This window comes from Streptomyces sp. VTCC 41912, assembly GCF_045799175.1.
In the GTDB taxonomy this organism is placed as follows: domain Bacteria; phylum Actinomycetota; class Actinomycetes; order Streptomycetales; family Streptomycetaceae; genus Streptomyces; species Streptomyces albulus_C.
Genome location: NZ_JBJMAB010000008.1, coordinates 111,376 through 167,962, shown reverse-complemented (window position 1 = coordinate 167,962; position 56,587 = coordinate 111,376). Strand labels below are relative to the sequence as shown.

Here is a 56,587-nt window from a genome sequence, read left to right as displayed (position 1 = left end):
CGACGCCCGAAGATCCCCCGCGCCGCGCGCCCGCTCCCGCTCTTCTGCACTTGCTCGGTCATTCTTTCCTCCCCTTGTTCAAAGGTCGTTGTGACGACCCACCACACAAGAGGCGGATATTGGGGGTTACGTTCCCGGGCGACAGCAGTGGACGCCCCGCCCCGCCCGCCTGGGGGGACAACCCCACCCCGACCCCACCGGCCAGCAGCATGTCCCACCAGCCCCGATCGTCCCTACCGTGGCCCCATGCCGATGATCGTGCACGTCCCGAAACCCAGCTCCCGGCGTGCCCCACGGGCCGCCGGACGGCGCCTGCCCCGCCGGGCGGCCGCCGCGCTCCTCACCGCCACCGCCCTCCTGGCCGGGCTCGCCCCCGCCGCCCGGGCAGGCACCCCGGAGCGCACCGTCCACCCGTCCCCCTCCCGGCTCCAACGGGACGCCGACGCGGTGCGCGACGCCGGTGTCACCGGCGTCCAGGTCCGGCTGACCACGGACCGCGGCACGCGCACCGTCCGCAGCGGCACCGGTGACCTGTCCACCGGGCGGCCCGTACCGCGCGACGGCTACATCCGGATCGGCAGCAACACCAAGACGTTCGTGGCGACGGTGGTCCTCCAACTCGTGGGCGAGCAACGGCTGTCGCTCGACGACACCCTCGACAGGTGGCTGCCCGGCGTGGTGCGCGGTCACGGCAACGACGGGCGGCGCATCACGGTGCGCCAGCTGCTCCAGCACACCAGCGGGCTGCCCGACTACGTCGGTGAGGTCGCCCCGCACCCCAGCGCCGCCGAGTACCACCGCAACCGCTGGACGCCGTACTCCTCCGCACGACGCGTCGCGCTCGCGCTGCGCCACCCGCCCGCCTTCGCACCCGGGACCCGCTGGCAGTACTCCAACACCAACTACGTCCTGGCCGGCATGGTGATCCGGGCGGTCACCGGCCGCTCCTGGGAGCAGGAGGTACGCAGCCGCATCCTGCGCCCGCTGCGCCTCGCGCACACCGTCGCGCCGGGCGACGACCCGTACCTCCCGCGCCCGCACGCCAACAATTACCAGCAGTTCGCCCCCGGCGCCCCGCTGATCGACACCACCGTGGCGTACCTGCCGTTCGACGGGGACGCCGACGGTGCGCTGATCAGCTCGACCGCGGACACCACCGCGTTCTTCGCGGCGCTGGCCCGGGGCCGGCTGCTCGCCCCGGCCCAGCTCGCCGAGATGCGCCGGGCGGTGGCGGTGCCCGGCGACCCGGGCACACCACCGGGCAGCCGTTACGGGCTCGGCCTCTCCTGGACCCCGCTGACCTGCGGCGGCGGCTACTGGGGCCATGGCGGGGACGGGTACGGCTCCATGGTGTGGCCCGCCACCACCGCCGACGGCCGCACCACCGTCACCGTCTCCCTGCACAGCCGTCCCGGCGACCCCGACACCGCCGACCGCCAGATCCGGGCGACGACCAGGCTGATCGACCATGCCCTGTGCGACGCACGGGACCCGGCAAACGGGGCGGCGCGGGGCTGACTCCCGGTGCGATCCGGGGTATTCGTGCCGGTGGCGGCGCGAGCGCCGGGCCCGGGCCGCCTGGGAAGGGAGCTGTTGTGGTGGAACGGACGACGTGCTGCGTGGTGGGCGGCGGACCGGCGGGCATGGTGCTCGGCCTGCTGCTGGCGCGGGCCGGGGTGGCCGTGACGGTCCTGGAGAAGCACGGGGACTTCCTGCGCGACTTCCGAGGGGACACCGTGCACCCCTCCACGCTGGCGCTACTGGACGAGTTGGGGCTGAGCGACCGCTTCGCCCAGTTGCCGCAGCGGCGGGTGACGGCCGTTCAGCTGCCGCTCGGCCCGGACGGCTCGCTGGCGACCGTGGGGAACATCGCCGCACTGGGCGGCCGGTTCAACTACGTCGCGATGGTGCCGCAGTGGGACCTGCTCGACCTCCTGGTGGACGAGGCGCGGCGCGAACCGTCGTTCTCCGTGCGGATGAGCACCGAGGTGACGTCGTTCGTCGAGGAACGCGGCCGGGTGGCGGGGGTCCGGTACCGCACGGCCGACGGCCGGAGGGGCGAACTGCGCGCCACGCTCACCGTGGCCTGCGACGGCCGGGGTTCGCTGGCCCGGTCCCTGCCCGAACTCGGGCTGCGGGCCTTCCGCTGCCCGATGGACGCCTGGTGGTTCCGGCTGCCGCGGCACGACGGCGACCCGCACGGGCTGGTGGGCGGCGTCGGCGACCGGCTGCTCGCCGCGCTGATCGACCGCGGGGAGTACTGGCAGTGCGCCGCGCTGATCCCCAAGGGCTCGGACCGCGCACGGCGTGCCGCGGGCCTGGAGGCGTTCATGGTCAACTACGCCTCGGCCGCCCCCTGGCTCGGCGACCGGATCCGGGCGCTGGGCTCCTGGGACGAGGTGAAGCTGCTCGACGTGCGGCTGGACCGGCTGCGGCGCTGGCACCGCCCGGGGCTGCTGTGCATCGGCGACGCGGCGCACGCGATGTCGCCGGTCTTCGGGATCGGCATCAACCTCGCGGTGGAGGACGCGGTGGCGGCCGCTCGGCACCTGGTCGGTCCGCTGCGGGCCGGCGCGGTCGGCCTGGCGGACGTCCGTGCCGTGCAGCGCCGCCGCTGGCCGACCGCGGCGTTGACGCAGGCCCTCCAGCGGTTCGCGCACTCCCGGGTGATCGCCCCGGTGCTGGCGGGCCGGCCGCCGTTCGACGATCCGCGGCGGGCCCGGTGGGTGGCCGAGCGGCTCACCACGTCCCGGTGGCTGAGCAAGGTCCCGGCGTACTTCCTGGCCTATGGTGCGGTGCGCGAGCGCCCGCCGGCCGAGTCGGTGCGGTGACGGGGCGTGTCGCCCCGTCCCGGCTGCGTCACGCGGGCCGCTCCCTCATTCCGTCACCTCGGCCAGCCGGAAGGGGCCGGCCGCTCCGGGCGCGTACATCACGGGCAGGCTGCGGCCGAGCGGGACGACCACGATCGGCTCCACGCGGTACTCCCGCAGGAAGTGCTCCAGCGGCTCCCAGATCATGCTCCGGTATCCGGCTTCGGTCCGCTGGCGCTCGAAGGACAAGGTCAGCGCGGACTCCTCCACGGTGACACTCACCGCGTCCACCTCCAGCCACTCCCCGCCGATCCACGCTTCGAGTCGTACGTATGACATGACGTAAGAGTGCCCCGTATCCCACTGGGCTGGCAATCAGCGGGATACGGGGCAGGGTGGCGCGGGCCGGGTGCCGAACGGGGCGGCAGGTGCGCGCGTGCCGGATGAGGCATCCGTCACGCCGCCGGGTCGCCCCGTTCCGACGTCACGGGGACGGTCGCTGCGTTCCCACGCGACAATTGTCGGCGACGGAATTCTGCCGGGCGGCCGACCCCGTTCCGCCGGTATCGGATTCCGAGGCGACCTGAATCTTGGAATTCCTCCGCATTTCCTGGAGACCCTTTTGGATGCCGTTGCGCAGCCATTTACTCAGGGGCCTTTCCACCAGCCGGTGAACGACGTAGGAAACGATCAGCATGAACGCGACGATGGAGAGCAGCAGGACGGGCGCCGGCATCTTGTTGCGCAGCAGGTCGATGAGGGTGAATCCGATGTACATGTGCAGGAGGTACAGCGGGTACGTCAATGAGCCGGCGGTCGTCAGCCAGCGCCACTGCACCTTGTTGAATACCCCGAGGGCGATGGCCGCCATGACGGCGAAGGCCAGGATGACGCCCACCCTGGCCGGCCAGCCGTGCGCCATGTCCGCCTTGGCTCCGACGTTCATCACCAAGCGTCCGCGGACGTAGTGCTGGGCCAGCAGGAATTCGACCGCGACGATCGCCCAGAGGAGCAGCGTGGGCTTGAAGCGGTACATCAGATAGAAGGCGATGCCCGCGATGAAGTACGGCGAGTAGGGAGCGATCGCCCACACCGAAAGGAAGTTGCTGTTGGCCTTGAGGGCGACGACTCCGGCCACCGTCCACAATCCGCAGAAGAGGACGCACCGGCGATAGGTGACGCCGCGGTACACGACGAGGGCGAAGAGCAGGTAGAACTTCAGCTCGACGAAGAGCGACCAGTAGACGTCGTCGAGGTCGGAAACCCCCACGCCCTGCTGGAGCATGGTGAGGTTTGTCAGGACTGTTTCCAGATTGTCCGCACTGCGGACCCGTGGCCAGATCATCAACACGGCCGCGGTGAGCAGGACGCCGACCCAGTACGCCGGATACAGGCGGGAGACGCGGGATTTCACGAAGTCGCCGAGCGAACGCCCCCAGGCGCTCATACAGATGACGAATCCACTGATCAGGAAGAAGACTTCGACGCCGAGCCAGCCGAATTGCGAGAGGTGGTAGATCGTCGGCGAGATCGCATGCGGATCATTACCCCAGCCATCACGGAGGGTGATGTAGTGATACGCCAGGACCATCAGCGCCGCAACGAGGCGCAGTCCGTCCAGGACAAAGAGTCTGGATTGCCCCTGCCCCTTCCCTGGTGCGGCCAGAGTTCCAGGCAGAGCGAAGGGCATCCCGTGTTTCCTCACAGTTCGTAGGGCAGCGTTCCACTCCATCCCATCTCACACCCGGGACAGAGGAGGCAAGTTCGATTGAAATGATCGTAAAGATTTTGTCCACGTTGCACATCGAGCGCCTCAGGAATGACGTTTCGACCGATGCAGGATGTCACGGGCGAATACGGGTCAATTCGGATACCCGATACTCGCCGACCAACTCCCTCGCCCGGCTGGAACGCCGGGGGAACGCTATCCGGAACTTACAGTTCCGCCGCCGTGCACCCGCCTCGGCACTACCGTTCGCCGATACTTCGCTCTTCGGAAACCTTCCCACCGTCCCGTATTCCCATGCTGCGCCATAAGGGTTCGCCGCACATGTGACCCGGCGCACGAAATCCCGCCGCGGCGGCCGGCGATTCCGACGGGCCGGCGACGGAGCCCCCGACGGGACCCCGGACCACCGGTCGCGGCGCACCCCGCACCACCGGGCGTCCCGGCCCCACCACCGTTCACTCCCCGTGCACACCCCTCCGGCCCAGCACCGCCCGCGCCGCCCGCCGCGGGCAAGTAGGACGGAGGGGACGACTCGCGCGGAGGAACGGTGCGGACATGCAGATCGTGGTCGATCTCAACCGGTGCCAGGGGTACGCACAGTGCGTGTTCCTCGCGCCACGGGTGTTCGAGCTGCACGGCGAGGAGGCCCTGCTGTACGCCCCGACTCCCCCGGACGACCAGGCGGAACGCGTGCGGCGGGCGGCGGCGGCCTGCCCGGTGCAGGCCATCCTCGTCGGCGAACGGGCCGGAGCGGGGGCGGGCACCGATGTCCGATGACCTCAAGAGCGGACGGATCGTCATCGTCGGCGCGTCCCTGGCCGGACTGCGCGCGGCCGAGACCCTGCGGGACGAGGGGTTCACCGGGGACCTCACCCTGGTCGGCGACGAACCGCATCCGCCGTACGACCGCCCGCCGCTGTCGAAGCAGGTGCTGCTGGGCCGGGTGCCCGCGGCGGACGTCGGACTGCCGGCCCGTCGCCCGGTCGACGCCCGGTGGAAGCTGGGCGTACGGGCCAGCGGTCTCGATCCGGACACGAAGGAAGTGCTGCTGAGGAACGGCGAACGGCTCCCGTTCGACCGCCTGCTGATCGCCACGGGAACCCGGGCCCGCCCCTGGCCGCACCCCGAGGAGGCCCGCCTGGACGGGGTGCTGACGGTACGGACCGTCGACGACGCACACCGGCTCGCCGAGCGCCTGGACGCCGGACCGCGCCGCGTCCTGGTCATCGGGGCCGGGTTCACCGGCTCGGAGATCGCCTCCGCCTGCCGGGAACGCGGTCTGGCCGTGACGGTCGCCGAGCGCGGACCGGCGCCACTGGTCGGGGCGCTCGGGGGCACGCTGGGAGCGTTCGCCGCACGGTTGCAGCGCGCACACGGCGTCGATCTGCGCTGCGGGGTGACCGTCACCTCGCTCACCGGCGACGCCGGACGGCTGACCGGCGCCGAACTGTCCGACGGCAGCCGGATCGACGCCGACGTCGCGGTGGTCGCCCTGGGCGCCGTCCGCAACACCGAGTGGCTGGCCGACACCGGCCTCGCCGCGGGTCCACGGGGCGTGGCCTGTGACGCCGGGTGCCGGGCCTTCGACATGTACGGGATCGTCACCGACGACGTGTTCGTCGCCGGTGACGTGGCCCGTTTTCCGCATCCGCTCTTCGAGTACCAGATGCTCGCGCTGGAGCACTGGGGCAACGCCGTGGAGCAGGCCGAGGTGGCGGCGCACAACATGGTCAACCCGGGACCCCGGCGCCGCCCGCACCTGGCGGTGCCGGCCTTCTGGTCCAGCCAGTTCGGGCTGAACATCAAGTCCGTCGGCGTCCCGACCTTCTCCGACCAGGTGACCGTCGCCCAGGGCTCGGTCGAGGAGGGCCGGCTGGTCGTGGTCTACGGCTACCGCGGCCGGATCACCGCCGCGGTCAGCATCAACCGCGCCAAGTGGCTGGAGCACTACCGGCATCTGATCGAGACCGCGGCGCCGTTCCCGCCCGAGCCGGGCGCCGCCGACCGGCCCGCGTCGCCGAAGGTCGTCCCGTCCGATGTCCCTGACCCCAGGGTGCTCTCGCACGGCCCGACCGTCGCCCTCACCGGTCATCTGCCGGACCGCCGCCTCGCCGTGGTGCGTCCGATGGGCTGACCGCCGTTCCGGGCCCGGTCCGCCCGCCGCTTCGCCCCCGCCCTCGACGAGGAGAGCCGCGCTGATGTCCACGGAGACCCTGCTGGAACGGATCAACGCCTACGCCAGCCGCCCCGACCCCTATCCCCTCTACACCGAACTCCGCGAGCACGGTGTGGCCCGGCAGGACGACGGCAGCTACCTGGTCGGCACGTACCACGAGATCGCCGCGCTGCTGCACGATCCGCGGATCAGCTCGGACGTGCGCCACCGCACCCACCCCGACCTGCGGGACCGGCCCGAGGACCTGCCGCCGTCCTTCATCGCCGTCGACGATCCCGAACACGACCGGCTCCGCCGGTTGGCGATGCGCCCCTTCGGCCCGCCCCACTCCCCCGGCCGGATCGACGCGCTGCACGACGACATCGTGGACGTCGCCCGGGAACTGGTCGACGGTCTCCGGGGCCGGGACCGGATCGACCTGGTGGACGACTTCGCCTATCCGTTGCCGGTCACCGTGATCTGTCGGCTGCTGGGCGTCCCCAGGGAGGACATGCCCGAGATCCGCGGCTGGACCAACACCATCATCGCCTCCCTGGACCGCTCCCCCGACGAGGATCCGGACGGCAGGCTCCGCGCGGCCGCGCAGGCCCGGGTCTCGATGGCCGGGTATTTGGGCGCGCTGGCCCAGCGCCGGCGGGAGCGTCCGGCCGACGACATGATCTCGGCGCTGGTGCACGACGACGGGCCCGAAGGCCGCCTCACCGACCCGGAGTTGACGACGACGCTGACCCTGCTGACGATCGCGGGGCACGAGACGACGGTCAATCTCATCACCAACGGCATGCTCACCCTGCTGCGCCGTCCGCAGGCGCTGGAGCGGTTGCGCCGGGAGCCGGAGCTGATGCCGTCGGCCGTGGAGGAACTGTTGCGGTACGAGCCGCCGGTGCAGATGCTGCCGCAGCGCACGCCGCTGACCGACGTCGAGGTGGGCGGGGTGACCATCCCTCAGGGCGCGCCGCTGTTCCTCGTCCTGGCGTCCGGCAACCGGGATCCGCTGCGGTTCGAGGACGCCGACCACTTCGACCCCGCCCGCCGGGACAACCAGCACTTCGGCTTCGGCGGTGGCGTCCACAACTGCTTCGGCGCCCCGCTGGCCCGTCTCGAAACGCAGGTCGCACTGACGGCGTTGCTGCACGGCCTGGACGCCCCGCGTCTGGTGGAGGACCCGCCGCCCTACCGGCACAGCCCCGTCCTGCGCGGGCCGCGGCACCTGCTGGTCACCGGCGACGTCGCGGCCGGCACGAGCGCGTAGGACCCGTCAGGAGCCCCGGGCCCGCGGGGCTCCAAGAGGTCCGGCACGCGCCTCCCCCTGCCGCCACCAAATAGGGTGCCGCCCTCACTTCGACGATGTAATGTGCACTGCCGATGCGCACCACTTACTCAGGGAGGGTTCGATGGTTCCGGAACTCGTCAGGATCTGGGCGGCCGGTTGGGTCGTCTCGCGTCAGCGCCCGCGGGCGGTCGAACACCCCTGGGGGCTCTACATCGACGTCGGGCTTCCGGAGCAGACGGGCCGCCACGTCCTGCCCGATCCCGACGAGGGCGCGGTGCGGGCGGCCACCGCGTCGGCGACCGCCCCGTACACCTGGCTGAAGCTCCCCGTGGAGACCGAGACCGCGGAGCCGTGGCTTCCGACGGGCTGGGTGGTGGACAAGGAGGAGACGGGCCACCTGATGGCCACGGACCTGCGGACCACGCGCCCGGCGGCACCCGCCGGCTACCGCGCGACCATGGAGACCGCGGACGGCGTGACGTACGTCCGGGTGCACGACGCGCACGGCGAGTTCGCCGCGCAGGGACAGATGGCCGTCCTCGGCCCGGCCACCGTCGTCGACCGGGTGCAGACCCAAGAGGCGCACCGCCGGCGCGGCTTGGGCGGCTTCGTGATGCGCACGCTCGCCGACCGCGCCGTGGCCCAGGGTGCGACGCTCGGCGTCCTGGGCGCGACCGACGAGGGCCGCGCCCTGTACGAAGCGCTCGGCTGGCAGCGACGCGCGGGGCTCGCGGCCTGCGTCCACCGCCCCTAGCCCGTGCCCCCTGCCACCCGTGCCCGGGCTCGCTTCCGGACCGCACTTGACCTTCACATCAATGTGAGGGTTCGACGATGCGGATGCGGCTGCGGAAGTACCGCACCCCTACGGGCACGAGGTGACTCCCATGGACAACCAGCTCTACGACTACAGCCCGATCACCGAACGGGACCCGATCGCCTGGCCGGGCGGCGCCCGGATCGCCTTCTACGTCGGGCTGAACGTCGAGCACTACCAGGTCGACCGCCCGTCGACGAGCATCTTCCCCGGCACCGCCGGGCTCGCCCCGGATCCGCTCAACTACGGCTGGCGCGACTACGGTCCGCGGGTGGGCGTCTGGCGACTGATCGAGAGCCTCGACCGGCACGGGATGCGCGCCAGCGTGATGCTCAACTCCGACGTCGGCGACCGCTACCCGCAGATCATCGAGGCCGGCCGGGCCCGGAACTGGGCCTGGATCGCCCACGGGAAGAACAACTCCCTCTTCCAGGCCGACATGTCACCCGACGAGGAGCGCGCCTACCTGGCCGAGGTCGTCGGCACCATCGAGCGGACCACCGGCCGCCGCCCCCGCGGCTGGCTCGGCCCCGCCCTCACCGAGACGTTCCGGACCCCGGAACTCCTCGCCGAACTGGGCCTGGACTACGTCCTGGACTGGAGCAACGACGACCAGCCCTACCGCCTCAACGTCCCGGGCATGCTCAGCGTCCCGTACTCGATCGAGGTCAACGACATCAGCCTGTTCGTCGGCAAGAGCCTGAGCGGCCCGGACTTCGTGCAGATCGTCAAGGACCAGTTGGACCAGCTCCACGAGGACGCGGCGGGCAGCGGCCGGGTGATGTCGTTGGTGCTGCACCCGTTCGTCATCAACCAGCCGTTCCGCCACAAGTACCTGGACCAGGCGCTGGAGCACGTCGCCCAGCACCCCGGGGTGTGGCTGACGACCAGCGACGAGATCGCCGAGCACTACGCCCGGACCACCACCGGGGGATCCGTCTGATCGCCTCGCCACCGGGCCGCCGGTCGCGGTAGCGCCCTGAGGAGCGGGAACTAGGCCGGCGGTTCGGGCGCGAGCAGGCCGGCGAGCACCCGTCGGACCACCCGTTCGAAGGGGGCCCCGGCCGGGCTTTCGGTACCGGGCCGGCCGGCGCCCGCCGCTCCCCCCGCCAACGCCGCGGCCAGCAGCGGATGTCCGCCTCGTGCGACCACGGCGTCCAGATAGGCGGACTGGGCCGACTGGCGGCCCGTGGGGGACCGGCGGGTGCGGAGTTCGACCGCGGACAACATGGCGACCAGGGCGTTCAACACGGCCACCGCCTCCAGTTTGCCGGGCCCGGTCAGCGCCGCCACCGGTTCCAACGCGCGCAGCGCGTACTCCAGGTAGTCCACCCCCCGCGGCCCGGTCCGCAGGGCTTCCGGTGCCACTTCCAACAGCCACGGATGACGCAGGTGGACCTGCTGCGTCCGGGCGGCCAACCCGACCAGGTCCGCCACCGGATCTCCCGTCAGCTCGACGTCGAGGTCGACCTCCGCGGTGGCGGCGTCCACCATGAGGTCCACCAGGTCGTCGCGTCCGGCCACGTACCGGTAGAGCGAAGCGGGGCCGGTGCCCAGTTCCCTGGCCACCCGCCGGACGGAGACCGCGGCCAGCCCGCCGGCGTCCGCCAGCCCGATCGCGGCCGCGGTGAGCTGCTCGCGGCTCCGCTCCGGCGCAGGCCCACGGGCGCCCCGTTCGGGACGTTCCCAGACCACCACGGCCTCCGTCGCCCGATCCGCGTTGTCGGCCACCGAACCTCACCCGCCCCTTCCGTAACCCGGTCCTCTGCTGATAATTATCATTCCATAACCGCGAACAGCGTTCTCAGTATCAGTGTCCCTGCACCACGCGATCGAGGACGGAGGGACCGTGACCCCGCACGACACCACCGCACGACCAGCGGTTGCCGCGGCCAAGAGGACCGAGGAGCCCGCGACGGAAGGAGGGAAGCCGATGAGCCGCCACGCGACGTCGCCCGCATGGACCCCGACCCGGTGGGCGTCCAACGGTGAAGTCCGGCTCGGATACGACCGGTTGACGCCCGAGGACGCGAGTGGCGAACCGCTCCTGTTGGTGACCGGCCTGGGCGTCGCCCGACACTGGTGGCCCACCGGGTTGGCCCGGGCACTGGCCGCCCGAGGGTTCGCGGTCGCCCGCTACGACCAACGGGACGGGGGCGAGTCGACGCACCTTCCGCCGACCGCCAGCGCCGGTCCGATCGGCGCGCTGCTGCGCAAGCGCGGCGATGCCTACACCGCCGAGGACATGGCCGACGACGCCGTGGCCGTACTGGACGCCCTCGGCTGGGACTCCGCGCACCTCTTCGGCCAGTCCCTGGGCGGCGCGGTCGCGCAACGCATCGCCCTGCGCCACCCCGGGCGCGTCCGCACCCTCACCTCCGCCTCGGCCGTCCCCGGCGACAGCGCCGGCCCGGCCACCCTGCGCCACATCCGGCTCCGGACCCTCGCCCGGCTCGCCCGCATGGGCCGCTCCCTCGCCCCCGAACGGCACGTGGAATCCGGGGTGGCGCTCGCCCGCCTCCTCCACTCCCCCGCCCACCCGCTCGACGAGCGGGCGATCAGGACCATGTTGGCCGCCACCCCCGACCCGGGCTTCCTGGACGCCCGCAGCCAGAGCCGGCAGATCGGCGCCCAGTGGAGCGGACCCGGCATCGAGCGCATCGCGGTGCCGACGTTGGTCCTGCACGGTCTGGACGATCCCCTCGTCAAGCCGTCGGCGGGCCGCGCGGTCGCCGCCCGCATCCCGGGCGCACGCTTCGTCCCCCTCCCCGGTGTGGGCCATGACCTGCCGGAACCGGTCTGGGACGACGTCGCCCGCCAGGTGCGCCGCCTCGCCGACGACTGACGCCGACCGGACTCGCTCGACTCCCACCGCCCGGTCCCGCTCCCCGACGACGTCCGCACCGCGATGCGGGGCTGGCCGGCTCCCGGCCCGAACCGTTGGCGGCGGAGCGGCGGTCGGCGGCCCGTTGCGCTCCTCCACGCTCCCCCGGTCTCCCTCACCGCGCCGTCCCACTTGCACCTTGACGCAACCGTTGGACGGGCATCCTCACGGCAGCGTGCTCTACTGCCGCAGCACCACCCCTGCCCTTCCGTTGCACGAAGGAGACCGTGTTCATGTCGCACTCCCCGACATCCGACGGCACGCCCCCCGCTCCCGCGAACGCCGCCCCGCACGCCGCCGACCGCTCGCTGGTGGGCCGCCGATGGGTACTGGCGGGCCTCGCCGCGGCGGCCCCTGCCGTGCTCGCGGCCTGCGGCGGCCACAAGGGTGCCGCCGCCTCCCTCAGCACGCACGGCGCCGGGAAGCCCACCCCCGGGAACTCCACGGTGATCATGATCATTCGGCACGGAGAGAAGCCCGACAAGCACCACCCCGGCATCGACGAACACGGCCACGAGGACCACAAGTCGCTCACCCGGCGCGGCTGGGACCGGGCCGATGCGCTGCCCAAGCTCTTCGACCCGCCCGCGGGAAAGCCGCTCCCGGCCGGCCTCCAGCGTCCGCGCACGCTCTACGCCGCGACCGACCAGGGTCCCAACGCCGGCGCGCACCGGATGCGTCAGACCGTCACCCCGCTCGCCCACCACATGGGCCTACCGCTCAACCTCGACTTCGCCGAGTCCGAGGAGGGCAACCTCGCGAAGGCCGCGCTCGGCGCCACCGGTCCGGTCCTGATCTGCTGGGAGCACAGCCGCATCCCCGACATCGTCTCCGCGCTGGGCGCGTCCGACAGCGGCGCCCCCGACGCCTGGCCCGACCGCTTCGACCTGGTGTGGGTGTTCACTCACACCTCCGGGTCCTGGGCGTTCCATCAGGTCAACCAGCACCTGCTGCCCGGCGACGCCTGACGGTCCGCCCACACCTCGGGGTGACCTTCCCGCGCCGATCAACCCACGGGTGGACACGAACGTTCCCCCTACGCTCCGACGCCGGTGCCCGCGCGCGGTGTTGCAATGAGGAGGTGACAGCGACGGCGGCGGGCCTTCCGCCGCCGCCTCATCACCGACTCACGGGGAGCCCGACATGACAGACCCCCGCTCACTCTCGCTCCGCGCACGCCTGTCTCGGCGAGGGAGGCGTGCGCCGAGGGCCGGTCCCCTCCCCGGCGTCGGCGTCGCGGGGGTCAGCCAAGGGCCCGGTCGAGGTTGAACGCCGCGCTGATCAGGGCGAGGTGGGTGAACGCCTGGGGGAAGTTGCCGATCTGCTCCCCGGTGTGGCCGATCTCCTCGGCGAACAGGCCGAGGTGGTTGGCGTAGGTGAGCATCTTCTCGAACGCGAGCCGGGCCTCGTCGACCCGGCCGGCCCGGGAGAGCGCCTCCACGTACCAGAACGAGCAGATCGAGAAGGTGCCCTCTTCGCCCCGGAGCCCGTCGGGGCTGTGCCGGGGGTCGTAGCGGTAGACGAGGGAGTCGGAGACCAGTTCGTCGCCGAGCGCGTCCAGGGTGGACAGCCACTTCGGATCGGTCGGCGAGATGAACTTGGCCAGCGGCATCATCAGTACCGAGGCGTCCAGCACGTCGGCGCCCTCGTGTTGGACGAACGCCTGCCGCTCGGTGGACCAACCGCGCTGCATGATGCGCTGGTAGATCGCGTCGCGGGCGCCGGACCAGCGGAGCATGTCCGCGGGCAGTCCGCGGTGGAGGGCGATCCGCATGGCGCGTTCGATGGCCACCCAGCACATCAGTTGGGAGTACAGGAAGTTCTGGATCTTGCCTCGGGTCTCCCAGATGCCCTCGTCGGGCTGGTCCCAGTTGTCGCACACCCAGTCCACCAGGCCGCAGACGGTGTCCCAGTGGTCGCTGGAGAGCGGCTGCCCCCATTTGTCGTACAGGTAGAGGGAGTCGATGAGCGCACCGTAGATGTCGAGTTGGAGCTGGTCAACGGCGGCGTTGCCGATGCGCACCGGAGCCGATCCCAAATGGCCCTCCAGGTGCGGGAGTTCGGCCTCGGGAAGTTCGCTGCGGCCGTCGATGCCGTACATGATCTGGAGCGGGCCGCGCACGCAGTCCTGCAGGCAGATCTTCGTGGACAGGAAGTGCACGAAGGACTTCGCCTCGTCGGTGAAGCCGAGGCGCAGCAGGGCGTAGATGCAGAAGGCGGCGTCCCGGACCCAGGCGTAGCGGTAGTCCCAGTTGCGCTCGCCGCCGATCTGCTCGGGCAGGCTGGTGGTGGGGGCGGCGACGATGGCACCGGTCGGTGCGTAGGTGAGCAGTTTGAGGGTGAGCGCCGAGCGGTGCACCATCTCCCGCCAGCGTCCGCGGTAGCGGGAGTGGGCGAGCCAGCTGCGCCAGTAGCGCACGGTGGCGCCGAAGAGTTGCTCGGCCTCCCGCACGGCGCAGAAGCGGGGCTCGACGCCGTCGCCGATCCGGTCGAGTGCGAAGACGGCGGCCTCGCCCTCGGCGAGTGTGAAGGAGGCGCGGGCGTCGGGTCCGTCCGGTACGACGGGCACGCTGGCGGTCAGGGCCAGGGAGAGGTCAGGGGACTCGAAGACCGTCACGCCGTTGTGGTGGGTGTGGACGGTGTGGTCCTGCCGGCCGTAGTCGAAGCGGGGGGCCACCCGGACGGAGAAGGGGAGGGAGCCGCGGACGCACAGCACCCGGCGGATCAGCCGGTGCCGGTCGGCCTCGCGGGAGTCGCCGACGATCGGCATGAAGTCCTGGACCTCGCCGACGCCGTGGTCCGCGAAGAACCGGGTGATGAGGATGTTGGTGTCGGGGAAGTAGAACTGCTTGGTGCGGGCCGGCACGTCCGGGGCGAGTTCGAAGGCCCCGCCGCGCTCGGCGTCGAGGATCCCGGCGAAGACGCTCGGGGCGTCGAAGCGGGTGCAGCAGTACCAGTCGATGGTGCCGTTGGTACCGACGAGGGCGGCGGTGCGCATGTCGCCGATCAGGCCGTGTTCGGCGATCGGGACGTAGCGGGGGGCGTCGGCCCTGCTGGGGCGGAGGCTCTCGGTGGGTGCCGTCGTGGGCCCCGTGGACGTCGTCATCGATCCTCCCCTGCGCTGGGGGACGAGCAGGAGCAGTGGATTCAGGCTACCTCTGGGGCACCACGCACCGCCCGTCCGCCCGACGGCCGGCAGCGGCCGGTGCCCGGGCCGGGGCGGGCCGCGGACCGGCCCGGAAGCAGGTCGGAGGGCCGGCCCGGCGCCCACGGCGGCCGAGCCCTGGCCAAGGCCGTAAGAGAGCCGCAAATTCCGTTCGCGGGCGGCCCTGCGCCGGTGGCCGAGGCCCTAGATTCGGTGCCGGCCGGGAGACGGTCACGGACGGCGGACGCGCAGGTCAAGGGCCGTCTGATGGCGCATGCGCAGCTCCCCGTCCGACGTCTTGCGGCCTCTTCCCCGTGCCCGTCGTCCAGAAAGCACTCGCATGCCTGCTGCCCCGTCCCGTGTTTCCTCCATCCCGCAGACCGAGCCGGTGCCCGGCCCGGTCGGGGACCCCGCCCGGGGCGCGCCCGGGGGCGGCGGCCGCAGGGGGCGGCGACGGCGGGCGTCGGCCGGACTGTTCGATCCGCGGGTGCTGCTGACGGCCCTGCCGGAGGCCCTGCGCAAGCTGCATCCGCGGGTCCTGGCCGCGAATCCGGTGCTCTTCGTCGTGGCGTGCGGCTCGCTGCTGACGACGCTGTCCGCGGTGCTGGAGCCGTCGGTGTTCAGCTGGGTGATCAGTGGCTGGCTGTGGCTGACGGTCCTGTTCGCACAGCTCGCGGAGGCGGTCGCGGAGGGCCGGGGCCGGGCGCAGGCGGCGTCGCTGCGGCGGGCCCGGACGGACCTCACGGCCCGGCGGCTGCGGGACAACTGGCGGGTCGGCGTCCACCTCGACAGTGCCGTCACCGAGACGGTGCCGGCGTCCGACCTGCGGCCGTTCGACTTCGTGCTGGTGGCCGCCGGCGAGACGGTCCCGGCGGACGGCGAGGTCGTCGAGGGGGTGGCGAGCATCGACGAGTCCGCGGTGACCGGGGAGTCGGCGCCGGTGCTCCGGGAGGCCGGCGGGGACCGGTCCGGTGTGACGGGCGGGACGACGGTGCTGTCGGACCGGATCGTCGTCCGGATCACCTCGCGGGCCGGGCACTCCTTCCTGGACCGGATGATCGCGTTGGTGGAGGGGGCGGCGCGGCAGCGCACGCCGAACGAGATCGCGCTGCACATCCTGCTGGCGGCGCTGACCATCATCTTCCTCCTGGTGGTCGTCACGCTGCAGCCGATGGCGACGTACGCGGGCGCCGCCCAGCAGACGGCGGTGCTGGTGGCGTTGCTGGTGACGCTGATCCCGACGACCATCGGGGCGTTGTTGTCGGCGATCGGGATCGCCGGGATGGACCGCCTGGTGCAGCGCAACGTGGTGGCCATGTCCGGTCGTGCGGTGGAGGCCGCGGGGGACATCAACACGCTGCTGCTCGACAAGACCGGGACCATCACCCTCGGTCACCGGGAGGCGGTGGCGTTCGTGCCGCTGCCGGGGCTGGACGAGCTGGCGCTGGCCGATGCCGCCGCGTTGTCGTCGCTGTCGGACCAGACGCCGGAGGGACGTTCCGTGGTGGCCCTGGCCCGTGCGAAGTACGGACTGCGGGCACCGGACGAGGGGGAGCTGTCGTTCGTCCGGTACGTGGCGTTCAGTGCGCGGACGCGGATGAGCGGGGTGGACCTGCGCTGGTCGGACGGGTCCGGAGCGGCAGGATCCGGATCGACGGGGGCGGCCGGCGGGCCGTCCGGTGCTGCGGGCGGGCCCGAACGACCGTCGGAGTATCCGGGCGAGGTGGTGCTCCGCAAGGGGGCAGCGGCCCAGATCGTCGAATGGGTGGCGCAGCGGGGCGGTGAAGTGCCGCCGGAAGCACGGCTGTTCAGCGATGCGATCAGCGCGTCCGGCGGGACGCCGCTGCTGGTGGCGGTGGAGGATCGGCGGGGCCCGCGGGTGTTGGGGGTGGTGCATCTGAAGGACGTGGTGAAGGAGGGGATCCGGGAGCGGTTCGCCGAGCTGCGCCGGATGGGCATCCGGACGGTGATGGTCACGGGCGACAACCCGCTGACGGCCGCGGCGATCGCCCGCGAGGCGGGGGTGGACGACTACCTGGCGGAGGCCACGCCGGAGGAGAAGCTCGGCCTGATCACCCGCGAGCAGGCGGGCGGCCGGCTGGTGGCCATGACGGGTGACGGGACGAACGACGCTCCGGCGCTGGCACAGGCCGACGTCGGGGTGGCGATGAACACCGGCACCTCCGCCGCGAAGGAGGCCGGCAACATGGTCGACCTCGACTCCAACCCGACCAAGCTGATCGAGATCGTCGAGGTGGGCAAGCAACTCCTCATCACCCGCGGGGCGTTGACGACGTTCTCGATCACCAATGACGTCGCCAAGTACTTCGCGATCATTCCGGCGATGTTCACGGGGGTGTATCCGGGACTGTCCGCGCTGAACGTGATGGAGTTGCACAGTCCGACGTCGGCGATCACCTCGGCGATCATCTTCAATGCGCTGGTGATCGTGGCGCTGATCCCGTTGGCGCTGCGCGGGGTGCGCTACCGGCCGGCGTCGGCACACGACCTGTTGCGCCGCAACCTGGCGTTCTTCGGGTTGGGCGGACTGGTGGCACCGTTCGTCGGCATCAAGCTGATCGATCTGGTGATTTCGGGGATCCCGGGACTGGGGTGACGACGGCGCGACGGTCGACTTGCCCTTTAACCTCTGAGACTGTCGCGCTCGGTGATGCTCTCCGGTCGCCTGGCCGTTTTCCGGACGTCGTAGCGGGTTGTGGGGCGGTGGTTCTTCGAGCCCCCTGGCCTTCCCAGTCCGGTCCTCCCGGGAGTCCTCCACAACCAGGAAGAGGATCGCCGCCGTTCGTGGAACCGTCTCCGAGACGGTTCCACGAACAGCAGCGTTGGGACGACCTCCTACCCGCCATCGGTGCGGCGACCTGCGGTCTCAGGAGTCAGAGCAGGCTTTCAGCGGCCGAACCGCGACTGCAACTGCTCAGGGAGACGTTCGCCCTGGATCCGAATGTCGGCCGCGGCCTCTTCGATCCGATGCAGGTCGCCGGTCGTCAGCTCGACGTCGAGTGCGCCCAGGTTCTCTTCTAGGCGGTGCAGCTTGGTGGTGCCGGGGATCGGCACGAACCACGGTTTCTGCGCCAACACCCAGGCGAGAGCGATCTGGGCCGGCGTGGCCCCCTTGTCGTCGGCAATCTGCTGCAGCAGGTCGACCAGCACCTGGTTGGCTTCCCGTGCTTCAGGGCTGAAGCGCGGAAGCAGGCGGCGGAGGTCGTTGTCGGCCAGCGACGTGCTGGAATCGATCTTGCCGGTCAAAAATCCTTTGCCGAGCGGGCTGTAGGGCACCAGACCGATGCCCAGTTCCTCCAAGGTCGGAATGATTTCGGTTTCGTGCTCGCGCATCCAGAGCGAATACTCGCTTTGCAGTGCCGTTACCGGCTGCACGGCGTGGGCACGACGAATCGTCGCGGCACCGGCCTCGGACAGGCCGAAGTGCTTTACCTTGCCTTCGGCGATCAGCTCCTTGACCGTGCCGGCCACGTCTTCAATGGGCACGTTGGGGTCGACGCGGTGTTGGTAGAGCAGGTCGATGCTTTCGGTTCGAAGACGCTTGAGCGAGGCCTCGGTCACTCGGCGGATCTGCTCGGGTCTGCTGTCGACCCCGGACATCGGGGTCGGCCCGTGCTCGCCGTGCTTGATTCCAAACTTCGTGGCGATCACCACTTGGTCGCGGACCGGTGCCAGCGCCTGACCGACCAGGTCCTCATTGGTAAAAGGGCCGTAGACTTCGGCGGTGTCGAAGAAGGTCACGCCGTGGTCAACGGCCGCCCGCAGCAGCTTCGTCATCTCGGCTGTGTCTTGCGGCTGACCGTAGAAGAAACTCATGCCCATGCAGCCGAGCCCGAGAGCCGAGACTTCGAGGTCTTGCCCTAGTTTGCGTTGTTGCATTAGAGATGCTCCTGGGATATCGATCGCCTGGCTCCCGCCTATTTTGCGTTCAGCCGGGATCCGGCACAGAAGTTAGACAGCCTTCCGGGACGCCGCCGAAACCCTAGCGATACAGGAATTCCCTCAACGCTATGACCTTGGAGTGCACTCCAAGCAAGCGGAACAGGCAAGAGGGCGTTTTCTCCCGTCGTTTCATCCCGAATTCTCGTCATTTAACGATCAGTGTTGGCTCCCCCTGGTTTCGTGCCGACGTTGTGATGGGCGGGGCGGCTGCATGCCTCGCCGGCCACGAGGAAGCGGCCCACGTCGTGACGGACCGCCGGACGGCGGTTCTTCGAGCCAAGTAACCCTCCTGGCGCGGGCGTTGAGGGTTTCGGTGCGCTGGCAGGAGAGCCGGTCTTCGTGCGCGGGTTTCTGAACCGCCGTCGGCGGCGACATCGGCACCGGACTCCAGGCGGGCCGCGTCCAGCACCGCCGTCCACGACGTGCGGCCCGTCTCCAACGCGGCCACGATCGAGCACGGCCAGCCGGGCGCCAACCGGTGTTTGCCCTCACCCCGGCCGAATGTGTGGCGGAAGGCCCGGTCAGGGCAGGTGCTGGCGGCCGGCCGCAGCCACGGCGAGACATCTGCGGCGAGCACGATCCGACCGCCCGAAGCCCTCGGCAACGGCGTCACCTCCAGAGCGCGACGCAGCGGCGGTGTTCCGGAGCGAGCGCCAGGTCGACGAGCGTCCGCACCGGGACCAAGTTCAAGCCGCGTCCGACCCTGGACCTCAAACGACAAGGTCAGTACCTGTCTCCGAACTGGTCTCGGTATGACGGTCTGTGGCGTTCCGGTGTTTACCCAGCTCAGAATTCGAACGGAGGGGTTTGGGTGACGAGCAGGGGCCGCCGGCCGCGTGCGCACAAGGGGCAACGCCATGGCCCAAGCCGTCGGTCGGACGTTAGTGTTGCCGCCCATGGGCGCAGTGGTCGTCACCGTCATGGCAGGATTCGCCGGGTACCTCGTCACCTACCTCAACAACCTGCGGCTGACGCAGCGACAGGAACGGCTGGCGCGGGTGAACCGCCAACTCTCCGAGTTCTACGGGCCGCTTCTCGCACTGGTCGAGGTCAACAGCCGCCTTTACCACGCGTTCAGCGAGAAACACCCCCGCCCCGAAGGACGCGAGCCGCTGTCCCACCGGGACGAGCAGGACGCATGGCGGCTGTGGATCACCACCGTCTTCCTGCCCACCCACCGCGCCATCCGCGACCTCGTCAACACCAAAGCGGACCTGATGGACGAAGCCGATATGCCGCCCCTCCTGTTGGAGGTCTACGCGCACGCAGCCTGGCACGAACTGTCCGCCGCGAAATGGGAAGCCGGGGACCTGACCATCGAGCACCCACCCCGCGCGTTCCCGGCGACCGCGATACGCGCCTACGCCCGCGAGAACTTCGCACGACTCAAGTCCGAGCAGACAGCCCTCCTCGGACGGCGACTCAGGCAAGGCAGGCGCACTGTCACGCGTCGTCGCTAGGGCCTGTCCGGCGGATCACGTGGTCACTAGGCTGCGGTGATGGAACGCGTAACCGACGTGCCCGAAAATCCCGCCCGGTCTGCGGAACCGGCCCAGGTGAATGACTACGACAGCTTTGCCGAGGCGTACTCGGCCGAGAACGAGAACAACCTCGTGAACGCGTACTACGAGCGGCCGGCGATGCTGGCCCTCGCCGGCGACGTGGCCGACCACCGGATCCTGGACGCTGGCTGCGGGTCGGGCACCCTGTCCGCTGCACTGCGCGATCGCGGTGCTGTCGTCACCGGTATCGACGCCAGCGCCGGCATGCTGTCGCTGGCAAGGCGGCGGCTGGGTGACGACGCGGCCCTGCATGTGGTCGACCTGCGCGACCGCCTGCCGTTCGCCGACGGTGCGTTCGACGACGTGGTGGCGTCGCTGGTGCTGCACTACCTGGAGGACTGGGGGCCGACGCTGGCCGAGTTGCGGCGGGTACTCAAGCCCGGCGGCCGACTGATCGCGTCGGTGGACCACCCTTTTGTGGCTTACACGATCCAGGATCCCCGACCCGACTACTTCGCGAACTCCAGCTATTCCTTCGATTGGACGTTCAACGGGCAGTCCGCCCCGATGAAGTTCTGGCGCAAGCCACTGCACACGATGACCGATGCCTTCACCACAGCCGGCTTCCGCCTTTCCGCCATCAGCGAGCCGCAGCCCGACCCGGCCGCCCGTGAGCTGTTCCCCGACGCCTTCCATGACCTTTCCACCAAAACCTGTTTCCTGTTCTTCGTCGTCGAGGTACCGCTGTCGGCTGCGGGCTCGGACGAGTAGCAGTCGGCGGATCACGACCGAAGCCGGAGTCGGATCGAGGCGATGGTGACGGTGCCGTGGAAGATGCAGGCGCGTTTGTCGAACCTCGTGGCCACTGCCCGGAAGTTCTGTGGCGCGTTGATCGTCCGCTCCACTGCGGTCCTGCGCCTGTAGGTCGTCTTGGCAAAGCCGGTGGGGCGACCGCCCTTGCTGCCGCGAGCTTGGCGATTGGCCCGCTGATTCTGGGTTCGGGGATGGTGTGCCTGGTCTGGCGTCGTCGCAGGAAGTGGCGATTGTGGCGGGAGGAGTACGCCTTGTCGCCGCCGAGGTGGTCTGGCCGCGTGCGCGGGTGTCCGCCACCGAGGCGGCCAACACGGATGCGTTCCATGACAGGGATGAGCTGCGGGGCGTCGCTCCACTGGCCCAGAGTGATCAGCAGCGCCAGGGGACGGCGTCCGCCCTCACCGGTGAGGTGGATCTTGCAGGTCAGGCCGCCCCGGGAGCGGCCGAGTCCCTCGTCGCGCCGGCGCTGCGGGGGTGTACGTCTTTCCCCGGCACTCGTGGCGACTTCCTACGGACCTCGGCGGCGTGATGACGGGCCCGGTGCAGGAGGTCGAATCAACGCTCACCACCGACCGGGCGATCGGGCCTTCCGCATCGGCGTCGGTCAGGACTGCCGCCAAGCTCATGTCTCACGCGCCGTCCGCCGACCAGCGTCTATGCCGTTCGTACACCGTCCTCCACGGACCGAAACGCACAGGTAGGTCCCGTCACGGCACCCCCGTGCGCAGTCGGAACGGGATTCCCTTGACGAACCTGCGGTGGTCGGCCCAACAGTCGCCGCGCCAACCGGACTTCGGTAGATTCGGCTTGAGCCGGACCCACTCCTCATGTGCTGAATCTCCCCGACGCGACCGGGTGCTGCCGTCACTGACTGTCAGACAGGCCCTGTACTGGTCACGCACACGGACAGCCGTCGTGGTGGTGGTGCGAGAAGTGGGCGGGCTTGACGGCCCGGTGGTCTCTGGGTGGCGCTGCTGACCGTCAGTGCCGAGTGGAGGAGTCTCGGTGAGCCTCGCGGGAGGCAGGCTGCTACTCAAAACCCGCGATCGAAGAAAGCACTCAGCCGACATGGACCCGAGGCCGGCGGCTGCGGTCTGGTTCGGCCTCGCGGAGCACTTCTCGGGTGACGGGGGCGACCTCCCCCTGGCCGAAGAGGAAGAAGCGCAGGAACTGCGCGAAGGGGTTGCCCTCGGTCCACTCGAAGTAGATGTGCGGGCGCTGCTTGGTGGTGTCGCGGACGTACAGGAGCAGGGCGGCCAGGGCGTTGGAGACGGCGGCGCTCTCCAGGCAGAGCACGCGGTAGCGGTTGTGCATGACGTAGCCGCGCACGTGGAGTTCGCTTTCGAATTCGGACGGGTCCTTGATGGTGACCTCGACGAACACCAGGTCGTCCTCCGGCGGGATGTCGTTGTCGGCGCGGATCTGCTGGGCCTTGTCCCGGTACTCGGCGTAGTCGCGCCGGTCCGGCTCGTTGGCGATGAAGCGGATGCGGCGCTGGGCGATGTCGCGGACGAAGCGGGCGGCGGTGTCGTCGAGGATCACTTCGCTGACGCGCAGTTCGAAGGCGCGGGCGAGCCGTGAACCGAACGAGAGCAGGATGATGCCGGCGATGAAACAGGCACCGATCTTCACGCCGTCCGGCCGCTCGATGACGTTGGTGACGGTGGTGTAGAGGAAGACCACCGCGATCACCGCGAATCCGATGGTCCAGCCGTGCTGCTCGGCGCGCCGGGCGGCGATCGTCACCGCGATCGCCGCGGAGCTGATGAGGACGAGGACGCCGGTGGCGTAGGCGCTGCCCTGCGCGTCGACGTTGGCGTCGAAGATCCAGGTGACCAGGAAGGCGACGGCCGTGAAGACCAGCACCATCGGCCGGACCGCGCGGGCCCAGTGCGGCGCCATGCCGTAGCGCGGGAGGTATTGCGGCATCAGGTTCAGCAGGCCGGCCATGGCGGAGGCGCCGGCGAACCAGAGGATGGCGATGGTCGAGACGTCGTAGACGGTGCCGAAGGCGGAGCCGAGGTACTCGTGCGCGAGGTACGCGAGGGCCCGGCCGTTGGCGGGTCCGCCGGGTCGGAACGCGGCGGCGGGGATGAGGAGGGTGGTGACGAAGCTGGTGATGATCAGGAAGACGCTCATGATGACGGCGGCGGTGGTGAGCAGCTTCTTGGCGCCCCGGATCCGCCCGGTGGGGCGTTCTTCGGTGTCGTCGGGGTCGCCCTCGATGTGGGGCATGACCGCGACGCCGGTCTCGAATCCGGAGAGGCCGAGGGCGAGTTTCGGGAAGACGATGAGGGCCACCGCGATCATGGCCGGAATGCTGCCGTGTTGGACGGTCAAGGCCCGCGTCCAGTCGGTGACCACGTGCCCGGTGGTGACCACGTGCCAGATCGCGACGGCCGCGACGACCGCGTTGAGGGCCAGGTAGACGCCGACGAGGACGAAGGCCACCCCGATCGCTTCGAGGAACCCCTTGAGGAAGACGGCACCGAGCAGCGCGACGAGGATCAACGTGACGACCATCTGGCGGCCCTGGAGCGCGCTGTGGACGTGCGGGTTCTCGACGAGGTGGGTGGCGGCGTCGGCGGCGGACAGGGTGATGGTGATCAGGAAGTCGGTGGCGGCGAAGCCGAGCAGGGTGAGGACGAACAGCTTGCCCTTCCAGAAGGACAGCAGCCGTTCCAGCATCGCGATCGAACCCTGGCCGTGCGGGCTCTCCGTGGCGACGCGGCGGTACACGGGCAGCGCGCCGGCGAGGGTGACCAGGACGAGGACGAGGGTCGCCACGGGTGAGAGCAGACCGGCGGCGAGGGCGGCGATGCCGGGCTGGTAGCCGAGGGTGGAGAAGTAGTCGACGCCGGTCAGGCACATCACCCGCCACCAGCGTTGTCCGTGGTGACCGGTCTCCGGCGCGGCGGGCTGGTGCTTGCCCATGTCGGCGACCCCTTGCAGCATCCAGGCGCGCAGGCGGTGCCGCGCCATGGGCCCGGAGCCAGCACCGGTGGGGGTGGGGGCGGCCATCGTGAGCTCCTGTCGTACACCGAAAGGATCCGGCCAGTGTTGCGGCGGCGGATTCAGCGTACGCACTTCCGTGCCCCGGGCCGCGGCGCTCGGGGTCTCGGTGGGCTCGTGTCTCCGGTGGCCCGGTGTCCGCGGTCGAGCCGGCACCGGACCGCCGCAACGTTCCGAGCGCACGGCACCCGCTCAAACGCCGACGGCCCGAAGACCACCAATTCGATGGAACCGACTCGCTCTTCGCCCCGGTCCGCCGCGGAGTCCTTGGAGGATCGCGGGACGAGGAGGGGTCCTGGCCGAAAGGGATGCGGGAGGCGGAATGGCAGGGGCATGGCTGCGGGGCGGGGCGGCGGCGGCCGCGGTGTGCGGGGCGGTGTGCGGGGCGGTGCTGGCCGCTGTTCCGTCGGCGACGGCGATGGCGGGCCGGCCGGTGCCGGACACCCGCATCGTCGGCGGGGGGAACGCGGACGTGCGGGACGTGCCGTGGCAGGTGTCGCTGCGCAACCGCGGGGGCCACATCTGCGGCGGTTCGATCGTCCGCGCCGATGCGGTGGTGACCGCGGCCCACTGCACCGTGGGGGCGCCACCGGGGTCGCTGAGTGTCCGGGCGGGCAGCGCCGCCCGTGGTTCGGGCGGGCAGGTGGTCCGGGTGGCCCGGGTGTTGCGGCACCCGAAGTACGACGCCGCCACGATCGACTACGACGTGGCGGTGCTGGTCCTGGCGTCCCCGCTCCGGTTCGGTGACGGAGTGCGGGCGGTCCCGTTGGTGCCGGCGGGCAGCGAGCCCTCGGCGGGCACCCCGGCGACGGTCACCGGTTGGGGCGCGACCCGGGACGGCGGCGCGCTGCCGGAGCGGCTGCGGCGGGTCGACGTGCCCAAGCTCAGCGACGCCTACTGCAAGGGCGCCTACGGACCGTCCTCGATCACCCCGCGGATGACGTGCTACGGCTACCAGGAGGGCCGCAAGGACGCCTGCCAGGGCGACAGCGGAGGGCCGCTGGTGGTGGACGGGCGCCTGGCGGGCATCGCGTCGTGGGGCTCGGGGTGCGCCGCGCCCGGGCACCCGGGGGTCTACACCAAGGTCAGCGATCCGGCGATCCACGACTACATCACGCGGTCGTAGCGCGGACCCGGCGCCTATGCTGACGCGGTGTTCGCACCCGAAGGTCCCACGTTCCGTGAGCTCGCCGTCCAGGCACTGTCGTCCGTCGAGCGGGGCTACGACCTGCTCGCCCCGAAGTTCGACCGGACGCCGTTCCGGACACCGGAGGTGGTGCTGGAGCCGGTGGTCCGGGAGTTGCGCGAGCTGGGGCCGTTCAGCGCCGGGCTGGACCTGTGCTGCGGTACGGGCGCGGGGATGGAGGTCCTGCGGCAGGTGTGCCGGGAGCGGGTGACCGGCGTCGACATCAGTGCGGGCATGCTCGCGGTCGGACGGGCCCGCGCGTCGGAGGCGGAACGGGACGGGGCGGGACCGCGCCTGGAGTGGGTGCGGGCGGACGCGCGGGCGCTGCCGTTCGGCCCGGCCTTCGACGTCGTGGTGAGCTTCGGGGCGTTCGGGCACTTCCTGCCGCGGGCGCGACCGGGGTTGTTCGCCCAGGTCGGCTCGGTGCTGCGGCCCGGCGGCCGGTTCGTGTTCCCGGTGCTGGCGCCCGCCCGGCCGGGCTCGCCGTTGTACTGGGCGCTGTGGGGTTTCGACGCGGCGATGCGAGTCCGCAACGCGCTGTGGCGCCCGCCGTTCGTCATGTACTACCGGGGCTTCCGCCTGGCCGAGGTGCGGGCCGAGTTGGGGCGGGCCGGGTTCGCGGTGGAGTTGCGGGCGCTGCCGGAACTGGGCCGCCGGCCGGACGGCAGTCCCCGGTGCCGCCTGGTGGTGGCGACGCGGGTGGGTGCACCGGCCGACTGAGCGGTGGCGGGGACCCTCCGTGCCCGACTGGACGCGCCAGTGGCCGACCGCAGCGGACGTCCAGGCGGCGGCGGGCGGCGGGCGGCGGGCGGCGGCATGAAGGAAACGTGTACATACTCAATTGTGACTGTTGCGTGGGTAACCTTTGGCCAACTCCTGGGCTGGGTAGGGTTGTTCGCATGCCGCAGCACGACGTCGCACCGTTGCCGGAGGTCGCCGATCATGCGCCACGCCACCTGGTCACGTTTGTGTCGTTGAGTCCTTCGTGAGCTCATATCCGGACCCCTCGTTCACCGGCGCAGCCACCTGTGACCTGTGCCATTACCGCCGTCCCGCCATCGACGCGCCCCCCGTGGCGGTGCGCCGGCCGGCCGGTCCGGAACGGCGTCAGGTGCGGTTGTGCGCACCGTGCGGTGAGGACCGCCCCGGCCGACGGCGTCGCGAGCTGATCGAGGAGGACTTCAGCTGGCAGGCGATGTCCCGTCAGGCCCACGACCTGGCGGACGCGTACACCGCGGGTCGCTGGCTGCCCTACGAGGACGAACACCGCTGGGCGCTGGTCCTGGCCCGCACGTACTGGACGCGGGCGGCGCTGGAGGCCGCGTTGCGCGACCCCAACCCCTACCTCCGGGCCGGCCGGCTGGTCCGGGTGGTGGAGCCGCTCCCCCGCGTCCTCGCCGTCGTGGGCCCCGGAGACCGCGCGCTGCGGCCGGTCCAGGCCCTGCTCGACACCCTCGCCGTACGGTCCGCCCGGTCCTGACGCACCGCGTCGACCGCGCCGCGCCCGTGCCGAACGCGCCGTGCGGGCACACCGCCGGCCTGCGCCATGCGGCGGACCGACCGGCCGCGCCGGTGCGCCGGGCGGCACGCCCCGGCCCGGCTTGCGACGATGGGCGTCCGCCGGTCCCCGGACGTTCCCCACCGCACGGAGCCGCCATGTCCGCCAGCACCGATCTGCTCGTCGACGCCTTCGGCCGGATCCGCGAGGTCGTCGAGGAGGTGGTGGACGGCCTCGGCCCCGAGGAACTCGACAGCCGCCCCGACGGACGGGCCAATTCCATCGCCTGGCTGGTCTGGCACCTCACCCGGGTCCAGGACGACCACGTCGCCGGGGTGGCCGGCACCGAGCAGATCTGGACCGCCGACGAGTGGTACGAGGCGTTCGGGCTGCCGTTCCCCGAGGCCGACATCGGCTACGGGCACTCCCGGAAGGACGTCGCGAAGGTCCGGGGCCTGAGCGCCGAGCTGCTGACGGGCTATCACGCCGCCGTGCACGAGAGCACCGCGCGGTTCCTCGCCACGCTCGCCGTGAAGGACCTCGGCCGGGTCGTCGACCGGGGTTGGTCGCCGCCGGTCACCCTGGGCGTCCGGCTGGTCAGCGTGGTCTCGGACGACCTGCAGCACGCGGGCCAGGCCGCCTATGTGCGGGGCCTGTTGGGTCGGTGACCTCGGGCGGGGAGGGCTCAGCGTCGAGGGGGCAGGCGGTGCAGCACGACCTCGGTGAGCCGGCCGCCGGTGATCTCGGCGGTCACGTACGTGCAGGCGGGCTGCCGGCGGCGGTCCGTCGGGGAACCGGGGTTCAACAGGCGCAGGCCCGTCTCCGTCGTGGTGTCCCACGGGATGTGGCTGTGTCCGAAGACGAGCACGTCGAGGTCGGGGAAGCGCTCGGCGCAGCGGTGTTCCCGGCCCCGGGCGGGGCCGGTCTCGTGCACCACGCCGAGGCGCAGTCCGTCCAGGTCCGCGCGGGCCACCTCCGGCAGCCGGGCGCGCAGTTCCGGGCCGTCGTTGTTGCCGTGGACCGCGATCAGCCGGCGGGCCCGGGCCCGGAGCAGGTCCAGGGTGGCGAGGTCGGTCCAGTCGCCGGCGTGCACCACGACGTCGGCGTGCGGTACGGCGTCGAGCAGGTGCGGCGGCAGGGCCTTGGCGCGTCGCGGGACGTGGGTGTCGGAGGTGACCAGGAGGCGCAGCGGCACGGGTCAGCGCTCCTGGGCGGTGGGCCGGACCATGATTTCGTTGACGGCCACCCGGGCCGGTTGGGTGACCATGAAGGCGATGGCGCGGGCGACGTCGTCGGCGTGCAGCCAGGCGTCCCGGGGCAGGCCGTGGGCCGACGCGGCCTGACCGCCGAGGGTCATCTCGGTGGTGGTCATGCCGGGTTCGACCAGTCCGACGCGGACGCCTCGACCGGTCACCTCCTGGCGCAGGGACTCGCTGAAGGAGCACACCGCGTGCTTGGTGGCGGAGTAGACGCTGTTGTCCTTGCGGGGCACTCGGCCGGCGACGGAGCTGACGGTGACCAGGTCGGCGACCCCGCGCGGGCCGGACCCGGCCGCGCGCAGCAGGTGCGGGAGCGCGGCGTGCGACATCCGTAGGACGGCCCTGAGGTTGAGGTCGACCATCCGGTCCCAGTCGTCGGGGTCGCCGTCCTCGACGGCGGCGCGGGCGCCGTAGCCGGCGTTGTTGACCAGTACGTCCAGGCGGCCGAGGCGTTCCACGGTCCGTTCGACGGCCTGCCGGGTCTGTTCCGCGTCGCTGAGGTCGGCGGCCAGGGCGACGGCCGGGCCGCCGCCCTGCGCGGTGATCGTCTCCGTCAACGCGTGCAGGCGGTCGGCCCGGCGGGCGATCAGGGCGAGGGAGCAGCCCTCGCGGGCCAGTGCCAGTGCGGTGGCGGCGCCGATGCCGCTGGAGGCGCCGGTCACCAGGGCGACGCTGCCGGTGAGCGCCGTGCTGGTGCTGTGGTCCGCGGTCGTCGGGGTGTCGGTGCTGCCCGTGGCCATGGTGGTCGCGCGCTCCTCGTCGTCGGTGCTGCCCCGTGTCGGTCGCGGAACGTTTACCCCTCAGGGCGTCGGAAGCATCACCGTTCCCTCGCGTTCCGCAGCGGCGCGGGCCCGACGGATCGGCGGCCCGAAGACTGGCCGTGGCGCGGTGCGGGTGCCCGAACAGCGGGTATCACCCGGGGGAATCCGCTTCTCACGCTCTCAGGAGCCGCTCATGAAGCACACCCATCCCCTGCCCGGTGACATCGGGCTCACCCAGATATCCGGTGTCACCGGCCGGTTGATCCGCTTCGGCCAGTGGATCAACGGAGACGGCTTCGCCGACTACGAACACGCCTTCCTGGTACTGCCCGGTGACCGGTTGTTGGAGGCCGAGCCGGGCGGCGCCCGCATCCGCCAGCTCACCGAGTACGACGGTTCCGACGTGCTGTATGTATGCCCGAAGCGGCTCACCGAGCAGCAGCGCGAGGGCATCTGCGCGGCCGCCGACCGGTACGTGGGCGTGCCGTACAGCTTCCTCGACTACGCGGCGATCGCAACCCACCGCTTCCACCTGCCCGTTCCGGGCTTGCGCCGCTACGTTGCCAGCACCCGGCACATGATCTGCTCCCAGCTCGTCGACCAGTGCTACCAGGACGCGGGCGTCCACCTCTTCGCGGACGGCCGCTGGCCCGGCTACGTGACGCCGATGGCCCTGTACACCCTGCTGGCCAGCTGAGGCGGGCGGCCCGGGCGGCCCGGCGCGCGGTGACGGCCGGGGTCGTGCGGTGCCGCCGTCCTGCGGGGTGCGGGCGTGCCGGCCGCAGCGGCGGCACGCCCGCGGGACCGCTCAGGTACCGGGCTTGCGCCCGTAGACGTAGACGTCGTCGCCGTTGTGCAGCAGCGACCAGTACTTCTTCGCGTCGTTGGTGCGCATGTTGACGCAGCCGTGCGAGCCGGGGGCGGACCAGACGCTGCCGCTGATGGCGTGGAACGCCTCACCGCCGTCGAAGAACTGGCTGTACGGCATGGGCGTGTGGTAGATGGTCGACACGTGGTTCAGGTGCCGCCAGTACACGCGCTTGAGGCCGGTGCGGGTCGCGCCGCCCTTGCGGCCGGTGCGGACGGGTACCGGGCCGTACACCAGCCGTCGGCCGTCCTGGATCCAGCTGATCTGCCGGGTCAGGTCGACGCAGGCGATACGGCCCTTGTTGGTGGGGCACTTGTGGGCGCTGTTCGGGTTGCGGCCGGCGGCCCGCTGCTTGGCCACCACCTGCATCACGCTCCAGGTGACCGGGCCGGCGTAGCCGTAGTTCGGGGTGATGCCGTGGCTGTTCTGGAAGGCCCGGATGGCGCGGCAGTCGGACGTCGACTGCCGACCGTCGACCTTGAGTCCGAGGAACCGCTCGGCCTGGCTCTGGTAGGGGCCGCGGAGTCCGTGGCAGCCCGAGTCGGCGGCTTGGGCGGGCGAGCTCAGGGCGACCGTCAGCGGGAGGGTGAGGGAGGTCAGGGCGAGCGCTGCGCCCGCTCGGCGGCCGAGGGCGCCGGCCGCGGGTCTGCTGAGTCGGAAGGGTATGCGTCGCTTCATGTCCAGTAGGACTCCCGGCTCCGCACGGTGGTTGCGGTCGGGGGCGGGCGGCAGCACCTTACGCGCCAAGGAATCCGGTGGGTCGGGAGCCGGGGATTCCACTCACGGTGCGGCTTCGTCCGTCGCGGTGCGGGGAGTTGATGACCGATATCCAACGCCGTTCGAGGTCCGGAACGTGCCGTGGCGTGCCGGATCGGAGAAACAGGTGACTGGCGCCCTTCGCGGGTGGACCAGATGAAGTGCCGTGTTTCCTCCCGAGCCGCGACAGTCATGGGGATACGGGGCTGATCTCCGGAACGGTGCCCGCGCAAGGGTTCGTTGACGCCGCGGAAGCGTGCCGCCTAGAGTCCGCACGATCACCAGGATGCGATACGAGCGTTCCACCATGTGGAACACCTCGTGGGAAGCGTGCGTTTCGCATCCGTTTGACCGGCGGCGAAAGTGAGGGGCGAGATGCACGAGGCCGAGGCGATGGGTCCGATTTCGGCGGCCACGGACCGCTTCGTGAAGACCGTCGCGGCACTCGCCGACGCAGACGTCGCTGGCACGACGCTGGTGCCGCCGTGGACCCGCGGCCATGTGATCACCCATGTGGCGCGCGCCACCGACAGCCTCTGCCGGCTGCTCACCTGGGCCCGTACCGGAGTGGAGACCCCGCAGTACGCGAGCATGGACGCCCGGGCCGCGGAGATCGAGGCCGGTGCCCGGCGCCCGGTCCGCGAACTGGTCGCCGACGTCCAGGCGAGCGCCGAGCGCTTCGACCACGCCGTACGGGCCCTGCCCGACGCGGCCTGGAGCTACGAGGTCCGCATGCGCACCGGTGAACTGCGCACACCGGCCGCCCTCCTGCCCACCCGGCTGCGCGAACTCGAAGTGCACCACGTCGACTTGGCCGCCGGCTACGCCTTCGCCGACGTGCCGCCGGAGGCCGCCCGCTGGATCATCGACGACCTCTTCGCGGCACAGCGGCGACGCACCGGCATCGCACCCCTGCGGATCGCGGCGTCCGATACCGACCTGGCCCTGGAACTGGGCGTCGGCGGACCGACCGTGACGGGTCCCCAGGCCGAGCTCCTCGGCTGGCTGACCGGCCGCACCACCGGCGCCGGCCTGTCGTCGTCCGAGCCCGGCCCGGTCCCCCGGGCGCCGTACTGGGTCTGACCGCCGCCGTCGAGGACGGCGGTCACGACCGCGTTCCCTCCCCGGTCACCGGCGGGCGTCGCCCCGCTGGCGTGGCTGCCGGTGGCACGGGGAGGGCGGATGCGCCCGGGCGCCCGTCACTGGCCCACCCGCCCGTCGATGCATTCGCGGAGCAGGTCGGCCTGGCCGCAGTGCCGGGCGTACTCCTCGATCCGGTGGACCAGCAGCTCGCGGATCGCGAACTTGTCCTTCCCCACCCGCTCGCCCAGGTCCGGGTGCGCGGCCAGCGCCGCGTCGGTCGCGGCCTGCTCGCGCTCCAGGTCGACGTAGGCGGCGTCGACCACGGCCTGTTCGCCGACGGCCCCGTCGAAGTCCCCGTCGCGCACGCCGTACAGCTTCGGCAGCGGGTCCCCCTCGCCGAGCCAGCCGCGCCAGTCCCGTTCCACCTCGGCGAGGTGGCGGACCAGGCCGAGCAGCGACAGCGTCGAGGGCGGGACCGAGCGCCGGGCCAGTTGCTCCGGGTCCAGGCCCTCGCACTTCATCCGCAGGGTCATCCGGTAGTTCGTCAGGAAGTCCTTCAGGGTGGCGAGTTCGCCGTCCGGGACGGGGCCGCCGTTGTCGCGGGGATCGTCGTCGGGGTCGGCCCACATGTCGGGGTACACGGTCGCCTGGGTCCATCGTGCGGGTTGGTCGGTCATGCACGGCATGGTGGCCCGGGGCGGCCCGGGTTGGCCACCGAGTTCTCGTGCCGAGGCGGCGCCGGCACCGTCAGGCCGTGCACCGGCGGAACGCGCCGTACTGGAGCGCGGCGAAGCCGCCCACCACGACGCCCTGCAACGGAATCCACACCGTGCCCGCGGTGCTGGCGTCGAACCAGAGGGCCGGCGCGACGAGGCTCGACACGGCCCAGACCACGTTGGCCAGCACCACCAGCCGCACGGCGAGGGCGGGTTGCCGCGCCCGCACCGCGAGCACTCCCACCGCCGCCCCGTACGCCGTCAAGAACGCTCCGAGCCCGGCCAGCAGGCCCGGATCGACACCGATCAGGCGGCCCACGGGACCGGGGGCGAGGAGGTAGGCCAACCCGTTGGCCCCGGTGACGACCGCGTCGAGCGCCAGGAAGCGGCGCAGCCAGGTGGCGGGACCGGTCGTCGTGGGGGCGCCCTGCGTCGCGGCGAGCTTGACCGAGGTCATGACATCACTCCTTGGAGAACTATCCGTCTGTGGCCGGAATGCGCGGTTGTGGTGGCCCTCGTCCTTTGAATTGGGTCACGCACCTGCGACGGCAAGCCTGCCGGCCGCGGCGCACCGGATCGATTACCGGAGAGGTAATGCCGAGGTCATCGACGATCCGTGGCGAAGGCGTCGCCGCCGACGCGGGAGGATTGCTACCGTGGTGGGGCGGACGGCGCGGATGCATTCCTCCGCGCCCGCAGGTCAGGTGGAGGATCCGATGAGCAGTTCCGGTCGGTCGTGGACGGTCGACGGCATCTCCCACGCCCTGCCGCATTCCGAGTTGCGGGCGACGTTCATGCGGGAGATCGGCTTCACCGACGTCCGCGAGCTACCGGCCGTCCTGAACCGTTGGGTGAAGTTCATCGAGACCTTCGAAGCCGACCGCGAGCGGGTCGAGCACCTGCGCACGTCGTTCTGCGGGGCCGGGAACCTCCCCTCCACCTACCGTGCGGGGCTGATCGACGTGAGCGCCGAGGAGTTGCGTTCCGCCGCCGGCGAGAGCGGTGCGCACGGGTGGGGCGCCGCGTGACCTACCGGCTCCACCTCGACCCCGCCCTCCACGCCACCTACAAGTCCCTCCCGGACGAGGCGCGTCAGGACCTCTCGGTGCTCCTGCTGGACGCGCTGGTCGACCCGCCCTCGTACTCCGAGCCCTACGGGACCGATGACGGGGTGATGCGGACCATCGCCCGCAGCCACGTCGCCGGCGTCATCCTCATCGGCGACACCGAGATCACGCTCGTCCAACTCACCTACGCGGGCTGAGGGACCGGCGTGGCGACGGGCTGACGGGCCGGTCCGCGCCGCCCGCGCGCGCCGTCAGGCCAGGTCCAGGAGTTGCTCGTAGAAGCCGCCGAACTGCCGTGCGCGGTCGACGAAGTGAAGTTCGAGGATCCAGTGGCAGGCCCGTCCGGCCCGGTCGGTGCGGCGCAACGGTGAGGTGTTGTCCGGGGTGATGTAGGACTCGGACTTGGCGCCGTCGTTGGTCTCGTGGGGGAACTCGCCGACCAGGTGGCCGGTGTGCCAGATGCCGATCTCCCATCCGGCCTCGGCGGCCAGTTCCTCGACGGTCCGGTACAGGCGGGCGCCGGTCATGGTGTCGTCGGACTGGAAGGCGGCGCGGCCGGCGTCGAAGATGCGGGGCAGGTCGGCCAGGAGGCGGTGCTTGTCGGGGTCCTGACCGAAGACGTAGGTGCGGCCGAAGTCGGCTTCGTACTCCTCGAAGATCGGGCCGAAGTCGGCGAAGGCGACGTCTTCCTCGCCGATGACGCGGTCCGGTGGGTTGTCGCGGTAGGGCGCCAGCGTGTTGGGGCCGGAGCGGATGATCCGCTTGTGCCAGTGCTTGGTGGTGCCGAACATCTCGTTCGCCAGGTCGCGGACGTGGTCGCTGACCTCCCGCTCCCCCCGTCCGGGCGCCACGATCCCGCGCGCCTCCACCTCGGCGAACAGCGCGATGGCCTTCTCCTGCGCGGCGACCAGACCCGCGATCCGTGCCTCTTCGGTGTCCGTCATGCCGATCCCTCCTCGTCATCGGCGCCCGTCAAATGGCGCTTTCGTATCGGTAGTTGACTGGTGATGCGGATGTGCCCGTTGGTGCTTGACGGGCGCGGGAGTTCGGGGCCGTGGCCGCTAGGGGGCGTCGTCCTCTTCGTAGGCGTGGCGCTTCCCGGCCCAGGGGTCGGCGGTGTTGTGGTAGCCGCGTTCCTCCCAGAAGCCGCGCCGGTCCCGGGTCATGTACTCGATGCCGCGCAGCCACTTCGGCCCCTTGTAGCCGTAGAGGTGCGGGACGACCAGGCGCAGGGGCGCGCCGTGTTCGGCGGTGAGCGGCTCCCCGTCGTGGTGGGTGGCCATCACGGTGGTGTCCGCGGTGACGTCGGACAGGCGAAGGTTGGCGCTGTAGCCGTACTCGGCCCAGGCCATGACGTGCGTGGCGTCCGGGGCGGGCGGGGCGAGGTCCAGCAGCGCGGCGGCCGGCACCCCGTAGAACTCGTGGCCGATGGTGCTGGTGCCGGACGCGCAGTGCAGGTCCGCCACGATCGTCACCCCCGGCAGGGCGACGACCTCGTCGAAGGTCCAGGCGTGCGGCTGCCCGCTCGCGGTGGCGCCGAAGACGCGGAGGGTCCACCGCTCCGGGCGGAAGCGGGGCACCGGCCCGTAGTGCGAGACGGGCCAGCCCTTCACCAGTCGCTGCCCCGGCGGAAGCATGCCTTCGCTCACGAGACCCCCTTGCCGATGGTCACAGATGCAAGGCATGAGCGTAGTTCACCGCCGCATCTGAGACCCGGCAGGGGCTGCTCGGGTGTGCCGGCGCGCAGCCCCCTGCCGGGCACGGGCCCGTCAGCCGCGCCCCGCGCGGGGGTGCAGCCGCACGTCGAGGGAGTCGAGCCCGAAGTTGATGAGGGAGCGGTTGGGGACCGGCGGCCGCAGCACCTCGACCCGTTCGGCCGCCTCGGACAGCACGCCGAAGAGCGCGGCCAGCTCCACCCGGGCCAGCGGGGCGCCGATGCAGTAGTGGGGCCCCCAGCCGAGGGCCAGGTGTCGGTTCGGAGTGCGGTCGAGCCGGAGTCGGTCGGGCTCCTCGAACTCCGTCTCGTCGCGGTTGGCGGCGGGCGTCCAGACCACCACGCGCTCCCCCGCGCGCACGCGCCGCCCGGCGAGTTCGGTGTCCGTGCGGGCCGTGCGCAGCACGTGCAGGCCCACCGAGGTCCAGCGCAGCAGCTCCTCGACCCCGAGTTCGGGGTCGTACCCGTCCTCGCGCATGGCCTCCCAGGCGTCCGGGTGCCGGGTCAGCGCCAGCATCGCCGCCGACGAGGTGTGGCGCACGGTCTGGACCCCGCCGACGAGGATGTTGTCGAGGTTGAGCAGGGCCTCGTCCAGCGGCAGTCGGCGGCCGTCCACCTCGTGGGTGACCAGCGAGCTGATGAGGTCGTCGCGCGGATCGCCCTGGCGGCGCAGACCGATCCCGAACAGGTAGGGCAGCAGTTGCTGGTGGGCCTCGGCGCGCTCCTCGGGGGTGTCGCCGAGGAACGCCCGGTCGCACATGCCCACGACGTGGCCTTGGTCCTCGTCCGGGACGCCGAGCAGTTCGCACATGACGGTCAGCGGCACCGTCGAGCTGATCCCCCGGACGAAGTCGGTCTCCGCCGCTCCCAGCGCGCCGTGCACCACCTGGCGGGTCAGCTCGACGACGCGTCCCCGGAGCTCGGTCGCCTTCCGCTTGGAGAAGTACGGCAGCACCAGGTTCCGCAGGTGCCGGTGGCGCGGGGGGTCGGTGAGCGCCATCATCTTGCCCGCACCGGCCGGCGCCCGGTCCCGGCCGGTGCCCAGCAGCGACCCCCGCTCGGAGCTGAACCGTGCCGCGTCGCCCAGCACTTCACCGGCCAGCTCGTGCGACAGCACGCACCACAACGGCCCCTCGGTCGCCGATTCCAGGTGCCACAACGGGGCCCGTCGGCGCAGTTCCCGGAGGATCGGGAGACTGTCGTCGCTGGCCCAGAACGCGGGGTCGGTGAGGTCGGGGAGGACGGTCGCGCTGGGGACGGCGTTCATGGTGCTCCTGCTCCTTGGGTGTGCGGGCGTCGGTGGCGGCGCCTCGGCCCGCCCCCGTGGGGTGGCCCGTCAGTACGGGGACGGCAGCAACAGGCCCTGGACGATGTCTGCCACCTGTCGCACGACGGCCTCGCCGGACTGGAGCACCAGATGTCCGGCGTTCAGCACGTCGAGGGCGTGGCTTCCGGTGGAGCAGCGTTTCCACTCCGTCATCTCCCAGGCGGTCACGGCCTCGTCCTCGGCGCCGAGGACGGCGTGCAGGGGGCAGTCCAGCGGTGCGGTGCCCGCGCGCCGGTAGGTGCGGACCAGGCCCATGTCGGCGAGGAGCACGCGTTCCACCCTCTCCCGCAGTGCGGGGTGGCTGATCACCGCGCCGGCGCGCTCGTCGTTGCGGAGCATGAAGTCCGCCAGTTCGCGCACGTCGTCGGCGCCGCCGGAGCCGGGTGTCGCGCGCCAGGTGTGCGGGGGCGCGAAGCCGATGACGACGCACGCCGTCGGGGCCAGTCGGCGGCTCAGGTGCCTGGCCACCTCGTAGCCGACCAGGGCGCCGACGCTCTGGCCGAGCACGGCGTACGGGCGGTCGAGGTGGGGCAGCGCGGCCGCGCCGACCGCCCGGACCAGGTCGTCGAAGGTCTCCGGGTACGGATCGCGGGCGCGTCCGCCCCGGGCCGGCATCCGTACCCCCCACAACTCGATCTCCTCGGGCAGCAGTTGCCCGAGCGAGGCGAAGGCGGTGGCGTCGCCGCCGGCGTGCGGGAAGCAGAACAGCCGGATCGCGGCGTGCGGACGGGGAACCGGTAGCCAGAACCAGTCCCCCTCGGTCCGGGGGACCGTCCGGGGTGCGTGCACGAGGGCGCCTCGCTCTCTTGGACTGGGGGCCGCTCGGCGCCGGGTCCGCGCGCGAGCGGACCGGGCGGTGCGGCAGACGTGGTCAAGGTGCGCTGTCAGACGGTCAGTTGACGGGTGAGGCGGCGAGCCAGGAGGTGTCTTCGGTGATCCACTCGTCGCGGCGCAGACCGACCGCCTCCAGGTAGTCGTCGAGCGTGGCCTCGCCGAGGAAGTGCACGATCTGCAGGTGCGTCCAACGACGGCCCTGCCAGCAGTACTCCATCAGGGCGCGCACCAGGTCGGGGGTGAGCTGCTCCACCTTGAGCAGGGTGGCGGTGATGTCGTCCCAGACCCGGGGCTCGCCGACACCGGTGAACCACTCGGGCAGTGCCCGTTCGATCAGCACCCGGCCGCCGGGACGGACGTGGCGCCTGGCAGCGGCCATCATCTCGTAGCGCACCTCCGCGTCCGGGAGGTTGACCAGGCAGGAGCCGAGCACCACCGCGTCGAAGGTCCGCCCGAGGTGCAGGTCCGGGATCTCGGCCAGCACGGTCTCGGCACCCTCGATCTTGGCCAGCATGTCGGCGCTGTGGTCGACCGCGACCACCTGGTGCCCGAGGGCGACCAGCGGGTGGGTGAGGCGGCCGGTGCCGGCGCCGAGTTCCAGCACGTCGGCCTTGCGCGGCAGCGCGGCGTCCACCACCTGTGGCGTCCGGCCGGCGCGCAGGATCGCGTACAGCTCGACCGGGTCGCCCTCCGGGCTGAACGCACCGGGGCCGGTGCCCTTCTGGCGTGACATGTCTCGCTCCTTGGGTGGGGTGGGCGAACGGGGAAAGGGGCACGGTGGTGTGGGGCGCTCGGTTCAGGCGGGGTCGGGCAGGGCGGGCCGGGGCCCCTGCCAGACCGCTTCGACGTGGTCGAGGCAGCCGTCGCGATCGCCGCGGAAGCCGACCTCCCGCCAGCCGCCGGGCACCGCCCGTTCGACGGGCCACACGGAGTGCTGGCCGGCGTCGTTGACCACCACCGCGTGCGTCTCGGGCGGTCGTGCTGCGCTCATCGGGACCCCTCTCCGCTCCGCCAACTGGTGACGGAGCCGTCCGGCACTTCGGCCATGCACTGGATCGCCGCGAAGAAGTCGGCGACGTACTGGTGGAGCTGATCGGTCGTCACGGCGCGGTCCGCGCTGTCCACGAGCAGCATCGACCGGTCGGACGTCGGGTCCTGGACGAAGGCCACGTTCAACGCGAAGTGGTTGGGTTCCCTGCGCACCGTCGGTTCCGCGCCGAGTTGCAGGTCCACGATGCGGGTCTGCGCCGACGGGAGGTGGCCCAGGGCGTGGAACCGGTTGAAGGTGAAGCTGCAGTCCAGGGTGGGGTCCGCCAGGTGCCGGGCGATCTGGCTGTACGGCATCCTGCGGTGCGGCGTGATCTCGCTCTCCTGCTGGTGCACCGCGCGCACCAGGGAGGTCCAGGTCTCGCCGTCGAGCGGGACGAGCAGCGGGACGGTGTTCAGGAAGACGCCGCGGGCCTCGGTCCCGGCGCCGTCCGCCAACCTGCCGTTGACGGTCAGCCCGGTCACCACCTCGTGGGTGCGGGCCATCCGGGAGAGCGCCGCCACGTGCGCGGCCAGTGCGACGCTCTTCGCGCCGACCCCGTTGGCCGCGGCGAACACCGGCACGTGCGCGGCCAGCGCCTCCGGCAGCGCGCGCTCCAGCACCCCCGTGTCGGCGCCGCGCCCCGCGCCGCGCTCGGCGGTTCCCAGGCGGGTCGGTCGGACCCCCGACATCCGCCGCGCCCAGAATTCCTGCGACGCCGCGGCCGCACGGGTGGCGGCCTCCAGAGCCACGTAGTCCCGGAAGAGGGAGGTGGGTGCGGGCGGCGGCGGACTCGCCGGATCGTCGCGCAGGGCGGCGTGCCGCTGGAGCAGTTCGGCGAGGAGCGAGGTGAAGCTCCAACCGTCCAGGATGGCGTGGTGTTCGACGAGGGTGAGTTGGTAGACGTCCTCGGCCAGGCGCTGCACGACGACCCGCAGCATCGGGGCGGTGGCGAGGTCGAAGGGCACGGACCACTCGTGCAGCGCCAGGTCGGTGACCCGGGAGAGCTGCTCGGACTCGCCCACCGCCCGCAGGTCCTCCACGGCCAGCGGAACGGGGGCGTCCCGGTGCACCAGTTGCATCGGTTCGCTGAAGGAGACCAGGTCGAAGCTGGTGCGCAGGACCGGGTGCCGGTGGATGAGCTCGGTGAGGGCGGCGACGAACGCCTTCTCGTCGAAGTCCCCTGACATCCGGTAGCTGTTGACGTTCTGGTAGGGGCGGCGCCCCGGGTCGGCCTCCATGTGGAAGACCATCGCGAGCTGCATCGACGTCATGGGGTAGGCGTCGTCCAGTCCGGCGGGGAGGTAGTCGCGGTCGGCCGCGGGGACCAGGTCGAAGGGGGCCCGGACGCCGGTTTCCGCGGATCCGTCGAGGGGCTTCAGGTGGGCGGCCAGTTCGGCCAGGAGGGGGGTGGTGAAGAACGCCTCCAGATCCAGTTCGTAGCCGTGCTGGCGGAGCAGTCCGGAGACCTGGACGCTGCGGATGGAGTCGCCGCCGAGCGCGAAGAAGTTGTCCTCCTGGCTGACGTCCGGCACGCCGAGCACCTCCCGCCACGCCCCGGCGAGCAGCCGCTGCGCGTCGGTGTCCGGTGCGGTGTGCGCGGCGGTGCGCTCCGCTTCGGCCCGGGGGCGGGGCAGCGCACGGCGGTCCACCTTGCCGTTGGAGGTCAGCGGCAGTGCGTCCAGCGACATGATGACGGCGGGCACCAGGTGGGCGGGGAGCCGGGCACCGAGGAAGGCGCGCGCCTCCGCGGGGCCGGCCTCCCCGACCACGTAGGCGACCAGGTGGGGAGGGGTCTCCGGGGCCTGGTGCGCGATCACCGCGCAGTCCCGGACCTGCGGGTGGGCGAGGAGGGCGTGGCGGACCTCGCCCGGCTCGATGCGGAAGCCGCGGATCTTCACCTGGTCGTCGCTGCGGCCCTGGTACTCCAGGGTGCCGTCCGCCCGCCAACGGGCCAGGTCGCCGGTTCGGTACCAGGGCGAGGTGTCGTCCGGCACCGGCCCGGGGGCGAACCGCCGGGCGGTCAGTTCGGGGTGCCCGACGTACCCGTTGGCCACGCCGGCCCCGCCGACCACCATCTCGCCCACCACACCGATCGGCACCGGGGCCCCGTACGGGTCGAGCACCGCGACCGCCAGGTGTGGCAACGGGCGGCCGATGATGCTGTGCGGGAAGGCGTCCGCGGAGTCGATCTGGTGCGCCGTGACGTGCACGGTGGTCTCGGTGATCCCGTACATGTTGCACAGCCGGGCGCCCGGGGCGTTGGCGCGCTCGAACCAGTGGGCGACGTGGTGCGGTTGCAGTGCCTCGCCGCCGAGGACCACCCACCGCAGGTGCTCCGCCGGTTGCGCGAGTTCGGCCGACGCGGGGGTCAGTTGCGCCAGTGCCGACGGCGTCTGGCTGACGATCGTGACCTCCTCCCGCACCAACAGGTCGGCGAAGCGTGCGGGGGCCCGGGCGATCGCCTGGGGCACCACGACCAACCGGCCGCCGTGCAACAGCGCGCCCCACGTCTCCCACACGGAGAAGTCGAAGGCGTAGGAGTGGAACCCGGTCCACACGTCGTCGGGGCGGAAGCCGAACGTCCCGGCCGTCGCCGCGAAGAGGGCGGCGACGTTCCGGTGCGTCACCTCCACCCCCTTGGGGCGCCCGGTCGAGCCGGACGTGAAGATCACGTACGCGGGGTCCTCGACGGACCCGGCGAGTGCCGGGTTCCGCTCGGGCCAGGCGCCGGGCGTCACGGCCGCGGCCACGTCCTCGTCACGCAGCACCACCCGGACCTGCGCGTCGCCGAGGACCAGGTCCCGTCGGTCCGCCGGGTCGGCGGGATTGACCGGGACGTAGGCGGCCCCGGTCTTGAGCACCGCCAGCACCGCCACGACCTGGGCCGCGCCCCGCTCCAGCAACAGCCCGACCCGGTCCCCCGGTTCGACGCCGCGCCCGCGAAGGCAGTGGGCCAACCGGTTCGCCCGGACGTTCAGCTCGACGTAGTCCAGACGTTCCGCGCCGTCGCTGACCGCGATGCGGCCCGGGTGCTCGGCCACCACCCGTTCGAACGTCTCGTGCAGCCGGGCGTCGACCCGGACCCGAGGGGCGGCCGTCGGGCGGACCACTGCCCGGTCCTCGTCGGTCAGCAGGTCGACGCGCTCGATGCCCACGTCGGGATCGGCGAGCACCGCCTCCAGCAGCCGCCCCCAGCGCCGCGCCATGCGCTCCACCGTCGACGCGTCGAAGAGGTCGGTGTTGTACTCGACCTCGACCCGCGTCCCGGCGTCCTCGTCGGTGACCGACCAGATCAGGTCGAACTTCGCGGTTCCGGTGTCGGTCGGCAGCGGGCTGCCCACCGCGTCGGCGATCCGCAGCCGCTCGGCGCCCCGGCCGTCGTGGTAGCCGAACACCACCTGCACCAGCGGCGCGTGGCTGGCCGACCGGTTGGCGCGCACCCGGTCCACCACGGCTTCGAAGGGCACGTCCTGGTGCTCGAAGTCCTCCAGCACGGCGTCGCTGACCCGCGCCAGCAGCTGACGGAACGTCGGCTGGCCGCCCGCGTCGATCCGCAGGGCCAGCATGTTGACGAAGTACCCGAGCAGGCCCTCCAGTTCCAGGCGGTCGCGGCCGGCCACGGGCGTGCCGAGCACCAGGTCGTCCTGCCCGCCGTGCCGGTGCACCAGGACGGCGAACGCGGCCAGCAGCACCAGGAAGCCGGTGGTGCCCTCGTGCCGGGCCAGCTCACGGGCCCGGTCCGACGTCCCCGCCGGGAGCGGCACGCTGGCCGTGGCACCGCGGAAGGTCTGGGCCGCGGGCCGGCGGCGGTCGGTGGGCAGCGTCAGCGACCGTGGCGCGTCGGCCAATCGCTCGGCCCAGTAGGCGAGTTGGCGCTCGTGGTCGGCGCCGGTCATCCGCTCCCGCTGCCAGCGGGCGTAGTCGGCGAACTGCACCGGCAGCGGTTCCAGGGCCGGCGGCCGTCCCTGCTCCGCCGCGGCGTACAGCTCGGCGAGCTCCCGTTCGAAGACCGTCGTGGACAGCTCGTCCCAGACGATGTGGTGGAAGACCACCGCCAGGACCCATCGGTCCGGCCCCGTCCTGAGCAGGCAGCCGCGCAGGAGCGGCCCCTGTTCCAGGTCGAACGGCTGCCGCACCACGTCGTGCAGCACGCGCGCCGACCGGGATTCCGGATCCGGCCGGTCCGTGAGGTCCCGGACCGTGAACGGCACTTCGACCTGGGGACGCACCACCTGCCGCGGCTCCCCCAGGGCCGCCGAGAACACCGTGCGCAGGGCCTCGTGCCGCTCGACGACGCCGTGCAGGGCGCGCTCCACCAGCGTCGGGTCCAGCCGGCCGTGCAGTCGGTGCACCCACGGCAGGTTGTAGGTGGCCGCGCCGGGCGCCCAGCGGTCGAGGAACCACAGGGCACGCTGACCGGCGGACAGTGGTGCCGTCGGCTCGCCGGCGCGGACGATGGGCTGCCAGGAAGCGCTCATCTCAGCCCACCTCGCCGTCGAGCTCGGAGACCGCACGCACCCATTGGGCATCAGCGAGCGGTGGTAGCGCGGCCACCGCCGCGGCCCGCCGTTCCACGTCCGCGACGGAGTCCGCGCCCGCCCGGACGGCGCCGGCGAGTTGGGCCACGGTCCGGGACGTGAACAGGGCGCGGAGGGGGACGTCGGTGTGCAGCGCCACCGCGATCCGGGCCCGCACGCGCACGGTGTTGAGCGAGTGGGCGCCGGAGGTGAAGAGGTCCTGGTCCCGGTGGAGTTCCGTCAGGCCGAGCACCATCGACCAGATGCGGTGCAGGACCCGTTCCACCGGATCGTCGCCGGCCGTGGCGCCCGCACCGGCCGCTGCCGGTGACGGGGCGCCGGACGGCAGGGGGTCCCCGGCGTCCCCGGCGCGCAGGGCGGACCGGTCCACCTTGCCGTTGGCGGTGAGCGGCACGTCGGTCAGGCGCCGGAAGTGGGTGGGGACCATGTGGTCCGCGAGGACCGATGCGGCCCGGGACCGCAGTTCTGCGGCGTCGACCGCGCAGCCGGCCGCCGTCACGACGTACGCCTGCAAGCGGTGGTCCGCGCCGTCGGGCACGAGGACGGCCACCGCCTTCGCCACTGCCGGGTGTCCCTCCAGCACGGTTTCGATCTCGCCCGGTTCGACCCGCTGACCGCGGATCTTCATCTGGTCGTCGAGGCGGCCGAGGTACTCCAGCTCGCCGTCGTCGTTCCAGCGCGCGGCGTCGCCGGTGCGGTAGAGCCGGCCTCCGTCGTCGGCGAACGGGTCGGGCACGAAGCGGTCGGCGGTGAGGCGCGGTTGGTTGAGGTAGCCGATCGCGACGGCCACGCCACCGATGTGCAACTCGCCGCGCGCGCCGGTCGGTACCGGTGCGCCGGCGGCGTCGAGCACGTGCAGTTGCACGCCGCTGATCGGGCGTCCGATCGGGGTGGTGCGGGCCGTCTCCGGCAGGGGCCGGCAGTGCCAGGCGCTGACGTCGATCGCGGCCTCGGTCGGGCCGTAGAGGTTGTGCAGTTCCCCGGGCATCCGGTCGAGGAAGTCGTTGACCAGGCGGGGCGGCAGCTCCTCCCCGCTGCACACGGTCCGGCGCAGCGACCGGCACCCGGCGACGCCCGGTTCGGCGAGGAAGGCGCGGAGCATGGAGGGGACGAAGTGCACGGTGGTCACCCGCTCGGCGACGATCAGTTCGCGCAGGTGGCCGGGGTCCCGGTGCCCTCCGGGCCGGGCCAGGACCAGGCGCGCACCGTTCATCAGCGGCCAGAAGAACTCCCACACCGACACGTCGAAGCCGAACGGCGTCTTCTGCAGCACCACGTCGTCCGCGGCGAGCGGGAACCGGCGGTCCATCCACACCAGCCGGTTGTGGAGGGCCCGGTGGGAGGTGGCGACGGCCTTGGGGCGTCCGGTGGAGCCGGAGGTGAAGATCACGTACGCCGGGTCCTCGGGGCCGACCGTGGTCTCCGGGGGTTCCGCGGGCTCGTCGGCCCACTGGCCCGGGTCGTCGAGGTCCAGCACGGTGGCCTTCCCGGCGGACAGCAGGGGCGCGAAGCGGTGTTGGGCGAGGACCACCGGGGCCGCCGCGTCGGTGACCATGTGCTCCAGTCGCTCGACCGGGTGCTCGGGATCGAGCGGCAGGTAGGCGCCGCCGGACGCGACCACCGCGAGCAGCGCCACGACGAGGTCCAGGGAGCGCTCCGCCAGGACGCCCACCACCACCCCGGGGCCCACGCCGAGCGCGCGCAGCCGGTGCGCGAGGCGGTTGGCCGCCGCGACCAGCTCCGGGTGGGTCAGGCCCGCTCCGTCGATGACGACGGCGGGCCGCTCGGCAGCGCCGTCGGGGCGGGAGCGGAGCAGGTCCAGCAACGTCGCGTCGTGGTCCGGCGGTCCCGTACGGCCCCGCCCCGTCCGGCCCGGGGCGGGTGCGGGCGTGCTCGCTCGGTGCCCAACTGGCGTGTCTTCCACGGTCGTTCTCCTCGGTGCCGGCTCGGACGGGGACTGCGCCGGGAGTTCCGGCCCGGTGCCGGGCGTGACGTCCGGCTCGTGCACCGCGTCGCGCAACAGGCCGGCCCATTCCTCGACCAGCTTGCGCACGGTGTCCCCGTCGAAGAGCCCGGTGTTGTACTCGACCACTCCGTGGAAGCCGCGTCCGTCGTCGGTGACCTGCCAACCGACGTCGAACTTCGCGGTGCCGGTGGGGACCAGTGCGCGGCGGGCGGTGAGCGGTCCGGCCCGCCATCCGTCGCCGGTGTGCCGGTGCATCTCGAAGACGGCCTGGACCAGGGGGGCGTGTGAGGTGGGGCGCTGGCCGAGCACCCGGTCGACGACCGCTTCGAACGGCACGTCCTGGTGGCCGAGGTCGGCCAGTACGGCGGTGCGCACCCGGCGCAGCAGCTCCCGGAAGGTGGGCTCGCCGGAGAGGTCGACGCGCAGGGCGAGCAGGTTGACGAAGTTCCCGATCAGCCCCTCGAACTCCGGCTTGCTCCGGCCGGCCACCGGGGTGCCGAGCACCAGGTCCTCCTGGCCGCTGTGCCTGCGCAGCGTGGCCGCGCAGGAGGCGAGCAGCACGAGGAAGGGGGTGGCGCCCTCCTGCCGCGCGAGCGCTCGGATCCGGGTGCCGACGGCCGCCGGAAGCGCGAACTCCACGGTCGCGCCCTCGTAGCACGGGTGCTCGGGCCGGGGCCGGTCGACGGGCAACCGCAGCAGGGCCGGGGCACCCACCAGACGGCGGGCCCAGTGGTCGAGTCCGGCGCGGTGCGCCGCGTCGGTGGCCCGCCGCGCCTGCCATTCGACGAAGGCGTCGTAACCGGAGGTCAACGGGGGCAGCCGGGGTGCGCGCCCCTCCAGGGCCGCGGCGTAGGTCTCGGCGAGTTCGCGTTCGAAGACGGACAGGGACAGTTCGTCCCAGACCAGGTGGTGGAAGACGACGAGCAGGACCGCCCGCTGCGGCCCGGTCCGCGCCAGCACCGCGCGGAACAGCGGGCCGTGCTCCAGGTCGAAGGGGTCCCGGGCGGCGGACCGCAGTCGGTCGCGGACGTCCTCCTCCCGGCCCGACGGGCGGCCCCGGGTGCTCCGGCCCGCTCCGCCGCTCGGGGCCGCCGCCGACTCCAGGAGTTCCAGGTCGAGGGTCAGCTCCGGACGGATCAGGCGCCGCGGCTCGCCGAGGTCCTCGACGAAGACCGAGCGCAGTACCTGGTGCCTGGCCACGACCGAACGCAGCGCCCCTTCGAGCAGGGCGTGGTCGACCGGACCGCTGAGCCGGAACTCCCAGGGCACGTTGTAGGTGGCCGTGTCGGGTGCCCAGCGCTCCATGAACCACAGCGCTCGCTGGCCGGCCGACAGGCCGCCGCCGGCCGCCGGGGCGGGGCACGCGGTGGTCGTGCTGGTTGCGGTGCGCGGCTCCGCACCGTCCGCGCTCGGCCGGCGGGCCGCCGGGTCGGCGACCGCGGCCTCCCCCACCCGCCCGGCGCCCGATAGCTCCTCGGCCTGCCTGGCGACGCGGTCCAGGACGTCGGCGAGTTCGGCCAGCGTGGTGGCGGAGAATACCGCCTGGGCCGGCAGCCCGGTGCCGTACGCGGCGGTGAGTTCGGCGGTCAGTTGCAGTGCGGCGAGGGAGTCGCCGCCCAGCGCGAAGAAGTTGTCGGCCGGACCGACCCGCGGCACCTCCAGCATCCGGCACCAGATCTTTGCCAGGGCCGCCTGCGTGGCCGACGGTTCCCCGTCCGCCGCGGGCCCGGTGGCGTCCTGCCCGGGCGGCCGGGCGGGCTCGGGGAGGGCGCCGCGGTCCAGCTTGCCGTCGGCGGTCAGAGGTAGGTCCGGCACCAGCACGACGGTGGGCACCATGTGCGGCGGGAGGAGGCGCCGCGCCTGGTCGACGAGTTCGTCGGCGGTGGTGCCGGGGGCCACGGCGTAGGCGACCAGGGAGGTCGGCCCGCCGGGCGCGGTGCGCCCCAGCACGGCGCAGTGCCGCACCGCCGGGTGGCGCTCCAAGGCCAGTCGTACCTCCGCCGGCTCCACCCGGAACCCCCTGACCTTCACCTGGTCGTCGACCCGACCGACGAATTCCAGGTCCCCGTCCGCGTTCTCCCGGACCAGGTCGCCGGTGCGGTACATCACGGCACCGCGGGAGTCCGCGTACGGATCGGGCACGAAGCGCGCGGCCGTCATCGACGGACGCCCCAGGTACTCCCGGGCCAGTGGCCCGCCACCGACGTACAGCTCACCGACCTGCCCGCGTGCCACCGGCGCCAACTCACCTCCAAGCACACGGAGTTGCCGGCTTCCACAGGCCGTACCGATGGGGATCTCGTCCCGCTCGGCCAGGCCGGCGGGCACCCGGAAGAGGGTCGAGGTGATGACGGCTTCGGTCGGCCCGTAGGCGTTGAGCAACGGCACGTCGGGGAGGATCCGCTGCCAGTTGACGGCCGCACGGGCGGACATGCGTTCACTGCCCGAGATCATCAACCGCAGCGCGCGGCACTGGGCGCCCTGCTGCTCCGTCAGGGCGAGGGCCCACGCGTTCCAGTACCCGCCCGGCAGGTTGGCGACAGTCACCGCGTGGCGCTCGACGAGGTCGGCCAGTTCCCCGAAGGTCGGCACGCCGGGCCCGCGGGTCACCACGGTGGCACCCACCCGCAGGGGCGTCAGCGCCTGTTCCCACGCGACGTCGACATGCGGGGCGGCGAACCACAGGACGCGATCCTCCGGCACCAGTTCCAGCCGCTCGGCCATGTCGTCCACGTGCGCGGCCAGGGCCCCGCGGGTGACGCACACGCCTTTGGGGCGCCCCGTGGTGCCCGACGTGTACAGGAGGTACGCGGTGTTGGCGTCCGTGGGCCCGACCCCGGCTCTCGGTGGATCGGCCCGTCCCGTCAGCAGGGGCTCGGCGCCGGGCTGCGGCCCGTCGCGGAGTTCCACCCGGGCGCCGCTGTCCGTCAAGACGTCCCGGCGGTGTTCGGCGGGCGCCGCGGTGTCTAGCGGTAAGTAGACACCACCCGCGCTCAGGACGGCGAGCAGCGCCACCAAGCTGTCGGCCCGATCGGTCAGCGAGCCCGCGACGACCGTCTCCGGACCGACCCCGCGGGCCCGCAGACGGTCCGCTAATCGCGCACGCCGCGCATCGAGTTGGGCGTAGGTGAGCGGGGAGCGCCCGTCACGTCGTACGGCCACTGCTCCAGGAGGTCGGCCGGCGAGGGGAAGGTTGAACCGTGCGGGCATTCTCGGAATCTCCCTACGAGCCAAAGTCGAAGGTGCGCGACGTCCGGTTCCGGGCCACCTCACGCTTCACGCCCGGGACGGGGCCGCGAGGTGGTGCAGGCGCTGTTCAACGAGGCCGTGGCAAGGAGCAGTTGGGGCCGCCACCGAGGCGGCGGAGGGCGCAGCGGGACGGAGCCCTCCGTGCTCTAGCGGACCATCCCCCCTCGACGCTGGAGGTGGTTCCACGGCATCAGTCGTAGACGAACTGCGTCGTCCCGCAGACACAGCATCGACGTTTGGTCCTAAGAGACTGTGCGCTGATGCGCGGCCATAATCAATATCCTGCTCGTACGAGTGGCCTAATCCTTTCTGTCGCCCTCGGCGGCCGACACACCCCTCAATGGCGGGGCCAGCCACACTGGCGCGGAATGATCGCCTCACCAGCCACACGATGTCTGAATCACGGCGCTTCCCAACGGAGTTGACGCCAGTCACCGCTCCGGCGCACCCACCGCACGCGTCGGACTTCGGCCCAGAAACCCACTCCCGTCCAGGCATCGGATGCGGTGCCTGGACGAGCCGGGCCGTCGCTCGCGAGGACGACCAGCAGGACGGAGCGGAACGTGCCCGTGGTAGCGTCGCTCCCTTCTCCGGAGCCTCCGGACGGAGTCCCGTCAGGCACCCCATGACCGACCCGCACCAGCAACTCCGCGACGCCCTCGATGCCCTGGACGTCGCCTTCGCACCACGCGCCCACCTGCCGATCTCCGTGGGCGGCTGCACCCACTGCTACGGCGAAGCGGACCTTGCAGCCCTGGCCGGTCCCGTGCACCGGATACCGGACGACCTGATCCCCCACGTCGCACACGAGGTCCCCAGTCACTGGGACGACTTCCCCGGCCTGTACCGCAGGGTGACGCCGCGGATCGTCCGACTCCTCGTCGCCGACCAACTCCTGTCCGATGCGGTCGCCTCGCAGTTCATCGCCGCCGACTGGCGCACCTGGCCCGCGCCGGAGCGCACGGCGCTGGAGAACGTGTGGCAGGCATGGTGGCGGTCCCTCCTCCACAGTCACCCGAGCACCGGAGACGTCACCCGCGTCCTGGAAACCCTCGGGGCCCTCACCGGCACTCTCACCCCCTGGCTGACCGCCTGGGCCCGGACCCGCACCCAGGCAGCCGACCGCCACCTCGGCGACGCACTCGACTGGTGGCTCATCGAGGACGAACTCGCCGACCTCCACTTCGGCTTCCACAACGAAGTGCACGCCACGCCGGAACTGGTGCCGTGGCTGCTGTCCCTGGAGGACGGCCGCATCGGCGCGGCCCACCTGAAGGAGATCGAGCGCATTTCCCACGGCTGAGCGGGGAGGGGACTCCGGTCCCGCACGGTGCGCCGGGCCCCTCCCCACCGCCCCCCGCGATATCCGGTGGCGGGCCCGGCCTGCGGCGGTGAGGATCACGACATGCCCCTCTTCCTGGAAACCGAACGGCTCGCTCTGCGGCCGTTCACCGACGCCGATGCCGAGCGCCTCTTCGCCCTGGACGACGACCCCGAGGTCATGCGGTTCATCAACGGCGGCAAGCCGGCCAGCCACGAAACGATCCAGGCACGGACCCTGCCACGGCTCCGCCACCACCACCCCTGCCTCGGCACCCCCGGCTACTGGGCCGCCGAGGAGCGGGGCGGCGGCGAGTTCCTCGGTTGGTTCGAGTTCCGTCCCCTGGACGAGCACGACGCGGCCGTGGTCGAACTCGGCTACCGGCTGAACCGGGCCGCCTGGGGCAAGGGGTACGCCACCGAGGGATCCCGGGCACTGATCGACAAGGGGTTCACCGACCTCGGCGTCGAACGGATCACCGCGAACACCATGGCGGTCAACGTCCGTTCCCGACGGGTGATGGAAAAGGCCGGCCTGGTCTTCCTACGGAACTTCACCGGCGACTGGCCCGAGGCGATCGAAGGGTCCGAACACGGCGAGGTCGAGTACGAGCTCACCCGGACCGCCTGGGAGCGGATCAGCCGACGCGCGCGGTGAGGACGGGCTGGAAGAACCCGCTGCGCTCGGGGGTCCGCCACGTCACGTCGGTGAACCCCGCCTCGACCGCGAAGCGCGCCACCCCTGACGCCTCAGGCATGACGCCAGGCTATCCAACGGACCGGCCGGCCGTGGGCGTTGCTCAGCTCCCGCGCCGGTGCCGGCGCGGCCCCGGCTACGCCCAGATGGCCTGGGCCAGGGCCGCGCCCACGAAGGCCGCTCCGAGGCCGGCGACGATGCTGCCCACGACGTTGGCCGCGGCGAGGAATCCCGCCCCGTCCTGAGACAGGCGCAGCGTCTCGTAGGAGAACGTGGAGTACGTGGTCAGGGCCCCGCACAGGCCGGTTCCGACGAGCAGTTGCACGTGCGGCGAGGCGGCCCCGGCCGCCACCGCACCGGTCAGCAGCCCGAGGACCAGGCTTCCGACGACGTTGACGGTGAAGGTCCCCCAGGGGAAGACGGTGTCGTGGCGACGCTGCACGCTGCGGTCGGTGAGGTAGCGCAGCGGTGCGCCGACCATCGCGCCGATGACGACGAGGGCCCAGGTCATGCGTGGTTCTCCTGCTTGCTGGTGGTGCGGATGGCTTCGACCTCGTCGAGGACGACGAGGCCGCCGTCGATGAGCGCGTCGAGTTGCGGGAGGAAGGCGCGGACGGGCTCCTCGTCGTCGACGATCACGATCGCCACCGGCGGTTCCTCGCTGAGGGACAGCAGCCGCGTGGTGTGGATCATCGACGAGGCGCCGAAGCCCTCGACGCCGCGGAAGACGCTGGCGCCGGCGAGGCCGGCGGCGTGGGCCCGGTGGACGATCTCGGTGAACAGCGGCCGGTGGTGCCAGGCGTCGTTCTCCCCGACGACCACCGTGAGCCGCAGCGCGGTGCCGTGCGCCGTGGTCGTCGCGTCCTCCGTTCGATCAGACGCCGGGTCACCGCCGCGGCGGCCCACACGGCTGCCAGCGCGGAGAGGACGGTCAGCGCCAGGTAGCTGAGCGCCATACCGGCCCGGCCGCGCTCGACCAGGCGCTGGACGTCCACCACGTAGGTGGAGAACGTGGTGAAGCCGCCGAGGACACCGGTGCCGAAGAAGGGGCGCACCAGTCGGTGTGCGCTCCACAGGTCGGTGACCACGACCGTGAAGGTGCCGATCACCGCGCATCCCAGCACGTTGATGGCCAAGGTCGTCCAGGGGAAGGCGCCGGCGGCGGTGGGCCAGGCCAGCGACGTTCCGTAGCGGGCGACAGCGCCCAGTGCGCCCCCGACGGAGATCGCCCCGAGCACCGGCCACTGGTCCGCGCACTGCCCGCGCCGCGGCCGGCGCACGCTGTCGAGGGACCCGACGTCGGGGTCGAGGGGCTCCTGTACGGCCCCGGGGTGAAGGGGTTCCACGCGCACGTCTCCTACTCGCCAGGCACCCGGAAGAGGGTGCGCTCGTTCGCAAGTAGGGACCGTTGGCGGCGACTGTGCTGCGGTTCGGGTACGGCGGGCCCCACCGCCGTACGGCAGCGGAAACGGCTGCCGTGGTATCCCAGCGTAGCCGCTGACCGATGGAGCTCCAACCCGGCCGGCACCGCCTTCCCAGCCGACGACGAACGCCTGCGGACCTCTGCTGATGTCCGCGGATCTCTGCGGATGTCTGCGAACGCCCGCACATGTTGCGGATGTCCGCGGATGTCTGCGGATGTCTGCGGACGACTGGGGCGGCCGCCATGTCGACGCACCCATGCCGCACCCGGACACCGCCCCGTACGCTGCGGTCGTTCGCACCATCAACGGCCACTGTGCCGAGGCGGGGGAAGACAGATGACTCATCGACGCGCAGCGATACCGGCCCTGGTCGGAGCCCTGTCGCTGACGTTATTGCTGTGGTGGGCGGGAGCGAGCGCGCAGGCACTCGAACTGCGCGGCACCACGAACCTGTTGGACATCCAGTCGATGAACGAACTCCGAAGATGGCTCGCCCCGTGGGCGTACGACACCCCGGCGACGCTGTTGCCGGGCGACGGCGCCCAGTACTCCACACTTCACCGCACCGCGATGCAGATCAGGTTCGTGGCGGTCTTCGTGGCCTACCTGGCCGGCGCGCTGCACCTGGTCCGGAGAATGCCGCCGACGCCGGGCCGCACACCGGCCACGCTGCTCGCGCTGTGGGCCTGGGGCCCGGTGGCCGGCACGCTGGCCGGCATCGCCTCCGCGCCGTGGCTGATCGCCTCCTCGGGCCGCGGCAGCTTCCGGCTCCTGCCGCAGTTGGCGAGCATGAGCGCGTCGAGCGGCCCGACCGTGGTGTTCGCCGCGTTGGTCAGCTCGCTGGCCACGGTCGTCGTGGCGCGGATCACCATGAAGAACGCGGACGCAGCGCCCCGGGGTGAGGTGCCGCCGCGGGCCGCCCGCCTGGCCGCGAGCGTGGGGACGGCGGTGATCGCACTGTCCCTGGTGGTCCTGTCGTACGAGGCGGTGGCGGCCTGGATCCAGACGTCGTTCGTCGGTGGCGGGCTGCTGTCCGAGCCCGGTGACCTGCTCCGCCAGTGGTTGCTGCTGGGTGGTTGGTCGGCCCCGGGGCGGACGCCGTTCGGCGAGTGGTTGCTGCACCGGGCCGGCGACGTGCTGATGCTGGTCGTGGTGTGGTGGGCCCTGCGACTGCTGCCCCGCCGGCTCACCCGCATCACCCTGCTGACGATGACCGTCGGCACGATCTGCGCCACCGTGCTGGGACTGTTGGCCCGGCAGGTGGTCCAGGCGACGATGAGCGGCACGGCGTCCGTCTGGGGGCCGTTGTCGCTGTTCTCCGGGCTCGGCGAAGGCGTGCCGGCCGCTCTGCTCTTCGGCACCCTGGCGGGGGTGGCGGGTCTGGTGACACTGCGTCTGGGCGGCGCGCGGGACGCCACCGGCGGTTCCGCCGGGTGACGGCGTCGGTGGCGCGTCCCGTGACGGCGGGCCGCGCCACCGCCGTGACGGCGCCAACGCCGGCCGCGTGCCGCGCTCGTGCGTCGTGGTGAACCCCGAGGCGGTCGCCGCCCGGCCAACGTCTCACGCGGCAGGCCGCGCCGCCCACCGGAGAGCCAGCGGCGCGACAGCGCCACCCGAATTTTGATCGATTATCGATAATTCGAGAGCCCTCAACGCGTGGCGGGAATGCCGAAAAGTTCAATTAAAGTGTGTCTCGATCTTTTCGCACGGCAGAACGGACGTAGCCCGGCATGGACATGAGCGCGGCCGGCAGCAAGAACCTCAGCCTCTTCGCTCTGATCATGATCGGACTGGGCTCCATCTTCGGCTCCGGCTGGCTCTTCGGCGCCGGTCAGGCCGCACAGGTCGCAGGCCCCGCGGCCCTGGTCGCCTGGGTGATCGGGGCCGTCTTCATCGGCATGATCGCCATGTCGTACGCGGAGGTCGGGGCCGCCTATCCCCTGCCCGGCGCCATGGCCCGGTTCGGTTCGATCACCCACGGGCCGGTGCTCGGCTTCGTCAGCGGCTGGGCGGTGTGGATCGCCATCGCCTCCCTGATCCCGATCGAGTCCATCGCGGGCACCCAGTACATGTCCTCCTGGAACTACGGCTGGGCCCAGGGGCTCGTCTCCGACGGCAGCCTCACCGCCTCCGGCATGGCGATGGCCCTGTTCCTCACCTTCGCGCTGTGGTTCGCCTGCTACTGGTCGGTCGCCCTGCTGGCCCGGGCGAACACGATCCTGACCCTCGTCAAATTCGCCATCCCGGTGTTGGCCGTCGCCGCGCTCATCGCCTCCGGCTTCCACCCGGACAACTTCACCGCCCACGGCGGCTTCGCCCCCAACGGCTGGTCCGCCGTGCTGACGGCCGTCACCACCTCGGGCGTCGTCTTCGCCTTCAACGGATTCCAGGCCGTCGTCAACCTCGGCGGCGCCGCCCGGAACGCCGGCCGGGCCATCCCGCTCGCGCTCGTCGGCGCACTCGCCCTCGGCCTGGTGATCTACCTCGCCCTGCAAGTCGCGTTCCTCGGCTCGGTCCCGCCCGAGAAGCTCGCCGAGGCCGGCGGCTGGCACGGAATCAACTTCGCCTCCCCCTTCGCCGACCTGGCCAAGCTGCTGATGCTGCACTGGGTCGTCACCCTGCTCCAGTTCGGCGCCTTCATCTCGCCGTGCGGCGCCAACATCGGCAACGTCGCCTCCGCCTCGTACCTGGCGCAGAACCTCGCCGAGACCGGCTTCTTCCCCAGGAAGATCGCCGAGGTGCATCCCCGCTACGGCACCGCCCGCCCCGCGATGTGGCTCAACCTCGGCTTCTCCGTGCTCCTGCTGCTCACCATCGGCCACAGCTGGGAGGCCCTGGCCAGTGTCATCTCGGCCGCCATGGTCGTCTCGTACCTGATCGGCCCCATCGCGGTGGGCGTCCTGCGCCGCACCAAGCCGGACCTGCCGCGCCCGTTCCGCCTGCCCGCGGCCTCCGTGCTCTGCCCGCTCACCTTCGCCTTCGCCGCGTGCGCCCTGTACTGGTCGAAGTGGCCCAACACCGGCAAGGTGACCGTCCTCGTGATGGTCTCCGTGCCGATCGCGGCGCTGGTGCTGCGCCGCCGGGGCGAACGAAACCTGGCCCGGCAGTTCGCCGCCGCCTGGTGGATGATCGGTTTCCTGCTGTGGCTGTCGGTGCTGTCGGCCCTGGGCAGCCCGGAGTTCGGCGGCCACGGCGTCCTGCCGGGCGGCGTGGACGTCGCACTGGTCGGCGTCTCCGCCCTGGCCTTCTACTTCTGGGCGGTACGCGCCGGCGTCCAGGCACACCGGGAAGGGCTGACGGACCCGGACCCCGCGCCCACCCCAACCCACGAGCCCGATCCGGAAGCCCCCGTCATGCCCGGCCAACGCTCCCAGGAGCACGAGCCCGTGCCCTCCTGAGACACCCCTTCGAACGGCCGCCGGGGCACGCTTCACAGAGACGTGGACGCGGCTCACGGAGACGTAAACGCGAGTCACGGAGACGGGCACGCGGCCCTAAGCATCAGGCCGGCAGTTACCGAAGGTCCCCGCGCTCAATGGCCCCCACAGCCGTGCCCCCCGCAACCATGGCCGCCACCGCCTCCACAGCTGTGCCCGCCAGAGCCGTGCCCTCCGGAGCCGTGCCCTCCGCAGCCAGGGCCGCTTCCGCAACCGCCCCCGCCGCCCCAGTTGTTGGACCCGCCGCGCCGCTGACCGCGCGTCCCGCTACCGGGGCGCCGAACCGTTCCCCGCCCCCCGTAGCCCCGTTCCTTCTCCTTCCGCCGCGCTGCCCACCACGCGTCCCGCTCACGCTGCGCCTGCTCCTCCTTGCGGACCTTCTCGCGCCTGGCGGCATCCCGGGCCACGCCGTCGGCGGGCTGCCATGGACCGAGGTCGTGGCTGCGCCGCGGCAGCAGCGAGGCAACCATGACGCCGGCGTACGTGTGCTCCGCCCCCTGGTACGCGCCGCGCTCGATGACGGCGTACTCCAGGGCGACCTCGGCGCCTTCCCGGGGCGCGCCGTACAGAACCGCCTCGAAGGGTTCGCTGCGAGGGTCGATGTCGTAGTGCCCGTCGCCCACCTGGTAGGTGGAGCTCGTGCCCAAAAGACGCGCCCCCCGGTCGACGTCCCGACTCTTGGGCAGGAACGCGATCAGGGGCCGCCCCTCGGTGCTGCGGGCATCCGGATACAACCAGTGGCAACCGTCCGGCGCGATCCGCACGCCCACCAGCAAGGCGGGCTGGGGCTCCTCGTACAGGCGGCGCGCCGCCCGGTAGGCGACGTGGCCGCACCCGTACACCGTGGTGCCGGGGACGAGGAACAGCAGGGCGGCGATCTGCTGCCCGATGGCGTCGTACGGTGCCCGGGCCGGGGCCGTCAGGCCCTCGACGAGGCCGTCGGCGAGGATGATGGCGGCGATCAGGCACAGAGCGAGTCCGAGGTAGAACTGTCGGAACCCGCGGTAGTCATCCGTCTCGGGCGCCCGCTCCGGGAGTTCGAGACGGCGCCGGCCGGCCGCGGCGAGCGCCAACGCCCGCTGCTTGCGACGGGCCCGAAGACGCAGGCACGCACCGGCCAACACCCAGGCGGACACCGCGAGGGCCAGCAGGTATCCGCCTCCGACCAGTCGGTCGTCCGCCGCGGGCGACGCCAGGGACACCGCCGCATCCACCGCGACCACGACCGCGGCCGGCACGGCCGGGACCGGGAGATAGCGGTACCACAGCGGCAGTGCGGGCAGTAGAACCATCGCGGGATAACCGAGCCAGTCAGTGCCACCCGGCGTCGCCCCGCCACCGCTCCCCGACGAGGCCGAGAACCCGGACGTCAGGACGTACGACACGGCGGCCATGACCATGAGCAGCCAACTACCCGCGACCGGGGCGAAGACCGCCGGGACGCGAGCCCGCAGCCACCGCTCGGCGTCGGCGACGGACCACGACACCACGCCACCCTCCGGCAGCGCCACCGTCGGCAGCCGCTTGACATAGTCATGCACGGCGCACTCCTTCCGCGGCACCACGGCCAGCCGCGGCTGCGCACTGCCTCGCCCACTTCGTTGCTGAGGCCATCGTTTCGAGTGGGGGACGCCCATCGCCAACCCCCGGTTCCGGGGCCGCGATCCGTGCAGCATCCGCGCAGGCGGCTCCCCCGCCCGAGTGCCCTGCCCAAGGCATCCCCGAGCACGCACACA

The 56,587-nt window shown here is 71.9% G+C and carries 47 protein-coding genes and 3 pseudogenes (1 of these 50 cut by a window edge); 24 read left to right on the top strand and 26 right to left on the bottom strand.

Going from position 1 to position 56,587, the window contains the following annotated elements:
- Positions 1 to 62: the beginning of a hypothetical protein gene (locus ACJ6WD_RS14830; RefSeq protein ID WP_376554605.1), read on the bottom strand. The gene continues 403 nt to the left of window position 1, outside the view; only the first 62 of its 465 coding nucleotides appear in the window; the start codon lies at positions 60 to 62; its stop codon lies off the left edge, out of view.
- Between the two features lie 184 nt (positions 63 to 246).
- Between ACJ6WD_RS14830 and ACJ6WD_RS14825 the strand changes: the two genes are divergently transcribed.
- Both ACJ6WD_RS14825 and ACJ6WD_RS14820 read left to right on the top strand, forming a co-directional pair.
- The gene (locus ACJ6WD_RS14825; protein WP_407615927.1) at positions 247 to 1,518 is read left to right on the top strand and encodes a serine hydrolase domain-containing protein; all 1,272 of its coding nucleotides are present in this window, start codon (positions 247 to 249) and stop codon (positions 1,516 to 1,518) included.
- An 80-nt stretch (positions 1,519 to 1,598) separates the two neighbouring features.
- Entirely contained in the window at positions 1,599 to 2,831 is a 1,233-nt protein-coding gene (locus ACJ6WD_RS14820; protein WP_233656091.1) for an FAD-dependent oxidoreductase, read from the top strand.
- Positions 2,832 to 2,876: 45 nt separating this feature from the next.
- Here ACJ6WD_RS14820 and ACJ6WD_RS14815 read toward each other — a convergent pair whose 3' ends face one another.
- On the bottom strand, positions 2,877 to 3,149 hold the full coding sequence (locus tag ACJ6WD_RS14815; RefSeq protein WP_233656092.1) for a hypothetical protein: 273 nt from the start codon (positions 3,147 to 3,149) through the stop codon (positions 2,877 to 2,879).
- 145 nt (positions 3,150 to 3,294) lie between these two features.
- Positions 3,295 to 4,500, bottom strand: a complete 1,206-nt coding sequence (locus ACJ6WD_RS14810) for an acyltransferase (RefSeq protein ID WP_233656093.1) — start codon at positions 4,498 to 4,500, stop codon at positions 3,295 to 3,297.
- Positions 4,501 to 5,094: 594 nt separating this feature from the next.
- On the opposite strand from ACJ6WD_RS14810, the gene ACJ6WD_RS14805 reads away from it, so the two are divergent.
- The 5 genes from ACJ6WD_RS14805 (at position 5,095) to ACJ6WD_RS14785 (ending at position 9,745) form a co-directional block, all read left to right on the top strand.
- Complete coding sequence (locus ACJ6WD_RS14805; RefSeq protein ID WP_016575708.1) at positions 5,095 to 5,316, top strand: ferredoxin; 222 nt, start codon at positions 5,095 to 5,097, stop codon at positions 5,314 to 5,316.
- Entirely contained in the window at positions 5,306 to 6,673 is a 1,368-nt protein-coding gene (locus ACJ6WD_RS14800; protein WP_233656095.1) for an NAD(P)/FAD-dependent oxidoreductase, read from the top strand. Before ACJ6WD_RS14805 ends, ACJ6WD_RS14800 begins: the two co-directional genes overlap by 11 nt.
- A gap of 64 nt (positions 6,674 to 6,737) precedes the next feature.
- Entirely contained in the window at positions 6,738 to 7,967 is a 1,230-nt protein-coding gene (locus tag ACJ6WD_RS14795; protein ID WP_407615926.1) for a cytochrome P450, read from the top strand.
- A 142-nt stretch (positions 7,968 to 8,109) separates the two neighbouring features.
- On the top strand, positions 8,110 to 8,742 hold the full coding sequence (locus ACJ6WD_RS14790; protein ID WP_233656097.1) for a GNAT family N-acetyltransferase: 633 nt from the start codon (positions 8,110 to 8,112) through the stop codon (positions 8,740 to 8,742).
- Between the two features lie 130 nt (positions 8,743 to 8,872).
- Positions 8,873 to 9,745: a polysaccharide deacetylase family protein gene (locus ACJ6WD_RS14785; protein ID WP_233656098.1), complete on the top strand. Its 873-nt coding sequence runs from the start codon at positions 8,873 to 8,875 to the stop codon at positions 9,743 to 9,745.
- A 50-nt stretch (positions 9,746 to 9,795) separates the two neighbouring features.
- On the opposite strand, the gene ACJ6WD_RS14780 is transcribed toward ACJ6WD_RS14785, so the two are convergent.
- Entirely contained in the window at positions 9,796 to 10,533 is a 738-nt protein-coding gene (locus ACJ6WD_RS14780; RefSeq protein ID WP_407615925.1) for a TetR/AcrR family transcriptional regulator, read from the bottom strand.
- A gap of 202 nt (positions 10,534 to 10,735) precedes the next feature.
- Between ACJ6WD_RS14780 and ACJ6WD_RS14775 the strand changes: the two genes are divergently transcribed.
- Together ACJ6WD_RS14775 and ACJ6WD_RS14770 are read left to right on the top strand one after the other, a co-directional pair.
- A complete protein-coding gene (locus tag ACJ6WD_RS14775; protein WP_407615924.1) occupies positions 10,736 to 11,647 on the top strand; it encodes an alpha/beta fold hydrolase in 912 nt (303 codons plus the stop codon).
- Between the two features lie 272 nt (positions 11,648 to 11,919).
- Positions 11,920 to 12,654, top strand: coding sequence for a hypothetical protein (locus tag ACJ6WD_RS14770; RefSeq protein WP_407615923.1), 735 nt, complete (start codon positions 11,920 to 11,922; stop codon positions 12,652 to 12,654).
- Between the two features lie 275 nt (positions 12,655 to 12,929).
- Here ACJ6WD_RS14770 and ACJ6WD_RS14765 read toward each other — a convergent pair whose 3' ends face one another.
- Positions 12,930 to 14,792 carry a glycoside hydrolase family 15 protein gene (locus ACJ6WD_RS14765; RefSeq protein WP_233656102.1) on the bottom strand — a complete coding sequence of 621 codons (1,863 nt, stop codon included), beginning with the start codon at positions 14,790 to 14,792 and terminating at the stop codon, positions 12,930 to 12,932.
- Between the two features lie 379 nt (positions 14,793 to 15,171).
- Between ACJ6WD_RS14765 and kdpB the strand changes: the two genes are divergently transcribed.
- The gene (kdpB, locus tag ACJ6WD_RS14760; protein WP_267952095.1) at positions 15,172 to 17,448 is read left to right on the top strand and encodes a potassium-transporting ATPase subunit KdpB; all 2,277 of its coding nucleotides are present in this window, start codon (positions 15,172 to 15,174) and stop codon (positions 17,446 to 17,448) included.
- Between the two features lie 290 nt (positions 17,449 to 17,738).
- Here kdpB and ACJ6WD_RS14755 read toward each other — a convergent pair whose 3' ends face one another.
- Positions 17,739 to 18,731 carry an aldo/keto reductase gene (locus ACJ6WD_RS14755; RefSeq protein ID WP_233656103.1) on the bottom strand — a complete coding sequence of 331 codons (993 nt, stop codon included), beginning with the start codon at positions 18,729 to 18,731 and terminating at the stop codon, positions 17,739 to 17,741.
- A gap of 427 nt (positions 18,732 to 19,158) precedes the next feature.
- Positions 19,159 to 19,472, bottom strand: a pseudogene (locus ACJ6WD_RS14750) (transposase); the annotation flags it as partial.
- A gap of 218 nt (positions 19,473 to 19,690) precedes the next feature.
- Between ACJ6WD_RS14750 and ACJ6WD_RS14745 the strand changes: the two are divergent.
- A complete protein-coding gene (locus ACJ6WD_RS14745) occupies positions 19,691 to 20,254 on the top strand; it encodes a hypothetical protein (protein WP_407615922.1) in 564 nt (187 codons plus the stop codon).
- Positions 20,255 to 20,293: 39 nt separating this feature from the next.
- Entirely contained in the window at positions 20,294 to 21,067 is a 774-nt protein-coding gene (locus ACJ6WD_RS14740) for a class I SAM-dependent methyltransferase (protein ID WP_407615921.1), read from the top strand.
- Positions 21,068 to 21,078: 11 nt separating this feature from the next.
- Here the strand turns inward: ACJ6WD_RS14740 and ACJ6WD_RS14735 are convergent.
- Both ACJ6WD_RS14735 and ACJ6WD_RS14730 read right to left on the bottom strand, forming a co-directional pair.
- Positions 21,079 to 21,987: pseudogene (locus ACJ6WD_RS14735) on the bottom strand (IS5 family transposase).
- 181 nt (positions 21,988 to 22,168) lie between these two features.
- On the bottom strand, positions 22,169 to 24,130 hold the full coding sequence (locus tag ACJ6WD_RS14730) for an amino acid transporter (RefSeq protein ID WP_233656107.1): 1,962 nt from the start codon (positions 24,128 to 24,130) through the stop codon (positions 22,169 to 22,171).
- A 313-nt stretch (positions 24,131 to 24,443) separates the two neighbouring features.
- On the opposite strand from ACJ6WD_RS14730, the gene ACJ6WD_RS14725 reads away from it, so the two are divergent.
- The 4 genes from ACJ6WD_RS14725 (at position 24,444) to ACJ6WD_RS14710 (ending at position 27,473) form a co-directional block, all read left to right on the top strand.
- Entirely contained in the window at positions 24,444 to 25,247 is an 804-nt protein-coding gene (locus ACJ6WD_RS14725) for a serine protease (protein WP_376554626.1), read from the top strand.
- 27 nt (positions 25,248 to 25,274) lie between these two features.
- On the top strand, positions 25,275 to 26,027 hold the full coding sequence (locus ACJ6WD_RS14720) for a class I SAM-dependent methyltransferase (RefSeq protein ID WP_233656109.1): 753 nt from the start codon (positions 25,275 to 25,277) through the stop codon (positions 26,025 to 26,027).
- 265 nt (positions 26,028 to 26,292) lie between these two features.
- A complete protein-coding gene (locus ACJ6WD_RS14715; protein WP_331246133.1) occupies positions 26,293 to 26,787 on the top strand; it encodes a hypothetical protein in 495 nt (164 codons plus the stop codon).
- A 176-nt stretch (positions 26,788 to 26,963) separates the two neighbouring features.
- Entirely contained in the window at positions 26,964 to 27,473 is a 510-nt protein-coding gene (locus tag ACJ6WD_RS14710) for a mycothiol transferase (protein WP_233656111.1), read from the top strand.
- A 17-nt stretch (positions 27,474 to 27,490) separates the two neighbouring features.
- Here ACJ6WD_RS14710 and ACJ6WD_RS14705 read toward each other — a convergent pair whose 3' ends face one another.
- Positions 27,491 to 27,994 carry a metallophosphoesterase gene (locus ACJ6WD_RS14705; protein WP_233656263.1) on the bottom strand — a complete coding sequence of 168 codons (504 nt, stop codon included), beginning with the start codon at positions 27,992 to 27,994 and terminating at the stop codon, positions 27,491 to 27,493.
- A gap of 9 nt (positions 27,995 to 28,003) precedes the next feature.
- The gene (locus ACJ6WD_RS14700) at positions 28,004 to 28,804 is read right to left on the bottom strand and encodes an SDR family oxidoreductase (RefSeq protein WP_233656112.1); all 801 of its coding nucleotides are present in this window, start codon (positions 28,802 to 28,804) and stop codon (positions 28,004 to 28,006) included.
- Between the two features lie 214 nt (positions 28,805 to 29,018).
- Between ACJ6WD_RS14700 and ACJ6WD_RS14695 the strand changes: the two genes are divergently transcribed.
- A complete protein-coding gene (locus ACJ6WD_RS14695; RefSeq protein ID WP_233656113.1) occupies positions 29,019 to 29,522 on the top strand; it encodes a hypothetical protein in 504 nt (167 codons plus the stop codon).
- Between the two features lie 111 nt (positions 29,523 to 29,633).
- On the opposite strand, the gene ACJ6WD_RS14690 is transcribed toward ACJ6WD_RS14695, so the two are convergent.
- Positions 29,634 to 30,371: a L,D-transpeptidase family protein gene (locus ACJ6WD_RS14690; protein WP_233656114.1), complete on the bottom strand. Its 738-nt coding sequence runs from the start codon at positions 30,369 to 30,371 to the stop codon at positions 29,634 to 29,636.
- A gap of 453 nt (positions 30,372 to 30,824) precedes the next feature.
- On the opposite strand from ACJ6WD_RS14690, the gene ACJ6WD_RS14685 reads away from it, so the two are divergent.
- Positions 30,825 to 31,532, top strand: a complete 708-nt coding sequence (locus ACJ6WD_RS14685; RefSeq protein WP_407615920.1) for a maleylpyruvate isomerase family mycothiol-dependent enzyme — start codon at positions 30,825 to 30,827, stop codon at positions 31,530 to 31,532.
- 116 nt (positions 31,533 to 31,648) lie between these two features.
- On the opposite strand, the gene ACJ6WD_RS14680 is transcribed toward ACJ6WD_RS14685, so the two are convergent.
- Complete coding sequence (locus tag ACJ6WD_RS14680) at positions 31,649 to 32,218, bottom strand: DinB family protein (RefSeq protein WP_233656116.1); 570 nt, start codon at positions 32,216 to 32,218, stop codon at positions 31,649 to 31,651.
- Positions 32,219 to 32,279: 61 nt separating this feature from the next.
- Positions 32,280 to 32,705, bottom strand: a complete 426-nt coding sequence (locus tag ACJ6WD_RS14675; RefSeq protein ID WP_331246129.1) for a hypothetical protein — start codon at positions 32,703 to 32,705, stop codon at positions 32,280 to 32,282.
- A gap of 259 nt (positions 32,706 to 32,964) precedes the next feature.
- Between ACJ6WD_RS14675 and ACJ6WD_RS14670 the strand changes: the two genes are divergently transcribed.
- Together ACJ6WD_RS14670 and ACJ6WD_RS14665 are read left to right on the top strand one after the other, a co-directional pair.
- A complete protein-coding gene (locus ACJ6WD_RS14670) occupies positions 32,965 to 33,276 on the top strand; it encodes a hypothetical protein (protein WP_275466649.1) in 312 nt (103 codons plus the stop codon).
- Positions 33,273 to 33,512 carry a hypothetical protein gene (locus ACJ6WD_RS14665; RefSeq protein ID WP_037634704.1) on the top strand — a complete coding sequence of 80 codons (240 nt, stop codon included), beginning with the start codon at positions 33,273 to 33,275 and terminating at the stop codon, positions 33,510 to 33,512. The genes ACJ6WD_RS14670 and ACJ6WD_RS14665 overlap by 4 nt, the downstream gene beginning before the upstream one ends.
- A 54-nt stretch (positions 33,513 to 33,566) precedes the next feature.
- Here the strand turns inward: ACJ6WD_RS14665 and ACJ6WD_RS14660 are convergent, their stop codons facing one another.
- The 8 genes from ACJ6WD_RS14660 to ACJ6WD_RS14625 form a co-directional block, all read right to left on the bottom strand.
- A complete protein-coding gene (locus ACJ6WD_RS14660; protein WP_407615919.1) occupies positions 33,567 to 34,259 on the bottom strand; it encodes a M24 family metallopeptidase in 693 nt (230 codons plus the stop codon).
- A 117-nt stretch (positions 34,260 to 34,376) separates the two neighbouring features.
- Complete coding sequence (locus ACJ6WD_RS14655; protein WP_331246127.1) at positions 34,377 to 35,000, bottom strand: molybdopterin-dependent oxidoreductase; 624 nt, start codon at positions 34,998 to 35,000, stop codon at positions 34,377 to 34,379.
- Between the two features lie 84 nt (positions 35,001 to 35,084).
- Positions 35,085 to 36,296, bottom strand: coding sequence for a cytochrome P450 (locus tag ACJ6WD_RS14650; RefSeq protein ID WP_407615918.1), 1,212 nt, complete (start codon positions 36,294 to 36,296; stop codon positions 35,085 to 35,087).
- Positions 36,297 to 36,365: 69 nt separating this feature from the next.
- Positions 36,366 to 37,145, bottom strand: a complete 780-nt coding sequence (locus ACJ6WD_RS14645) for a thioesterase II family protein (protein WP_233656121.1) — start codon at positions 37,143 to 37,145, stop codon at positions 36,366 to 36,368.
- Between the two features lie 103 nt (positions 37,146 to 37,248).
- A complete protein-coding gene (locus ACJ6WD_RS14640) occupies positions 37,249 to 37,923 on the bottom strand; it encodes a bifunctional 2-polyprenyl-6-hydroxyphenol methylase/3-demethylubiquinol 3-O-methyltransferase UbiG (RefSeq protein WP_233656122.1) in 675 nt (224 codons plus the stop codon).
- A 63-nt stretch (positions 37,924 to 37,986) separates the two neighbouring features.
- Positions 37,987 to 38,181, bottom strand: a complete 195-nt coding sequence (locus ACJ6WD_RS14635; RefSeq protein ID WP_331246123.1) for an MbtH family protein — start codon at positions 38,179 to 38,181, stop codon at positions 37,987 to 37,989.
- Complete coding sequence (locus tag ACJ6WD_RS14630) at positions 38,178 to 42,698, bottom strand: amino acid adenylation domain-containing protein (RefSeq protein ID WP_407615917.1); 4,521 nt, start codon at positions 42,696 to 42,698, stop codon at positions 38,178 to 38,180. Before ACJ6WD_RS14630 ends, ACJ6WD_RS14635 begins: the two co-directional genes overlap by 4 nt.
- A 1-nt stretch (position 42,699) precedes the next feature.
- Positions 42,700 to 47,934, bottom strand: coding sequence for an amino acid adenylation domain-containing protein (locus ACJ6WD_RS14625; protein ID WP_407615916.1), 5,235 nt, complete (start codon positions 47,932 to 47,934; stop codon positions 42,700 to 42,702).
- A gap of 664 nt (positions 47,935 to 48,598) precedes the next feature.
- On the opposite strand from ACJ6WD_RS14625, the gene ACJ6WD_RS14620 reads away from it, so the two are divergent.
- Both ACJ6WD_RS14620 and ACJ6WD_RS14615 read left to right on the top strand, forming a co-directional pair.
- Positions 48,599 to 49,276: a hypothetical protein gene (locus tag ACJ6WD_RS14620; protein WP_407615915.1), complete on the top strand. Its 678-nt coding sequence runs from the start codon at positions 48,599 to 48,601 to the stop codon at positions 49,274 to 49,276.
- A 102-nt stretch (positions 49,277 to 49,378) separates the two neighbouring features.
- Entirely contained in the window at positions 49,379 to 49,951 is a 573-nt protein-coding gene (locus ACJ6WD_RS14615; protein WP_331246119.1) for a GNAT family N-acetyltransferase, read from the top strand.
- Positions 49,952 to 50,126: 175 nt separating this feature from the next.
- Here the strand turns inward: ACJ6WD_RS14615 and crcB (ACJ6WD_RS14610) are convergent, their stop codons facing one another.
- From crcB (ACJ6WD_RS14610) to crcB (ACJ6WD_RS14600), 3 genes and pseudogenes are all read right to left on the bottom strand, one after another.
- Entirely contained in the window at positions 50,127 to 50,501 is a 375-nt protein-coding gene (gene crcB / locus ACJ6WD_RS14610; RefSeq protein WP_331246118.1) for a fluoride efflux transporter CrcB, read from the bottom strand.
- Positions 50,498 to 50,896: a DUF190 domain-containing protein gene (locus ACJ6WD_RS14605; protein WP_407615914.1), complete on the bottom strand. Its 399-nt coding sequence runs from the start codon at positions 50,894 to 50,896 to the stop codon at positions 50,498 to 50,500. The genes crcB (ACJ6WD_RS14610) and ACJ6WD_RS14605 overlap by 4 nt, the downstream gene beginning before the upstream one ends.
- Positions 50,848 to 51,336 (bottom strand): annotated as a pseudogene (gene crcB / locus ACJ6WD_RS14600) (fluoride efflux transporter CrcB); the annotation flags it as partial. The pseudogene crcB (ACJ6WD_RS14600) and the gene ACJ6WD_RS14605, both read right to left, overlap by 49 nt.
- Before the next feature lie 414 nt (positions 51,337 to 51,750).
- Between crcB (ACJ6WD_RS14600) and ACJ6WD_RS14595 the strand changes: the two are divergent.
- Both ACJ6WD_RS14595 and ACJ6WD_RS14590 read left to right on the top strand, forming a co-directional pair.
- The gene (locus tag ACJ6WD_RS14595; RefSeq protein WP_407615913.1) at positions 51,751 to 52,851 is read left to right on the top strand and encodes a hypothetical protein; all 1,101 of its coding nucleotides are present in this window, start codon (positions 51,751 to 51,753) and stop codon (positions 52,849 to 52,851) included.
- Positions 52,852 to 53,144: 293 nt separating this feature from the next.
- Positions 53,145 to 54,812 carry an APC family permease gene (locus ACJ6WD_RS14590; protein ID WP_407615912.1) on the top strand — a complete coding sequence of 556 codons (1,668 nt, stop codon included), beginning with the start codon at positions 53,145 to 53,147 and terminating at the stop codon, positions 54,810 to 54,812.
- Positions 54,813 to 54,946: 134 nt separating this feature from the next.
- Here the strand turns inward: ACJ6WD_RS14590 and ACJ6WD_RS14585 are convergent, their stop codons facing one another.
- Positions 54,947 to 56,392: a hypothetical protein gene (locus ACJ6WD_RS14585; protein WP_376441352.1), complete on the bottom strand. Its 1,446-nt coding sequence runs from the start codon at positions 56,390 to 56,392 to the stop codon at positions 54,947 to 54,949.
- Positions 56,393 to 56,587 lie beyond the last annotated feature (195 nt).

Coding starts and splice junctions, on each gene's coding strand:
- kdpB (WP_267952095.1), top strand. CDS start 15,172: ATGCCTGCTGCCCCGTCCCGTGTTTCCTCCATCCCGCAGACCGAGCCG.
- ACJ6WD_RS14620 (WP_407615915.1), top strand. CDS start 48,599: ATGACCGACCCGCACCAGCAACTCCGCGACGCCCTCGATGCCCTGGAC.
- ACJ6WD_RS14660 (WP_407615919.1), bottom strand. CDS start 34,259: ATGACGGACACCGAAGAGGCACGGATCGCGGGTCTGGTCGCCGCGCAG.
- ACJ6WD_RS14800 (WP_233656095.1), top strand. CDS start 5,306: ATGTCCGATGACCTCAAGAGCGGACGGATCGTCATCGTCGGCGCGTCC.
- ACJ6WD_RS14615 (WP_331246119.1), top strand. CDS start 49,379: ATGCCCCTCTTCCTGGAAACCGAACGGCTCGCTCTGCGGCCGTTCACC.
- ACJ6WD_RS14770 (WP_407615923.1), top strand. CDS start 11,920: ATGTCGCACTCCCCGACATCCGACGGCACGCCCCCCGCTCCCGCGAAC.
- ACJ6WD_RS14650 (WP_407615918.1), bottom strand. CDS start 36,296: ATGAACGCCGTCCCCAGCGCGACCGTCCTCCCCGACCTCACCGACCCC.
- ACJ6WD_RS14710 (WP_233656111.1), top strand. CDS start 26,964: ATGTCCGCCAGCACCGATCTGCTCGTCGACGCCTTCGGCCGGATCCGC.
- ACJ6WD_RS14755 (WP_233656103.1), bottom strand. CDS start 18,731: ATGCAACAACGCAAACTAGGGCAAGACCTCGAAGTCTCGGCTCTCGGG.
- ACJ6WD_RS14815 (WP_233656092.1), bottom strand. CDS start 3,149: ATGTCATACGTACGACTCGAAGCGTGGATCGGCGGGGAGTGGCTGGAG.
- ACJ6WD_RS14730 (WP_233656107.1), bottom strand. CDS start 24,130: ATGGCCGCCCCCACCCCCACCGGTGCTGGCTCCGGGCCCATGGCGCGG.
- ACJ6WD_RS14810 (WP_233656093.1), bottom strand. CDS start 4,500: ATGCCCTTCGCTCTGCCTGGAACTCTGGCCGCACCAGGGAAGGGGCAG.
- ACJ6WD_RS14785 (WP_233656098.1), top strand. CDS start 8,873: ATGGACAACCAGCTCTACGACTACAGCCCGATCACCGAACGGGACCCG.
- ACJ6WD_RS14765 (WP_233656102.1), bottom strand. CDS start 14,792: ATGACGACGTCCACGGGGCCCACGACGGCACCCACCGAGAGCCTCCGC.
- ACJ6WD_RS14680 (WP_233656116.1), bottom strand. CDS start 32,218: ATGCCGTGCATGACCGACCAACCCGCACGATGGACCCAGGCGACCGTG.
- ACJ6WD_RS14695 (WP_233656113.1), top strand. CDS start 29,019: ATGAAGCACACCCATCCCCTGCCCGGTGACATCGGGCTCACCCAGATA.
- ACJ6WD_RS14655 (WP_331246127.1), bottom strand. CDS start 35,000: ATGCCTTGCATCTGTGACCATCGGCAAGGGGGTCTCGTGAGCGAAGGC.
- ACJ6WD_RS14635 (WP_331246123.1), bottom strand. CDS start 38,181: ATGAGCGCAGCACGACCGCCCGAGACGCACGCGGTGGTGGTCAACGAC.
- ACJ6WD_RS14590 (WP_407615912.1), top strand. CDS start 53,145: ATGGACATGAGCGCGGCCGGCAGCAAGAACCTCAGCCTCTTCGCTCTG.
- ACJ6WD_RS14795 (WP_407615926.1), top strand. CDS start 6,738: ATGTCCACGGAGACCCTGCTGGAACGGATCAACGCCTACGCCAGCCGC.
- ACJ6WD_RS14825 (WP_407615927.1), top strand. CDS start 247: ATGCCGATGATCGTGCACGTCCCGAAACCCAGCTCCCGGCGTGCCCCA.
- ACJ6WD_RS14675 (WP_331246129.1), bottom strand. CDS start 32,705: ATGACCTCGGTCAAGCTCGCCGCGACGCAGGGCGCCCCCACGACGACC.
- ACJ6WD_RS14685 (WP_407615920.1), top strand. CDS start 30,825: ATGCACGAGGCCGAGGCGATGGGTCCGATTTCGGCGGCCACGGACCGC.
- ACJ6WD_RS14805 (WP_016575708.1), top strand. CDS start 5,095: ATGCAGATCGTGGTCGATCTCAACCGGTGCCAGGGGTACGCACAGTGC.
- ACJ6WD_RS14670 (WP_275466649.1), top strand. CDS start 32,965: ATGAGCAGTTCCGGTCGGTCGTGGACGGTCGACGGCATCTCCCACGCC.
- ACJ6WD_RS14790 (WP_233656097.1), top strand. CDS start 8,110: ATGGTTCCGGAACTCGTCAGGATCTGGGCGGCCGGTTGGGTCGTCTCG.
- ACJ6WD_RS14740 (WP_407615921.1), top strand. CDS start 20,294: ATGGAACGCGTAACCGACGTGCCCGAAAATCCCGCCCGGTCTGCGGAA.
- ACJ6WD_RS14625 (WP_407615916.1), bottom strand. CDS start 47,934: ATGCCCGCACGGTTCAACCTTCCCCTCGCCGGCCGACCTCCTGGAGCA.
- ACJ6WD_RS14595 (WP_407615913.1), top strand. CDS start 51,751: ATGACTCATCGACGCGCAGCGATACCGGCCCTGGTCGGAGCCCTGTCG.
- ACJ6WD_RS14630 (WP_407615917.1), bottom strand. CDS start 42,698: ATGAGCGCTTCCTGGCAGCCCATCGTCCGCGCCGGCGAGCCGACGGCA.
- ACJ6WD_RS14700 (WP_233656112.1), bottom strand. CDS start 28,804: ATGGCCACGGGCAGCACCGACACCCCGACGACCGCGGACCACAGCACC.
- ACJ6WD_RS14725 (WP_376554626.1), top strand. CDS start 24,444: ATGGCAGGGGCATGGCTGCGGGGCGGGGCGGCGGCGGCCGCGGTGTGC.
- ACJ6WD_RS14690 (WP_233656114.1), bottom strand. CDS start 30,371: ATGAAGCGACGCATACCCTTCCGACTCAGCAGACCCGCGGCCGGCGCC.
- ACJ6WD_RS14775 (WP_407615924.1), top strand. CDS start 10,736: ATGAGCCGCCACGCGACGTCGCCCGCATGGACCCCGACCCGGTGGGCG.
- ACJ6WD_RS14745 (WP_407615922.1), top strand. CDS start 19,691: ATGGGCGCAGTGGTCGTCACCGTCATGGCAGGATTCGCCGGGTACCTC.
- crcB (WP_331246118.1), bottom strand. CDS start 50,501: ATGACCTGGGCCCTCGTCGTCATCGGCGCGATGGTCGGCGCACCGCTG.
- ACJ6WD_RS14640 (WP_233656122.1), bottom strand. CDS start 37,923: ATGTCACGCCAGAAGGGCACCGGCCCCGGTGCGTTCAGCCCGGAGGGC.